Genomic DNA, 57,671 nt, shown 5'->3' with positions numbered 1-57,671 from the left:
GAAGGAAAAGAAATTGGCCTCAATTATTTGGGCAACATCAAATCAACCCCGCCGCAAAAAAACAAAGGCATTAAACTCGAGCTGGGTTCGCCGATTATCCATAACCTGCAAACGCTTAAAGGTTTAACCATTAAGCAAGCTCAACCAACACCGTCTAAAACTTTTGTAGAGGCTAAACATCCTGTTTTACAGGCTTTTAACGAGAATGTGATGGAAATGATCAACATGCAGAGCGAAATGATCGAACTGTTCGAAAATGCAGCTTTACAGGTCGATCAGCCAAGCAACTGGGCACCAGCCAAACCAATAAAACCCGTAAGGCAGCCCTTTAGCCAAAAACTTGATGTGAGCCTGGAGAACTGCCCTTACCTGATCGATCACTCCCTATTGAGGCAACCCAAAGGCTGGCCAACGGTTGAAGATATGGATCCGGTAATCCCAATGACCATGATTTTCGAAGTGTTTGCTGAAATCGCCAACGCGCAATCGCCAGAAGAAAAGGTGCAAAAAATCATGAATATGCGGGTTTTTCAATGGATGAATGTGGTTAAACCTTTTCAGGAGATTGTAACTGGCGAATGGAAAGACGAGCAAAGAGTTTACCTTAACCTAGAGCGTTTTGCTAATGCAGAAGTGCAGCTGGCTGCACAGTTAAGTGCCGCACCTAACAGAACTTTCGATATTGGAAAATTATTGGATATCGACCGTACTGCCGCACAGATTTACGATGCGCACATGTTCCACGGACCAGATTACCAGGGCATTAAAAAATTAATTGCAGTGGGCGAAAAAGGAATTACAGGCATCATCGAAGCATCTGGCGGAAAAGGCTCATTGCTTGATAATGCCGGTCAGCTGTTTGGTTTATGGCTTCAACTCACTTTAGAAAAAGATAGGATTGCTTTCCCCGTTAAAATTCAGGAAATAGAATTCTTTGGCGATATGGCCGACCAGCAAGGTACTTTCGAATGTACCTGCGTGCTCACCGAAATTAACGATGAATTTGCCACTGCCGATATCGTAATGAAGCGAGATGGCATCACCTGGCTTATCATTTCGGGATGGCAGAACCGCAGATTGGAAATAGACGAACCGCTTTGGAACGTGTCCATGTCGCCACTCCATAACCGTTTATCAGAAGAGATTGCACCTGGCGTCTTCCTTTTCGGCAATGCTTACTCACGTGTGGTATCATGGGATTTTATCCTGAAAAGATATTTCAACCAGACAGAAAAGAAACATCACAACAACCTTTTACCCAATAAAAGAAGAACGTGGATGATCAGTCGCGTGGCGGCGAAAGATGCCGTTCGGAATTTATTAAATACACAGAAAAACCAGGCCTGTTACCCGATCACCTTCGAAATCTATTCGGATGAATTCCGCAAACCTTATGTTAAAGGCGGTTTAACAGAACACATCAATATCTCGATTGCGCATAAAGGTACCGATGCCGTTGGCATAGCACGTTTTAACGAACCTGTTGGTATCGATATTGAACATATTGAAGAACGGAGCGCCGGTTTCTTCGATCTTGTGTTTAACGATCACGAAATAGCCCTGCTCGAAAGCCGCGACAAAATAGAATGGGCAACCCGGTTCTGGGTAGCTAAAGAAGCTTATGGGAAATACCTGGGCAAAGGTTTACAGGGCAATCCCAAAGCATATACCGTTGAAGTAATCAACGGCGAAGAACTATGCATCAATAACATCACAATCAAAACAATCAAACATAAAAACTATATCATCGGATGGACACTATAACTACAAAATTAAGCAGCGAAGAAATCTTCAACCTCATGAAACAATTCATCACCGAAGTAATCGGCGAAGAATTTGTTGAAGAAATGGATATCACCCCTGAAAGTTCTTTCACCAAAGATCTGGAAATGGACAGCATCGAAATTGTATCTTTTTCCGAAAAAATCAAAGCGCATTTTGGCGAGCAGATCGATTTTACGGGCTGGTTATCATCAATGGATTTAGATCAGCTGATCAACTTAAACTTAGGCATGATCATCTCTTATATCGAAGAATGCCAATCATAACAGTAAACGGCAAATCGGTTCACATTCAGGAGCTCAATAAAGAAGCTACTGAAACCATCTTCCTCGTTCACGGGATGTTCAGTAACCTGTCTGTCTATTATTTTAATATCGCACCGCTTTTGGCCACAAAATATCATGTGGTACTGTACGACCTAAAAAGTCATGGTATGAGCGAAAAGGCTTTGGAGGGATATGACCTGGAGAGCATGACAAACGATCTGTTTGCATTAATGGAGGTTTTAAACCTTAAAAAAGTGCATTTAGGTGGTTATAGTTTCGGTGGATTGATTGCTTTAAAAATGGCCATTCGCTTTCCAGAACGCATTAACAAACTGGCCATAATTGAAGCACCAGATCCAAATGATGATAAAACAAGGGGAATTATTGATGAGTACAGCCGTGAATTTTTAGAACATTACGTTGAAAATTTCACTGACACCACAAAAGTGAAAATGGGTAAAAGGCAGATGGAGCGCAACCACCGCATGTACGAGTACCTTTTTTATCAAACTTCGATTAAAACCGACATGGAGCTGGAAAAGGACTTTTTTGGCAGCCCTGCAATCGAAACCATAAAACAGTCTACCCTATTGCTATATGGCACTGATTCCAATTGCCTTAACGCAGGTAAACATTTAGACGGAATGATTAAAAATGCCTCGTTAATTGCTGTGCCGGGGGATCATAATATCCCAATACAACAACCATTGGTAATCGCCGAAGCATTGTTAAACTTCTTTCAGGAAATATAAAATTAAACACTATGGCAAAATTTGTATTTGTTGTTCCTCCGCTAACTGGCCATATTAACCCTACACTGAGTATGGGTACTGCCTTGCTTGAAAGGGGCCACCGTGTAGGATGGATTACGCTAGATGAATCATTGGGGGATAAACTTCCTGCTGGAGGCGAGTTGTTGTTGATCAGTTACGACCAAAACGACCAACAGAAAAAAGATTCAGAAAAATACCTCGACATCATCACCAAAAAGATTGTTTACGGTATCGATAGCATCAAATTTCTGTACGAGGAAGTATTGATTCCGCTTAACAGGCACAGTTATGATGGTATTGCCGATATACTGGATCAGTTCAAGCCCGATATCGTGATAACCGATCATCAAATGTTTGCAGGGGCCATTGCCGCAAGCAATAAAAATTATCCTTATGTTACATCAGTTACTGCACCTGCAGCCATAAAAGTAATGGATGAGCTGCCCAAAGTGCATGAGTGGGAAGTAAACCAGATTGTAGCCCTGCAAAAAGAATTCGGTATAAATACCACAGATTCTATTGCCTGCTCTGATCTTGCCACTTTGGTATTTACCTCAAGGGATTTTTTCGGGGAGATGGATTTACCTGAGCATTTTAAATTTGTAGGCCCCGTTTTTAACCTTCGTAAAACTACAATTCCCTTCCACTGGGAAGCATTTCATAACAGCAAACCAAAAATATTGGTCAGCATTGGTACCACCTTCGATCACGAGCATAAAAAAGCCTTTTTTGCCAAGGTAATTGAGGCTTTAGCAAATGAAGACTTACATGTGGTTGTCGTTTCAGATCCTGCTTTATTTGAAGAATGGCCAGCTAATTTTACGGTGCAGCGCCAGGTACCACAATTAGAACTTTTGCCTCACCTCGATGCTGTGGTTTGCCATGGCGGACACAATACCGTTTGCGAAACTTTGATGAATGGACTGCCTATGGTGGTTATTCCAATAGCATACGATCAAAGCCATGTTGCAGGACGTGTTTTCAGGGTAGGTGCCGGAGAGCGTTTAAACTTTAACCGTTTTAAAGCCGATCACCTTAAAGAAGCGGTAAACAAAGTGCTGCAGAACGATAGTTATAAAATCGCTGCACAACAAATTAAACAATCCTTTATCGAAGCTGGCGGAACAGAAAGCGCCGCCGATTTATTGGAAGCTTTAAGCAACAAAACCTCAAACGTATTCATCAGTTAAATTATACATTATGTCAAAATTCCTTTTCGTTGTCCCCCCTTTTTTTGGCCATATCAGTCCAACATTAAGTATTGGCGCCAGTTTGCTGGCCCGCGGCCATGAGGTAAAATGGCTGGGTATCACCCCTCTTGCGCAGGTACACCTACCAGAAGGTGGTGAATTTATTTATCCTGAAGAGGATTTGGCAGCGTATGCGGATGAAATACAACGCATTTTAAAACGTCAGGATGATGGCCCTGCGTGCTCTGGTCCGGAGGTGATGAAACTGGCCCTCGAAGAAACCTATGTTCCTTTTGCCAAAATGATGATGAAAGGGCTCAACAACTTTGTTGATGCCTGGAAACCTGATGTAATTATTAATGACTGTATTACCTTTGCCGGTGCGTTAAGTGCACATTTAAAAGGCATACCATCTGTTACCACTACCCCAGTGCCACCAGATGTGATGGGCGATACCGCCAACAGTGCGCCCAAAATATTCGAATGGCAACAAAACTTAATTAAAGGTTTACAAAGAGAAGTAGGCATTTATAGCGACGATATCCACATCCATTCGCGCCAACTGAATATGGTTTTCACCTCAAAGGCATTTGCAGGTTTCGAAGAAAAACCGCCGCATATGCATTTTGTTGGCCCGGTAAAAGGCAGACCAAATTTAGCACCATTTGATTGGGAACGTTTAAGTCAAGCCACCACCCCTAAAGTTTTTGTTTCGTTGGGTACGCTGTTGGTTGATATCCGTAAAGAATTTTTCCAAAAACTGATTACTGCTTTCGAAAACCAGCCAGTAACCATTGTGGCGGCAACCAATCCCGACATCTTCGAAAAATGGCCTGACAACTTTATTGTAAGCGGTTTTGTGCCGCAATCAGAGCTGATGCCACACATGAATGCGGTAATCTGTCATGGGGGTTTTAATACCGTAAACGATACTTTCACCAATGGTTTACCGATGTTGATCACGCCTATCGCCTATGATCATTTTCATACTGCTAAACTAATTGAACAAGCAGGTTGTGGGGTTAGCATCCGTTACAAAAGATTGCGCATCAACGATTTAAGAGATACCGTTTTCGAGCTTTTAGAAAATCCGAAATACCGCCAGGCCGCACAAAAAATAAGAGAAACATTTATCGAAGCTGGTGGTAACGATAAGGCTGTGCAATTATTGGAAGATTTTGCAAAAACAGCCCGAGCTGTGGAAACGGCTTAATGGTGAGTTGTCAACTTTAACAATACGGTCGCTAAGGACGGTCGTCATGCTGAACTCGTTTCAGCATCTTTCCTGCTATTAAGATCCTGAAATAAATTACCTTCGGTGAGCTCGCTAAGGCTCGGTTCAGGACGACGGAACGCGTAAATTCGGGATGACGAAACCTTTATAATACTAAAAAATGAAAAGAAAACTGTTATTTGGCGAAAGGATGTTATACGGTGATGGAAAAAGCCCGTTTAACATTGTAATACCTTTCAAAATCAGGGGAGAAATCAAGGAAGATGATTTGAGGTTTGCCTTATTCAAAATCCAGAAAAAACACCCCTGGTTAACCGCCGCTATACGTTTTGACGAAGATAAAAGGCCTTGGTTTGTAACCAATCTTACCGAAACCTTTAGCATTCCGGTCCGCATTGTAGAACGGTTAAATGATGAGCATTGGGAACAGGAATCTACCTATGAATGGAAAACTGTTTTTGATGCTTCAATTGCACCACTTTGCCGCATTACATGGGTTAAAGGTAAAGCCGTATCTGAATTTTTGATGGTATATCACCACTGTCTTTGCGATGGCACTTCGGCACTTTCTATTTTAACAGAATTGCTTCAGCTTTTGGATGACCCTGATACCGATATTGGCAAAGAAATTCCAATTATGGGCATAAAGGATGTGATTCCTAAAAAGGTACTAAACAGTTACCGCAACCGAACCAAAAACGGACTGATCGGCAAAATTGCCACTTTAGCACTTTGGATCATCCCGATCAAAAAGGTAGCTGTAGCGCGAAAAAAGGATTTTATGCTCCGCTGGAAATTCGATCAGGATTTCACTACACAGCTCATCCAGTTTTGCAAAACCAATCAGTTCACTGTAAATACTTTGTTGAGTGCCGCAGTTTTAACGGCCTTTAAAGCGGTGAGAAAAGAAAAAGCATTTAACAAAATATCATTACCGGTTGATATCCGGAATTTTAACCCCATCATTAAAAAAGACCACATTTTTGCCTTCGGATTAATGATTGTACTTTCTTTACTGCCAGAAAAAGACTTTTTAAGCAATGTTAAAGCCTTGCAAAAGGACGTGAACGATAAATCGGCCAAACTAAATCCTTATAGTTTGATGATGATGATGGAAGCCTGTCACCCTGCGTTAAACAACTTCACCAATTTCTTAAAGTATGGAAAATCGAGTAATGATTGTATGTTTTCCAACCTGGGTAAAATCGACATCCCATACCGGTATCAAAACTTTGAAGTAGAAAGCATTTTCAGTCCTTCAGTAATGGGGCCATTAGGCAATACGACCACCATGATCGTCTCAACTTACCGCAATCAAATGGACTTTACTTTTGTGGCCAGCGAAGGTTATGTTCCATTCGTTGAAGCTGAGGCCATCAAAGAAAAAGTAGTGGCTATCTTAAAAGCTCAGGTTGAAAAACCGATTGAAACATTAACCGCAACTGCATGAAAAGAAGATTAATTTTAGGAGAAAGAATAATGCATGTAGATGCCAAAACACCGCTAAACTGTGTTTTTGGCGCCAAAATTTCAGGTAAAATCAGTGAAGAAAATTTGCACAACGCACTGTTTAAAGTCCAGCAGAAACACCCACTGCTGCAAATGAATATCGATGCTACAGGCAAAACACCATATTTCGTACGGAACGAAAATATCAGCAAAATACCCGTTAGAATTGCTGATCGTTTAACAGACGAGGATTGGTTAAAACAATCAAAAATAGAGTGGTATAAACTTTTTGATGCCCCAAACGAGCCGTTAGCCAGGTTAGTTTGGTTAAAAGGCGAAAACGAATCAGACCTTTTGCTCGTGCTTCCACATTGTATTTGCGATGGAACTGCCATTTTAAATCTAATGCGGGAGCTGATGACTTTGATTGATGATCCTGAACAAGATCTGGCTCCATATGCTTCATTTCTTTCTGTTCGCGACCTCTTACCAGAAGATTTTGTAATTAGTAAAGCGGGCCATTTTAAAGGAAAAATTTTTGCAACACTTGGCCGTTTGTTTTTCTTTTTAAAAGCTACTTCAAACAATAACATAGACAGGAGCAATTACGCCGTTCATTGGAAAATCAGTGCAGAAGACACTAAAAATCTATTAATAAAGTGTAAGGAAGAAAACACAACGGTGCATGCCGCCATCTGTGTGGCCTTTATGGAAGCTTTTAAACATGTGCAAGGCACTAAAGCCCATGGCAAGGTGATCTGTCCGGTTGATATCAGGCGCTTTGTAGAAGCCATAAAACAAGATACCATGTTTGCCTTTGCACCCATTGTAGAGTTAAAACTCGCACAAGGCGAAAATGATTTCTGGACAAAAACCCGAATCTTAAAAACCGATCTGGAAGCAAAAGTGGCAGAAATGAAAGTTCACGACCTGTTAAACATGAGTGAGTATTTCCATTCATCGGTAAATAAAATGATTGGCTTTTTGAAAACAACCAAGGGCACACACGATGTGACGCTCAGCAACATGGGGCTTTTAAACATCCCAAAGGATTATCAGGATTTTTCTATTGAAACCATTTATAGTCCTACGGTTGCTTTCCCATGGAAAAATGCCAATACTTTAGTATGCAGCACTTTTAACGGACAGCTGGATTTCTCTTTTATGTCAAACAAATCATTCCTTCGGGAATTTGAAGCCTGGCAGATCAAAGACAGGGTAATGGAGCTGATTAAGGAAAATTTAAACGAATTGGTCAATGTCTGATAAAGTGGAATACGATGAGCAGACGAAAGTGTCGAACTGGCGAAAGTTTGTGCGCAAAAACCTGCTGATACACCTTATCCCAAACACGGTATTAAATACTGTAGTGCCATATTTTGCTTTTAAAGCACAAAACTCGGTGCATTTATTTAGTGGCGAGCAAAATCTGGCCAGGTTTTTATTGCCGATGTCGTTGCTCCTCCCCTTTATGATTACCCTTGATATTTTAAAAAAAATAAAACTGTTGCAGCACTCTGGCGCCATTAACTATAAAGTAAACGAAAAAATTACGGGTTATCCTTTTATATTGAAAAAAGCAGGCTTAAATGGCTTGTATAGCATTTTGGTGGTATTTGCATTGATGCTCGCCCTGCACTTCTCTTTCCCTAAAAATCACGATTTCGGAATTACCCCTTCTGCTGTATGTGCAGGATTGTTGGCGGGTTTATATTCCATTACCTTTTTTTATCTCGCGATTAGGCGGTTTAGGATTGATGCAGTAACGTAATATCATTTTGAAAACAATTGTCATTCTGAACGCTATGAGAATAAAAGCGTGTCGTCATCTCGACTGAAGCGTAGTCCCGAATTTTCGGGAGAGAGATCTGTTAAATATAGATTTAGCTTCGCTGAGCCTTCGGGTTCTCGACTGCGTTGCACTCCGCTCGAAATGACGATCTCAGGTATAGCCATTATTCCAACCAAACCATTTGTGTAAAAGCACCATTAGTGGCAATATCCCAGGCCTCTACCCTTACCCACTTACGCCCTTTTAAATTAACTGCCCAACTGTAATTCTTTTTCCCAAAAGCCTGCGTATCGTTTAAATTAACACGGCTACGATAAACCTTTGCCCCATCACCCGATACAATTTCGACAAAACTTAAGGGGAATGTCCAGTTGAGTTGCATATTTATCTTTGCTTTTCCACCATGATCAACCTTCAAAGTCTCTCCTGCACCTTTTCCATTAACATTAAAGCTCGGGATCAGTACCTCACCTGTCGATACAAAAAACTTTCCTTTCCGCATTACATCTAAAACAGGCTGCCAGCCATCGGCATAATTAGGTACCTTATCCAACTGCAGATAATTCACGTTTAAGTGGGCATACATTTCATTTTGCTCAGTGATGGTAAAGATATCAGCCTCTGAAATAATATGTTTTTTCAAACCCCAGTTGGCCATATCATCCATCAGGTTCAGTACCCGTTTACTTAAGGTCGGCAACGAAAGATCTCCTGGAATGGCCTTCCAGGCTGCGCCCATAAAAGTCTCCGATTTAAAAAAGTCTTCTTCTTTATATTTGTCTGGGTAACCTGTCGAAGCCTTTGTTCGGGCATGGGCAGTCCAGGCCAAGCCATGTTCTTGTTCCAGTAATTTGAGCATTTCTGCTTTATCATTAATGCGGTAAACTTTACCATATTTCGGGTCGTTGGTTTCGAAAGGCAGATCGCTTTTTCTCGACATCACCCAATAAATTGGTTTAGGAAAAAATGCCAGCCAATGTCCACCATAAAAATTATTGGCTTCTTCTCCTGGTAACAATAAAAAATTTGGATCAGATAATCTTTTAGTCTGTTTAAACAAGGCATCTAATTCTTTTAAACGAACAGAATCTGGTCCTTTTGGATGTCCTGGTCCGTGAAATTCGGCAAGCTTAACAATATTTAAACCAGCCTTTTTCAACACCTCAACAAATTCGGGCTTTTCCGGAACGGCTTTTCCGCTCAGCACTACATCCGAAATAAACTCATTGTGGAAATGGCTAGCCATTGTTTTATAACCCGCCAAGGGCACATAAGTATCATTGTGCGTAAACTTTTTAACTTCGTCCAACGCTGCTCCTGCCTTCCCAGTGCTCAATAAACAGAAAAAATTAAGGCGTTGTTGGGTATTGGGTGGTGCATTAAACCAGGGTACATAACGTTTATCGCCCAATGGATCCTGCCTGATCCCAATACCAAAATCGGGAATCAGATTTAAATAGTTGCTTCCTTTCCAGGTAAATTTAAGGTTAAAAGCTTCGTCCAATGGATAGAAATATTGATGTGGAGCAGGAAAAACGGCCAAACTTCCTGCGGTATTTTCTCCGATAACGGTACGATATTTTACTTCTAAATTTTTACTTGGATCTGCTGGTGCTGCCTTTTCGCGCTGAAGATTTCCCTTTATATCAGACCAGGCAATATTAGACCAGATATCTTTTTTGCTAAGCAATCCGGCATCGTATAAAATAGCCGTAGAATCTTTTGGGGTTGATACCACAGCAGCTACATTAAACAAAGGGCTTCCATTGTAAAGTGTTATTTCTAACACACCGCTAAAGGTTTCGCATCGAATTCCATTTATTCGCACTACAGTTTGCGAGCCCTTCGTTGAAACACTGGCTGCTCCTTTTTCGAATTTTACAACATTTGTGGTATATGGTCTGGTTGGAACCCGGTCGAAAAAAACATCCCAGCCCCCACTGTTTGGACTTAAAGTGCGTTTACCTATTCTCAGCACAAATCCAGGGTCAAGATGAGCAGCAACTTCTTTTAAGGCGCCTTGCTTACCTAACAATAAACTTTTAAACAATGGTTTAGTACGATCAAGATCTAAAATCATTTTACCTAAGGTCCCTTTACCAGCTGGCCAGGTGAGCACGAGTTCTTTTTGATGGGAAGAAACAGTAGTTCCGTTAGCTTTAAAGGCTTTTAGATTTACCTGGCTCTGTGCACAAAATGCCGAAAAGCATATTATCAATAATATAGAAATACTGTTTTTCATACAACTTAATCGTTTTAGTAAAGGTAATAATTAACTTCAAAACATAAATTATCTGCTAATTAGCAATGCATTTCGTTCATTATTTATTTTTTTCCAAAAAACAAATAACATTACTTAACTTAATCTGGAATTAAAGCCAAACATTTTGCACCCTATACTGATCAGAAATAATGTAAAAATCCTTGGTGAAGGTAGCCAGGTAATTGTATTTGCCCATGGCTTTGGCTGTGCGCAAAGTTCCTGGAAATTTATTACAGATGCTTTTCTCCAAGACTACAAAGTCGTACTATTTGATTATGTTGGATCAGGAAATTCGGACCTCAGCCAATACGACCAACGAAAATATGCTACACTCGAAGGATATGCCTGTGATGTAATCGATATCATAGAAGCACTTGATTTGACCAACATCATATTTGTTGGGCACTCCGTAAGCAGTATGATTGGTATGATTGCCGCATTACAGATGCCGGAAGCATTTAAAAAACTGATTTTTATTGGCCCTTCGCCAAGATATTTAAATGATCGTGATTATATCGGTGGATTTAATACTGAAGATATTGAAACCATTTTTGAGCACATAGCAGATGATTATGTAGCCTGGAGCAAACAATTGGCACCGCTGGTGATGGATAACCCTTCCAAACCTGAATTAACTGATTTTTTACAGGAATGTTTTGAAGCCACCAACCCAAATGTTGCCCTGGCCTTTGCAATGGCCACCTTTAAAGCCGATTACAGAGATAAATTAAAAAATCTCGAAGTGCCAAGCCTTACCCTGCAAAGTACGAAGGATATGATGGCTCCTTTATCAGCCGGCGAATTTATCCATAAAAATACCCCAGAGAATTTTTTGGTTGTAATGAAAGCTACAGGGCATTTTCCGCACATTAGCGAACCAGAAGAAACCATTAGGGAAATAAAAGATTTTATTGAAGATATTAGTTTAAAATCGGCATCTGCTCATTTGTATGCTCAATAGAAACCACCATAACATAATTCGTATTCAATTGATAATGAGATACAAAAAATACTAATAAAGTTACAAATCTGTCATCAACCGTCTGATGTATTTTAAAATGCTAAACGCTATCAATGACAGACTCCTAAAATTGCGCGTCATTTCGACTGGAACATGGGTTCCGGATGTTCAGGAGAGAAATCTTTGAACGATGTTAAAAGATCTCTCCACAACGGTCGAGGACGATGATTTACCCCTTTAGAATAACAATCCCTCAGGTTTTGCATTTCAAAAAGATTTGGAAATGAACAGACAATGATTCTTGGAGGCCTGCTGTCCCGCTCTTTGTTCCAAGTCCTCGCCCCCATGCTTCGGTCTCCGGGCTTTACACGTCGATCGGGTTTAGGAACAATGGTTTATGCTGCAAAAGCTAAAAATAAATATAAAAATCAGACGCGATCTGCAATTACAAAACAGCTAAACCAGGTCACCAATCTTTGCCAGCAAAAACCTCGGAAGTTAATCTGCAGTCAATCCGAACTTTCTCTAAAAATCAGGGCGTTATGATGACAAGGTCTTAAACATTTGCTTCTTCTCTATACCTTGTGCTCACGAGTAAATCAAAACCACTTTTTTAAATCGGTGAGGCAATATCATCATGTCTGGTGATTCCAGCACCCTATTGATCCGCTTCTACATTATTAATTAAACCCACCAATTATTTAGTAAATGTCATTACTTCCATATCAATACAACTGTAGGCGCTATTTTATTAAAATAATAATGAACAAAATGAATAAAATATATATTTGCAAAAACTATTCAAGTTTTGATCACGTATGTACCCACGTTCGTCTAGGATTTTACCCCTCCAATGCCTAGATTAAGCTAAAAATAATCTAATGACATACCAATAAACCATTTTCGTAAAAAAAAAGAACAAAATGAACAAATTTAAAACAATCGCCGTTGCAGCATTAAGCTTATTGTGCATTTACACGGCTAAAGCACAATCTTTTAAAGAACCTGTTAGCTATAAACTTAAAAACGGCATGAATATCATTATTTCGGAGAATGAACGTTCGCCAAAGGCATATTCTAGCTTTACCTTAGACACTAAGGCCTTTGAAGGCAAAAAAGATGGTATAGTGGAGTTGTTAAATGCCGTATTAAACGAAAACTTAAGTAAAAACTCAAATATTAGCTTTAAAGATAACAGCGGTAAGCTGGCTACATTAAATGCAGATCTTGATAAAGACCTGGCAACAATGGCTTCGGTAATTCAACATGCAAACTTCGACCAGAAAACCTTTAATACGGCTAAAGCTAAATTAATTGCCAGTTTAAAATTGCAGGATTACGATTATGACCAAACGGTAAATGAAAATTCGGTTAATGCATTAACCTTGACCGATGTTAAAAACTTTTACAGCCAGATCTCTCCGGAAAAAACATTTTTAACGATTGCCGGAGATGTTGAATTAAATAGAGCCAAAGCTTCAGCTAAAAAAGCCTTTGGCAATTGGAACCAAACACAAGAACTTGCATTAACTGTGGCAAGGTAATATTAAAATTAAATTCGGGCCCTTTGATTCCTTTCAAAGGGCTTTTTTATGCCCAAAATGTTACAAGGGATCAGGTTTTAGCTACCCGTATTCCAGTAATCATTCTATATATTCGTTTTAAATAAAACCATTATTGCTGAAAAAACCGACAGATGAAAAAAATCTACACACTCCTACTTCTTGTTACCATAAGTTTATCGCTACAGGCACAGGTTGTGGTTAACCGAAATCAGGATATTGATAAAATGGTTAAAGCCGTAAACCAGGATTCGCTAAAATCATATATCAGTAAAATGGTTTCTTTCGGAACAAGAAATACGCTTAGTGATATTAAAAGTAAAACGAAAGGAATTGGGGCTGCCAGAAATTGGGTCGTAAATAAGTTTAATCAGTTTGCCAGGCAAAGTGATGGCAGGCTTACCGCATACCTGGATACCATTACCTTTAAACCCGATGGCAAAAGAGTAGATCAGCCTACACTTTTAGGCAATGCAGTAGCTGTACTAAAAGGCACTGACGCAAACGACAAACGTGTTTATGTGGTGAGCGGGCACCTTGATAGCCGTGTTACCGATGTAATGAACAGAACCAGCGATGCACCCGGCGCCAATGATGATGGTAGTGGTGTTGCGGGCGTAATTGAGGCTGCAAGAATCATGAGTCAATATAAATTTTCTGCCACCATAATTTTTGTCGCCGTAAGCGGTGAAGAACAATCGTTGTTAGGCTCTGGTTTTATGGCTGCAAAAGCAAAAAAGGAAAACTGGAATGTAGATGCCATGTTAAACAATGATATGATTGGCAGCAACAACAGTAGTGAAACACAAATTATCGACAATACAAGGCTCCGTGTATTTAGTGAGGGCTTACCCAGCTTCGATCTGGATAAAAATGCAAAGAGCATCCGTCAGTTTGGTTTAGAGAATGATGGTAAAAGCCGTCAATTGGCACGATATGTTAAAGAAATAGGCGAGCGTTATGTAGATCAGTTAGAAGTTAAATTAATTTACAGGAACGATAGGTTTCTCCGTGGCGGAGATCATACCCCATTCGTAGAAAATGGATTTACAGCGGTGCGCATAACTGAAATGAACGAAAACTTCGATCACCAGCATCAAGACCTTAGAACGGAGAAAGGCGTTAGGTATGGCGACCTTCAGGAATTTATGGATTTCGAATATTTACGTAAAAATACAGGTGTAAATATTGCGGTTTTGGCCAATCTGGCCAAAGCTCCCTCAAGCCCTACCGAAGTAAAAGTTGATGTAAAAAACCTGAGCAACTCTACCTTTTTATACTGGAAAGCACCTGTTAATGGCGCAGTAAAGGGCTATTATGTTTTAATGCGCGAAACCAGCAGCGCTGTTTGGGAAAAGAAATTTTTCACTTCTGCCACTGAATTACGATTACCTTATAGCAAAGACAATTATTTATTTGCGGTACAAAGTATTGGAAATGACGATACTGAAAGCCTACCAGTAGTGCCGGGCATTGGCAGGTAATAAAACTTTTAGGGTTTACCGTTGTTTAAACTCAAATTTAGCGCATGAAATTTAAACCTTTAGCTTTTATTGTAAATATAGCCATCACACTGGGTGTTGGTGCTTTAGGAGGATGGGCAACCGCTCAATCGGTTAAAACGTGGTACCCAACGTTAAATAAACCATCCTTTAATCCACCAAACTGGCTTTTTGCACCTGTTTGGACCACATTATATATACTTATTGGTATTGCGGCCTATCTGGTGTGGATTAGACGCGATAAAATTGTTCATTTCCCGAGAACAGTTGCCATTTATTTAATCCAGTTAATTTTAAATTTGGGCTGGTCGTTTATTTTCTTTTATCTGCACGAGATAGGTTTTGCCCTGGCCGAAATTATTTTACTGTTGATCATCATTGTCATCAATGCATCCATGTTCTATAAAATAAACAAATGGGCGGGTTTAATATTTATCCCCTACATCCTTTGGGTAAGTTTTGCATCATTTTTAACATACAACATTTTCATATTGAACTAATTTTAAAAGAAAACCCTATTTTTAGGGAGTGGTAGCTTTTAAAAGATCCTTGCTGATACTGTTCGTTCTGTGCTGTAACCAATTGCAGGCGCAAAAGGTAGGCCTTGTGTTTAGCGGTGGCGGTGCGAAAGGATTGGCGCACATTGGCACATTAAAAGCTTTGGAAGAAAACCACATCCCTATCGATTACATTACTGGCACATCGATGGGTGGCATAGTTGGCGCCATGTATGCCGCAGGTTATAGCCCCGCGGAGATAGAAAAAATTGCACTGAGCAACAACTTCCAAAATTGGGTAAATGGACGATACACCAGCGATTACACCTTTTACTTTCAGAAAAATGCCCCCAATGCATCCATGCTCACCGCAAAAGTGGCTATTGATACCGGTTTTCATTTTAGCTTCCGCTCTAACCTGATTAACGATATCCCCTTAAATTTTGCCTTCCTTGAGCTTTTCGCTCAGGCATCGGCCGTTTCTAAAGACAATTTCGATAACCTGTTTGTTCCCTATCGTTGTATGGTTGCAGATGTACTTTCACAAAAAAGCATCACTGTAAGCAAAGGAAGTTTAGCAGAAGCAGTAAGAGCAACCATGACGGTTCCGATTATCTACAGGCCCATTAAACTAGATGGAAAATATGTTTTTGATGGTGGACTTTACAATAATTTCCCTGCTGATGTAATGGAAAGAGACTTTAAACCTGATTTTGTGATCGGTGCCAATGTTTCTTCAAAAACCTATAACGAATACCCTAAAAACATCGACGATCGTTTAATGAACCGCTTTTTGGTATACATGTTTCTATCCAAATCAGACTCTACCATGATCGGGAAAAACGGTGTATACATCCAGCCCAACCTGGCTACTTATAGCGTAACTAATTTTGCTCCCGTAGAAGAGCTGATTAAAAAAGGCTATGATGCAACAATAGCCGATATGCCAAGAATTAAAGCTTTAATCAGCAAAAGAGTGAGCGATGAAGAACTGGCAAAAAGAAGGGAAAAATTTAATGCAAAAAAGCCTGATTTAAAATTCAGCAACATCATCGTAACCGGCGTAAACAGTCAACAGAAAAAATATGTAGAAAGGCTTTTCAAAAGCGATAAAGTTACTTTTAACCTGCAGGATATTAAACGTGGATATTATAAGCTAGTTGCCGACCAGACTTTCGAAACCGTATTTCCTAAAATTTCATATCAGGCTGCAACAGACAGTTATACTTTTGAGGTGGTGGCACAGCCAAAAAAGAGCTTCAAACTCGAATTAGGCGGCAATATATCTACAAGGCCTATCAGCAATGTTTTTTTGGGTGCCCAGTACAATTACCTCAACCGAAAATCGTATACTTTTGGAACCAGCTTTTACTCTGGCCGCTTTTACGAATCGGTACAGGTTAATGGCCGGGTAGATTATCCAACCAGACTGCCCTTGTTTCTGGCCGCGGAGTTAACCTATAATCACTGGAATTTTTATAATACCAGCCAGATATTTATCGAAAACCCACGCCCCATTTACATCGAACAATCTGACCGTAAGATTGACCTTACGATGGGAATGCCTTTAAATTACAATACCAAAATTGTTCTTCATTCTACTTTTATAAACAATAATGATCGCTATAGCCCAAACAATACCTTTGCGGTAGGCGATTTATTAGACCAAACCATATTCAACGGTTTCAGGGGCTCCTTAAACTTCGAAAAAAATTCGCTGAACAGAAAACAATATGCCACCAATGGCCAGAGCTTTTCGCTAAGTTTCAATTACACCACAGGCCGCGAAAACTATAATCCCGGGAATATTTTCCGCAACACCCCAGGTTTTGTAAAAATTCCGGGCAGCAGTCATTTGCGCCAATGGGGAAGTATAAAACTTACCCAGGAAAATTACTTTTTACACCTTAAAAAATATACATTGGGTTATATTGTGGAAGGCGTTTTCTCTAACCAACCTTTATTTAGCAACTATTATGCAACACTGTTAACTGCTCCGGCCTTCTACCCCCTGCAAGATAGCCGCTCGCTCTTTCTGGATAAGTTTAGGGCAACCACCTATGCCGCTGGCGGAATAAAAAACATTTACAATGTTAAAAAAAATCTCGATTTTAGATTGGAAGGTTATTTATTTTTACCCCATAAAGAGTTTGAGCTGAATAATTTCCAGGATATAAATTACGCAAAGCCCATTACAAAATTACGCTATGCGGGTACCGCTGGCCTGGTTTATCACTCCCCGCTGGGGCCGGTTAGCCTAAGTTATAATTTATATAATGATGCTGTTAAAAGAAATGGTGTATTATTGCATATCGGTTATTTAATTTACAATAAACGTTCTATCGAATGAAACGAATCTTACTCTTGCTTTCGCTGTGTTTAACCGGGTTTTTCAGCCATGCACAAACCGCAGCAATCAATAATTTTCTGGTAAAAGAAAATTTGCTTAAAAACAATAAACTGGCCATAATTGCGGCCGATTCGTTAAACAACCCCAACGAAAATATTAACGGAACCTACACCTTTAGTGTAAGTGGTTTTACACAGGTATTAAAATTTAACGATGGCATAGCGGTGCTACCTTTACCCATCGATAAATCTACTTTCGTTTACATTAAACATCAAAACGACTCTGGTACGCATAGTAAACTGGTGTATGTGTATAAAAAAGATACCGATTTAAGTCCTTATGCCATAAATAGTTTATGGCTTTTCATCATTCCTATTATATTGGTAATTATTGCCTTTGCCTTCCGCAAACTGATCATATTTGTGGTCATTGTTTTTCTGGTATTTGTGTATTTTAACCACAGCAATGGTTTAAACCTTTCTACCTTTTTTGAAAGTATATTCGATGGGTTAAAGAATTTGATTTGATGGGCGGAAAAAAGAGTTGTCAACTTTTATAACTTGGCTCTCTCGCCAAAATCGTCATTGCTGAAGCTGGGCTAGAGCGAGCCGAAGCAATCTTTCCCCATAAATTGAAATGCGTTTCATGCTCACGCTCGTTTCTAACGAGTGTGAAAATAACAAATCGTTTTTAACGATTAACTTTATCGTTTAGCGTATAAAGGTCTAATGCGAATTCTCTTTTTAGAAAAGCAAGGCCTGTAGTGCTTCGGTTATACCAGTCCCGCCCTTTGCTTAATCCCGATAAAATTATAACGATAAAAAAATCACTTTAAATCGGGATAACGCTGTCGGTCGGGTTTATTGAACATAAGTCCCCTCATTGGACATCTGAGGCAAAAAACTTAAGTGATCTGTGAGGACACAGACCACGGCGGTAAAATTCTTTCGTGTTAATCTGTGCATCTGTGGCAAAAATAAATAGGTTTGTGAAAACACAGAGGTAGTCGTCATTGCGAAAAGGCTCATGCTCACGCTCGTTTCTAACGAGTGTGAAAATAACAAATCGTTTTTAACGATTAACTTTATCGTTTAGCGTATAAAGGTCTAATGCGAATTCTCTTTTTAGAAAAGCAAGGCCTATGGTACTTCGGTTACACCAGTCCCGCCCTTTGCTTAATCCCGATAAAATTATAACGATAAAAAAATCACTTTAAATCGGGATAATGCTGTCGGTCGGGTTTATTTTACCACAGATAGCAGCACTGTATCCCCGCCCTAAATCTATGGTGTGGACACATCTTTTTGAGATTATTTTTAGGCGTTTTGCTAGCTTCCTCGAATAACACATTGTTTTGACCGAAGAACCCCGTCAATCCCAAGGGCCCGGGAAATCAAAAAAACAGTTGTAGGAAAGAAAAAATAGTGCTGCCAAACCTAAACGCAGTGGTTTTGTGTTCATAAACGCTAATTTAAAACTTTAAATAAGTATTGAACACAAAACGAAGTGCCGCTGTTTTTTTGATGTGTGTAGGATTGTGTAAAAGGCCCATTGTTGGATTGACAGAGCGTTTTGGGTACTTTGGCGCTCCAAAGTACCATGCCCCGCGGCAAAGAGCGGAAAAGACTGCTTTCCGAAAAAGAATCATGCTCACGCTCGTTTCTAACGGGCGTGAAAATAACAAATCGTTTTTAACGATTAACTTTATCGTTTAGCGTATAAAGGTCTAATGCAAATTTTCTTTTTAGAAAAGCAAGGCCTATGGTACTTCGGTTACACCAGCCCCGCCCTTTGCTTAATCCCGATAAAATTATAATAATAAAAAAATCATCTCAAATCGGGATAACGCTGTCGGTCGGGTTTATTGAACATAAGTCCCTCATTGGACATCTGAGGCAAAACTTTAGTGATCGGTGAGGACACAGACCACGGCAGTAAAATTCTTTCGTGTTAATCTGTGCATCTGTGGCAAAAATAAATAGGTTTGTGAAAATACAGAGGTAGTCGTCATTGCGAAAAGGCTCATGCTCACGCTCGTTTCTAACGAGTGTGAAAATAACAAATCGTTTTTTAACGATTCATTATTATTTTTTACTAAAATTTTTAGTAAATTCGCTTAATGGAAAATCTATTTTTAGTGTGTTTAGTGCCTCCTGTTTCAGTTGTAGAAGACATAGACGAGATTAGAACATACATTTCAGAGAAATTTAATGTGCATGAATCATTAAAACGGCCCGCACACATCACCTTATACCCACCGGTAAAGCTTTCGGCTTATGATGCAGAAAAAAAGTTTTTTAAAGCTTTAGAAGATGCTTCTTTCTTTGAGCCATTTACACAGGTACTCCGAAACTTCAATTCATTTCTGGAGCATACCTTTTATCTCGATGTTGAACAAAATGAGGGATTAATGCGCTTGGAAAAAAAGATTACCAAAGCATTACAACCTTTAAAATTGATCGCGAAAAAAGAAAAATTCAATCCACATTTAACTTTGGCATTCAGAGATGTAAAACCACCCATTTTTAAACAGCTTGCTGCTGATTTTAAAGACCGGAAATTTAAACGCGAATTCCCGGTTTCATCCTTTTCTGTTTACAAACATATAGATAAAAGATGGCAACCCTTTAAAGAATTTTCTTTTAAAGATCCAAATACCAGACCTAAAACATTAAGCCTTTTCGATTAATTAGAATGGCATACCAATACCAAAGTTGTACTGTATAAAACGATAGGTATCAGGCCCATGCGTGGCATTATAGCTATTTTTAAAATCTCTGGCTCCGGATAGAAATTTGCTGATTACCCACTGGTCTGATCCGATAAACTGAGGATCTTTAAGTTTCAGTCCCACATCAAACCTGAAAACAAAATACTGAACATCATACCTTAAACCAACACCCGTACCAACAGCAATTTGCTTAGCCAGTTTACTAAGCTTAAACACGGTCAATTCATCCAATTCAGGGTATTCAAGCGTAATCGACTCTCCTCTGCGGATATTCCAGATATTACCGGCATCAACAAACGCAGCCCCTTTCAGCGTAGCCCCGAAAAATTTGCGGGCAAGTGTAAACCGATATTCAAAATTAGTTTCTATCCGTAAAGTACCCAATTGATCCAGCCCAAAAACAGCCTTCCGCACCTCATCGCTGGCAAGTACCTGTCTATTATAATTACCAGGACCAATGGTCCTGGCCTGCCAGGCCCTTAAGCCATTAGATCCACCAGCAAAAAATTGCTTTTCGAAAGGAATACCTGTTAAAATTGAATTACCATAAGCGTAGGCTAATCCGGTGTTTAAACGGGCAATAAATTGTCTTTCACCACCCAAATGTTTATACCACCTAATATCCACCTCTGGCCTGGTGTACTGGTTAAAAGGCAAGCCCAGTATCTTTGCCGGGTCGTTGTTTGCCGGATCATGCTTTGAACCTGTTAGCTTCGATATGCCCTGCAACATATTACCTGCAATATCCATCCCTGCCCTTAAATAAACAAAGGTTCTCAGCTGGTTCAATTTATCGGCATTCAAGGTGTAGGTATATTTCATACCCAGTGTTAAATCTTTACGATCGAGCAGTGAAGAATAATACAGGTTGTTAAACCTGGTAACGGCATCCACTTTTGAAGTATCGAGGTTACCAAAACGGTACTCGAAATTTAATGGGGTAAAAGAGTGGAGTTTAGACTTGGTTTCAAACCAATCGTAAGTAATGGAATTAATAAAAATCCTTCTTACCGAAACATCTTTTTGTAGGGCATAAATGTAACTCGTAGCAAAGGTAGTGTGCGGCATTCCGTTGCCACCTAAAACCGGATTGTAGAAAGGGATCATCAGTCTTGGCACCGAAATACTGGCACTGATTGAAAAATCGCGCTGATAAATATCACTAAAAACTTTGGCCCCGTTGCCTATACGCGATTGCAAACCACCTTTTACCTGAAGTTCAAATCGTTCTGCTCCTCTAAAAATATTGTTGTTGGTATAGGTATTTCCGAGGGTAAAGCCAACGGTACCACCATTAAACGGAATCTCGCCCTCCACGCGGTTACTCATTACCTTTTGGGGGGTAAGCAAAATGATCGCATTGATTTTATTGGAGGTACTGTCTCTTCTGAAATAATCGATCTTTACATTTTTAAAAACGTTGAGCTCATATAAGCGATCGTAAGTGAGGTTTTCATTCCGGATATCATAAAGATCGCCTTGCTTCAGAAAATCGTAACGAACGATCGGATTACGCCTGTAACGCTTAGAGAAATCGGTATAAATAATCCCGTTCAAAGTATCTTTGCTTAATTTATATCTTGCCGAATCGGGCAAACCATCTGGATTTGGCGCAATTAACAAATGTGTGTAACCAATATTAAACTGCTTATGCGGACCATTTGCAGGATCTGTTACATTAAGATTCAAATCTATTTTGTTAGTCTTAGAACTGGGTTCGGCACCATATACATCAAAATTTACGTAAGGCCTTAAGAAATAGAAATATCCATTTTCTTTCATGATACGATAAATCTGCTCCCTTTCGTAAGTTAAAGAGTCTTCATCGTACTGCATTCCCTTGTGTAAATGGGATATTTTAGCCTTATTCGATTCGTAAAGATTTCTAATATTTACATTTGGGATCGAATCGGAAAGTTTCTCGATAAAATAAGCAGGACCAGGTTTTGCGCTGAATACAATTTCGGCCTTTTTATCTGCAATTTTTATGGCAGAAGTTACCTCAGCCTGGCGGTAGCCCTTACTTTTTAAAAACTTCTGTATCTGTGTTCTGGAAATCTCAACCAATGTACTATCCAAAATGGCAGGCGGTGTACCAAACGGCTTAATATCGCTGGTTTTATACCGACCATCTTTTGTATTGAATAAATTGTACAAAGGTACATTGATACTCAGCTTAGATGCCGGCCTGATATCTTTCTGAACATAATTGTATGCCTGTTCTTCAAATTTAGCATCAACGCTATCAATAGTAACCTTTTTCACTATCGATTGATAGTCGGCAATGTATTTAGTTGATGAGCAGGCCTGAATTAAAACAATAATAAATAGTAATATTGCAGTGCTTTTCAGTTTAATATTTATTGAGTTTTGGTATGCTTTCAAAATCACAGATTAGTTTTATAAGGTCGTTACATCAAAAAAAATACCGTAAAGAGCATGGTTTATTTATTGTTGAAGGTATAAAATCCATAAAAGAATTTTTTCGATCAAGCTACCAGATCCATACTATATATTACAACAGCGAACAATACAATTTGTTACCCAAATTGCCTGCAAATATAAACTTATTTGAAGTAAAGAACGCCGAATTAGACAAGATTAGTACGCTGCAAACGCCGCAAGGCTTTTTAGCACTCGTCCATATCCCCAAAAACAGAGAATTAGCACTAACAGCGCTGAAAAATCAGTTCACTTTGGTTTTAGATGGCGTTCAGGATCCGGGTAATATGGGTACCATTATCAGAACAGCAGATTGGTTTGGCTTTAAAAACATCATTTGCTCTGCAGACTGTGTAGAAGTATTCAACCCAAAAACTGTACAGGCTACCATGGGCTCTCTGGCGCGGGTAAATATTTATGAAGCAGATTTACCAGCATTATTGGAGAAAAATACCATCCCTGTATTTGGGGCATTGTTAGATGGCGAATCGATTTACAAAACGCAATGGGGAGCAGAAGGATTGGTGATTTTGGGCAATGAAGGAAAGGGAATATCGGCCGAAGTGATCAAAAAAATAAATAAACCGGTAACCATTCCGAGAATTGGGGAAGCCGAATCGTTAAACGTGGCAGTAAGTGCGGCAATCTTTTGTGCTGAGTTAGTGCGAGTTCGAAATTAAATTGAGATATTATTTGCGGGCTAACTAATAATTGCTATTTTTGCAGCCTTGAATTTAAGGGTCGAGTGGCCGAGTGGCTAGGCAGAGGTCTGCAAAACCTTCTACAGCGGTTCGAATCCGCTCTCGACCTCCATTTGTACAAATAAAATAATTAAAAGGTTATTACCATGGCAGTTACCAGATTAAAAAGAAAAGACAGAAGAAATAAAAATACAGCTCACCAAGAGGTAGCATTTTTAAAGAGAGCAACTAACATCGAGTTGGGAAGCCGCTCTGCACAACCTAAAAACGATCAATTAGCTAAAAACAATGCTGTTTTAGCTGCTTTGGCAAAATAGTTTTTAGAAATTCTTCTTAAAGAATTTAAAGCATCCTTCTGATCAAAGGATGCTTTTTTTATGCGTTAGTATTTTTGATACGCACAGCATTTATTGTAATTCTAAGCCCCTTTCTAATTCAATCGTCATGCTGAACTTGTTTTACAAGTGTAAATAGTGCTTTCAGTTGTCTTGTAGCTACTACGTGGTCAGCATCTTTCCCGCAAGATAGACCCTGAAATAAATTCAGGGTGACGATGTATACTAACTACCTAAAATCTTAACTTTATGCTATCAGATTTACGAAGACACATGAATCTTACAGAAACTCTTTCAAAACTAGAATCGCTCGGCGAAGAAAAAGTCCGCGCCATGCACATTAAAAACGGTGCCAGAGAAAACATTTTCGGCGTTAAAATGGGCGATATTAGAGCCATCGCCAAAAAGATCAAAACAGACCACGAGCTTGCACTTCAACTCTGGGAAACTGAAAATATTGATGCCCGACTGCTGGCCATCTTAATCCTTAAACCAAAAGCGCTGTCTGCAGAACAGATTGAGCAAATGGTAGCCTCAGAAAACTTTACCTGGGCAGCTGATTGGTTTTACAATTACATTGTTAAAGAATACCCCGATAAGGAACAATTCAGGGAAAAGTGGATGAATTCGGGAAATATTATGCTGGCCCGCGCAGGCTGGAGCTTAACCAGCGGACGTATAACAAGGGCACCTGAAGGAATAGACATCCCAGCAATTCTTGATCGGATTGAAAAAGAAATGCCAAAAGTAGCACCCGAAATCCAATGGACCATGAATACTGCATTGGCCCAGATTGGCATTAACCACCCTGTTTATAGAGAAAGAGCCTTAGCCATTGGCGAAAAACTTGGCATTTACCGCGATTACCCCGTTTCTAAGGGCTGCACCTCTCCCTTTGCGCCCATTTGGATTAATGAGATGGTAAGCCGGCAAAAGTAGTTTTTTACCTATTATCAGCATATTTCATGCATGATATCCCGCTATTTGAAGCAGGCCCGGCAAATAGCATTTAATCATAAAATTCAGACCTTGTTAAATAAACAATCATAAGCATCCCGATTTTTTCCATCGGGTGAAGTAAAGCGGATGGCGGGGCTACAGTACCCATGAAAAGCTGAACTTTCATTTCCTAAAAAAGAAAAAATATTAATAATGACTAAGAAACGGCTGGCTCCATTCTTTTGGCAATTTCAGCCCCGCTTTTATAGACAAACCTTGCTAACTAAACCTGATAATAGCGTAAAACCCGCAGGCGAGAAACGAGTGATGGCTCGGTGCAGGGTGAATATATTTAAACCAGTTCTTTACAGATGCTTTTGATCAGCCCTGGTCCCTCATATATAAAACCAGTATACAATTGAACCAAACATGCACCAGCATCTAATTTTTCTTTGGCATCTTTTGCCGAATGAATACCACCTACCCCAATAATTGGAAATGCTTTGTTCGATTTCTCCGAAAGATAGCGAATTACTTCAGTGGAGCGCTCTTTAACAGGTTTACCGCTTAAACCACCAGTTTGCGTAGTCAGGTCTTTCTCTGTAGCCAGATTTTCCCTGCTAACGGTTGTATTGGTGGCAATAATACCAGCAATTTTGGTTTCTGCAACAATCTCGATGATATCGTCCAATTGCGCATCAGTTAAATCAGGAGCAATCTTCAATAAAATCGGACGTGAAATATCGTTTTTACGGTTGCGTTGCTGTAAGGTATTAAGGATTTTTTTTAACGGTTCTTTTTCCTGCAGCTCGCGTAAACCCGGGGTATTGGGCGAACTTACGTTCACCACAAAATAATCGACCACATCAAAAAGACGGTCGAAACATTTAATATAATCGTTTACTGCATCTTCATTTGGAGTAGCCTTGTTTTTACCGATGTTTCCACCCACAACAATATCAGGATGTTTATCTTTTAGCAAGCGCAAACGCTCAGCCATTACATCTACGCCCTTATTGTTAAAGCCCATCCGGTTGATTAAAGCTTCATCATTAGGTAAACGGAACATCCGGGGTTTATCATTGCCGGGCTGAGGCATTGGCGTTACCGTACCCACTTCAATAAATCCGAAACCTAAATTGCTAAGCGGCTCCACATACTCGCCATTTTTATCAAATCCGGCGGCCAAGCCAACAGGATTTCTGAATTTTATGCCAAAAACCTCGCGCTCTAATCCTTTAATGTGTACATCAAAGCTGCTACGGATAATGGTTTTACCTAGTGGAAATTTATCATTAAACCATTTTAACCGCTTAACTACAAAATAATGTACGTTTTCAGGGTCAAATTTGAAGAATATTGGTTTAATAAGGCGATACATGCCACGAAGATAAGAACTTAATACTAATTATAAAAAAGGTTAGTTGGTTCATTAGTTCAATAGCCATTCGTTCATTAGTCTAAGTGTCCAAATCCATCCCTGATCCTAACATTGGTTTATAGTTCATGGTCAATGGTTTTATGGCCATGAACCATCAATCCTAGGCAACCTGCCATCCACCAATAACTAATGACTAATGAACCAACTTCTTTAGTATGCCGCTGTAAACTGCTCCTGGTGATGTGCATTATTCTCCAGCTCATCAGCAATAACAATTGCTAAATCTTCTACTGATAAAATAGAACGGCCTTCTTCATTAAAAACCGGACTTGTTTTACCCAAACGGTATTTCCCGGTACGGCCAATGGTGATGCCCTGGTGCATTTCAATAGCCGGACTAAAAAACAACCAATCTAATTCTTTCTCCTGTTTTAGCGTATTAAAATAATCTCTTACCGCTGTTGCAGCTGGCTTGTATTCGGCAGGGAAGTTTGGCCCATCTACAATTTGGTGACCATCAATCTGCAAAGTACCTGCTCCACCAATAAAAATGTAACGTTTAACGCCCGATGCTTTTACTGCAGCCTGAATAGCCTCTGCTCCCTGTACCGTATCGTTATATAAATTCGGATTGGTCCAACCTGCGTTAAAAGCACTCACTACTGCGTCGGCGCCTTTTAAAGCCGCTGCTAATTTTTCAGTATCCAAAACATCAACTGCGATCTTACTTACCTGATCATTGTTATTTTCAATTTTAGCGATATCGCGTGCAATGGCAATTACTTCGTTTCCACGACTTACCAATTCGTTTAAAATGGCTTTGCCTACAAATCCAGAGGCTCCAATTAATGCTACTTTCATGTTATTTAATTTTTAAAATTTATTGATCTAGTTTAAATTGTAACTTTTTTTATTACAGTTATGTTCAAAATTTTTTACTTAAAACCTGCACTAAAATCTTGTAATGTTTTAGCTGAAAGATTTTTCACCAAAGCGGTTTCGGCTTCATCATATAAATCGTTTAGGTGTTTGGTAATCTGTCTCCCTACCGGGCAATCGGGATTAGGTTCATTTTTACTTTCACCCAGTAAGCTTTTTTGCTTAACCGCCCTATACACATCGCCCAAATTAATATCGGCAGGATTTTTAGCTAAGGTTGAGCCACCACCCTTCCCTTCTTTACTTTGAACAAAACCGTATTTATGCAAATTGGCCAATTCCTTTCTCACCAGAACAGGATTACAGTTGATACTACCCGCAATGTATTCCGAATTCAATAGCTGTCCCTTCACCTGATCGAGAAGTGTAAGAATGTGGAGCGATATGGAAAAATGACTACTATTCATACTGTAACTATTTTTATTACAGAACAAAGGTATGATAATTTTTACACATCATAAAAATTTAACATCATTTAACCCTGTACTGACAATTGTAACGCGTTACTGTTTAATAGATCAACTAAAATTTGAGGATATTGAGCAGGGTAAGCGTTATATCGGGCATCAATTTAAAACGGTAATAATTATTAAACAGGTACTTAAAAGCTTTTGTTTTTACAAAAAATGATTTTTAATGCTTCCGCGATACCAATTAGCAGGTATTGCTTTCCTAAAAGCCAATTAATGTTGTTGGCTTATCCTATTTGACTTTCCAGCTGAAAAAAGCCTTTAAATTTCGTACTTTTGCAGCCGAAATGATTTCAATAAATAATTTAACCTTCCTGATTGGCTCAAGGGCCTTGTACGATGACGCGAACTGGCACATTAAACCTGGCGACAGAGCTGGTTTAATCGGCGCCAATGGAACAGGAAAATCAACACTTTTAAAAATAATTGTAGGCGAATATGCACCGAGTTCGGGTACTGTTTCCATGTCTAAAGACCTGAAAATTGGCTACCTAAACCAGGATTTACTTTCTTACGATTCGCACCATAGCATTTTGCATGTGGCCATGGAAGCTTTCGAGCGCCAAAACCAATTGCATGATGAGATTGAGGAACTGCTTAAAAAAATAGAAACGGATTATAGCGAAGAGGTTTTATTTAAATTAAGCGATAAACAGCAAGAATTTGAAGCTTTAGACGGCTATAACATCGAATACAGGGCAAATGAAATTTTGGCTGGTTTAGGTTTCAGCACCGCAGACCAATTGCGCCCGTTAAATACCTTCTCAGGGGGTTGGCGTATGCGTGTAATGCTGGCCAAAATATTACTGCAAACGCCTGATATCCTATTGCTGGATGAGCCTACCAACCACATGGATTTACCTTCCATTAAATGGTTAGAAAACTACTTAATGGGCTTTGAAGGTGCCATTGTAATTGTATCTCACGATAGGTATTTCTTAGATAAGATTGTAAACCGTACGGTAGAATCGCGCAAAGGTAAGTTAACCGTATACGCGGGTAACTACAGCTTCTATGTGGAAGAAAAGGCCTTACGTGGCGAAATCCAGAAGGGTGAATTTAAGAACCAGCAGGCTAAAATTAAACAGGAAGAACGTTTAATTGAGCGTTTTAAAGCGAAGGCGAGCAAGGCTAAAATGGCACAATCGCGCATGAAAGCTTTAGATAAAATGGAGCGTATTGATGATGTGGATGATGATAACCCGACCGTAAATTTCGCTTTCAAATTCTCTAAACCATCGGGCAGGCACGTTGTGCGTATAGAACATGCCAATAAGAGCTATCCAAATGTGCACATTTTAGATGATGCTGAAGGTGTAATTGAAAAAGGTGATAAAATTGCCTTGATCGGTGCAAACGGTAAGGGTAAATCTACTTTATTGAGAATGATTGCCGGAGCTGAAAAATTTGAAGGTTTTTGCGAAACGGGTCATAATGTGACCACCACTTTCTTTGCACAGCACCAGTTAGAATCGCTGCATTTAGAAAATTCGATTTTAGAAGAATTACAGGCATTTGCCCCAAAACATAGCGATACCGAATTACGTAGTATTTTAGGTTGTTTCCTTTTTACCGGCGATGATGTTTTCAAAAAGATCAAAGTACTTTCGGGAGGGGAAAAATCGCGTGTGGCCCTGGCTAAATCGTTAACCACAGATTCTAATTTCCTGATTCTGGATGAGCCGACCAACCACTTGGATATCCAATCGGTTAATATCCTGATTCAGGCATTACAACAGTTTGAAGGTACTTTTATTGCAGTATCTCACGATAGGTATTTCTTAGATAATGTGGCCAATAAGATCTGGTTTATCGAAGGCGGAAAAATTAAACAATACCCTGGTACTTATGCCGAATATGAAGAATGGAATAGCAAAAGAATAATTCCCGCAGCTAAACCTATTCCGGTTAAAATGCCTGAGAAAAAGGAACAGCCAAAAGTTGTTACCCCAAATACAGCCAACCAATTAAAAAAGCTGAACGACGAACTGCAAAAAACAGAAAAACTGATCACCGAACTGGAGCAGAATGTTAAAAATATTGAAGCAGAACTGGCAGATGAGCATGTTTACGCCAAAGCCGATAAATTAGCTGAAGCCAATAAACGTTATTTAGCGACAAAACAGGAGTTAGACGCTAGCCAAAATAAATGGGAAAGTTTAGCTGCTGAGATTATGGAACTTGAGGGTTAGTTTTAGCCCCTATCAAAGCATATTAAGGCCACAGAAATGCTGTGGCTTTTTTTGTTGCCACGGAAGCGCAGAAACACGGAATACTAAACATATGATCAACTGTGTACTAGGTTTAAATCGAAGCGTTGTCAACTTTCAGGCTACCTTGCTATTCAAGTTGACAACGCTGAACAAATCAAATTTCCGTAAAAAAGATCTCTCCGCTACGGTCGAGATGACGCCCCAAGAGAAATAATGTGCAGCCAGATGTTACCATCTGGCTTTGTTTATGAATTCATCGTTTAGTGTCAGATAGTAATATCTGACACCACAAAAAGATTTCTCGACTGCGCTACACCCGATAGCTATCGGGTCCACTCGAAATGACGGCACGCGGGGAAGCTTCCGTGTCCATCCGTGCTTCCGTGGCAAACATCCAATGTGTAGTCAGATGTTACCAGCTGGCTTTGTTTATGAATTCATCATTTAGTGTCAGATAGTAATATCTGACACCACAGATATCGTTGCGTCATCTCGACTGAAGCAACGCGGAACGGAGAGATCTGTTTAGTAGATTTAGCTTCGCTGAGCACTTCGTGGTTCTCGCCTGCGCTGCACCCGATAGCTATCGGGTCCACTCGAAATGACGGCACGCTGAAAATCTTCTGTGTCAATCCGTGCATCCGTGGCAACCATCCAATGTGTAGTCAGATGTTACCATCTGACTGTTAAGTGATTCTTAGGAAATCCTAACAAATAGAATTTATATGCAAATTAATCAGATCAGTGTCAGATAGAAATATCTGACACCACAAAAAGATTTCTCGACTGCGCTAAACCCGATAGCTATCGGGTCCACTCGAAATGACGGCACGCTGAAAATCTTCCGTGTCAATCCGTGCCTCCGTGGCAAACATTAACGATGCGTTTTGCCACTTCCCAATAAAACTTTACTTTTAACCATGCAGAAAATATTAATTCCGGTTTTATTTTTCATCTCTACCCTGGCTTTCGCACAGAACGACAAAACGTTTATCAACGGGAATAAAATTTACCTTCCAAATATTAAAACTGTACTTTGCTATAACAGCAATAAAGAGCAGAGCCTACCTGTAATTATGCTCAATTCGTCAGAAACGATAACTTTTTCGTTCGACGATTTACTTGCAGGTACCCAAAACTACTGGTACACCATAGAGCACTGCACTGCAGAATGGGAAACTTCGAAAATTTCCAGTATAGATTATTTAGGAAGTTTCAATGATGACCGCATCATTAATTATCGCTACTCTTCTAATACCGCCCGAAAATACACCCATTACGAAATCAGTTTACCCAATACCCAAATCCAGCCCAAAATTGGGGGCAACTACGTGTTAAAAGTTTATTTAGATGGCGATAAAAACAAACCTGTTATTTCTCAACGTTTCTACATCCTCGATAGTCAGGTTGCTGTAGCGGCAGAAGTAAACAATTCCATGCAGGTGGAAAACAGGAATTACAAACAAAAAATCAATTTCACCATTAACCATGCATTTCCCATCCCAAACCCCTACCAGGATATAAAAGCAGTAGTGATGCAAAACTTCAATGCCAATACTATCCAGGTTAATACCAAACCTTCATTTGTAAGGCCAAACCAGTTGGTTTATAACGACCTCAATACGAATGATTTTTGGGGAGACAACGAATTCAGAAAATTTGACACAAGGAGTTTGCGCTACAAGGCTGATAATGTTAAGGATATTTACCGCGACAATCAATCCGTAAACGTAATGCTTTTTCAGGATGCACCCCGAACTGTTGGTGCATTTGCCAACCAGTACGATGAAAATGGAAACTTTTTTATCCGCAATACCGACGGACGTGACGATAAAACAGAAGCAGAGTACATGAGTGTTTTATTTACATTAAATGCCCCTGCACCCAGCCCGAATGGCGATGCTTATGTTGTTGGCCGGTTTAACAATTATACCATGAGCAATGAAAACAAACTGCTCTATGATGCCAACAGGAAACAGTTTTACGGTAATGTTATACTTAAACAGGGCCTATACGATTATGAATTTGCCTGGTTTAATAAAGACACCAAGGTAATGGAAACCAAACCTTTCGAAGGTGCATTCTTCCAGACCGAAAACAGCTACCAGATCTTTGTTTATTATCGCCGCCCCGGAGCGCGATGGGATACATTGATCGGTTATACCAACCTGAGTAACAAGGTTTCAGACAGACGATAGTCGCTAGAATTAAGCACTTTAATTAATTGTCAACTTGACTTTTAATATAACAATACTTACCTTTATTGTTACATAAATTTTCTTTGTTTTAAATGTGGTTATTTACTTTAGCGTTTCAGAAAGCAACCAGATAAACACCTAGAAAATAAGTGTATCTAACCAAAAATTATGTTTAAAAAGTTAATTGCCGTAGCATTAATCGCCTATCCCTGTGCACAGATTTCAGCACAAACTTCTAGTGAATCGTACACGCAATCCATTAATGGAACAAAATTAAAATTCGACATGCAGGCTATACCAGCAGGCAAATTTAAGATGGGAAGTAAAACAGGTAAACCCGATGAACAACCCGTTCACGAGGTTAAACTCGATGCTTTCTGGATCGGAAAACACGAAGTAACCTGGGATATTTTCGAACCTTTCCTTTATCGCGATTACGAAAAACAAGCCAGCATAAGTGCTATTCCAGCGGAGGTAGATGCGGTAACCAGACCTACAAAACCTTATCTCGATATGACTTTTGGTATGGGTAAGGAACACCAGCCAGCAGTAGCAATGACGCAATACAATGCCATCCAATTTTGCAAATGGCTTTATGTGCGTACAGGAATTTTCTACCGTTTACCAACAGAAGCTGAATGGGAATATGCCTGTAAAGCAGGTACGGAAACCAATTATTCTTTTGGCAATGATGCAGCCAAACTAGGAGATTATGCCTGGTATAAAGACAATAGCGACAATAAAACCCATCAGGTAGGGCAAAAAAAACCAAATGCATGGGGATTATTTGACATGTACGGAAACGTTAGCGAATGGACTTACGACCAATATATCGCTGATTTCTATAGTCAAAGCAAGGATAAAATTGTAGAAAATCCTGTGGCAGTTCCCGAAAAACTCTACCCAAATGTAGTTCGGGGTGGCTCTTATGACGAAACGCCAAACAACCTGACTTCAACAGCCAGATTGGCATCCGATCCATCTTGGAAACAATTAGATCCACAGATTCCGAAAAGCAATTGGTGGTTCCCCGAAGCGCCATTTGTAGGCATGCGTTTAGTACGACCAGCTAAAACGCCATCAAAAGCCGAAATTGATGCTTATTACAATAAACAACCTATAAAAGACTTTTAACCGACACTATCTAACCAAAATAAAAACTAAACACATGAAAAAACCAATCAACCAACAAGATCGTCGCGATTTTTTAAAAGCGACTGCAATGCTAGCAGGCGGTGCAATGTTAAGCAATATCCCATTGGCCGGAGCTTATGCTTCAGGATCAGACACGATTAAAATTGCCTTAATTGGCTGTGGCGACCGTGGTACAGGAGCCGCTTTCCAGGCCTTGAGCACTAAATTCAACATTAAATTGGTCGCTATGGCCGATGCTTTTCAGGATCGCCTGGACAGCAGTTACCAATCATTAAGCGGAAAATTTGCCGCAAAGATGGATGTTCCAAAAGAACGCCAGTTTGTAGGTTTCGATGCTTATTTAAAAGCCATCCCATTAGCTGATGTAGTGCTATTAACCACGCCTCCGGGCTTCCGCCCGATCCATTTCGAAGAAGCGGTTAAACAGAACAAACAGGTTTTTATGGAAAAACCTGTTGCTGTAGATGCACCGGGCATTAGAAAGGTATTGGCCGCAGCCGAAGAAGCCAAAAAGAAAAAATTAAATGTGGTAGTCGGTTTACAGCGCCGTTACCAGACCAACTATCGCGAGTCGATGAAACGCATTAACGATGGTGCCATTGGCGATATCATGTCGGGCCAGGTATACTGGAACAGTGGTGGCGTTTGGGTACGTCCGCGTAAGGCAAACCAAACCGAAATGGAATACCAAATGAGAAACTGGTATTATTTCAACTGGTTATGTGGCGATCATATCGTTGAGCAACATGTACACAATATCGATATTGCCAACTGGATAAAAAACGGACATCCAGTCTCGGTACAGGGAACAGGTAGCCGTGCCTGGAGAACAGGAAAAGATTACGGAGAAATTTACGATAACCACTCTATCGAATTAACTTATGCAGATGGTGCGGTAATTAATAGCCAGTGCCGACATTTCGAGGGTATCAGTAACCGTGTAGATGAATCTTTTCAAGGTACCAAAGGCAAAATTTATCTTTCAGGCAGCAATCAGGCCATTATGAAAGATTATAGTGGTAAAGAACTATATAACCACAATACCAAAGGAAACGCTAATCCTTACCAAACAGAACACGACGAACTGTTCGATGCGGTTTCTAAGGGAGAATATAGATTCAGTAATGTAGACTATGCTGCAACAAGTACATTCTCTGCAATTATCGGTCGTTATGCTACTTACTCTGGTCAAACCATTAAATGGGATGAGGCTTTAGCTTCGAACATCAGTTTAATGCCGGAGCGTTTTGCATGGGATGCGAACCCAAGATTAATGCCTGATGAAAAAGGACTATACCCTATCGCTATGCCTGGACAAGCAAAGGTGATCTAAAACTAAACTGATGCGTTATAGGTTTTTGCTTTTCCTTTTACCACTGATTTTTGCTTTCTCCTTGAAAAAAGAAGTGAAGCAATACAAAATCAATGGTTATGCACAGGGAACCGATTATGCTATAATGTACTATGCTACCGATAGTTTAGCCACTAAGGCAGGCATAGATAGTTTATTAAACGAAATTGATTTATCGATGTCGCTTTACAAAAAGGGATCATTGATAAATCAATTTAATGCTGCCAAAAAGGAAATCAAAACCGACCGATTTATAAATGATGTGCTCAAAAGGAGTTTCGAGATCAATCGGGATACAAAAGGTGTTTTCGATATTACCGTTGCGCCATTAGTACAAGCCTGGGGTTTTGGGCCAAAAGAGGCTAAAAACGAACCCGATCCAGCAGTCATTAAATCGATACTCGCCTGTGTAGGCATGAAAAACCTAAAACTAAAGAACGGCTTATTAAGCAAACTAAAGCCTTGCGTGCAGATTGATTTAAACGGAATTGCCCAGGGTTACAGCGTTGATTTAATTGCCGCTTATCTCGAAAAAAAAGGAATTAAACAGTACGTTGCCGAACTGGGGGGCGAAATCCGTATTTCAGGGCCTAAGCCCAATGGCGAAACCATGAAGATCGGTATTGAAGGTCCGGATAAAGATGGAACGCCGGTAATCAGGCATATCGCTGCCATCAATTCAGGAGCAATTACCACCTCTGGTAACTATCGGAAATTCCACCAGAGCGGAAAGAAAAAGATTTCACACCTGATCGATCCCAAAACAGGTTATCCGCTAGATAATGAGATGATCAGCGTAACAGTATACGCTAATGATGCCATTACAGCCGATGGCTACGACAATGCCTTAATGGCGATGCACCTTAAAGACGCCATTGCCTTTGTGGAAAGCAGAAAAAACCTCGAAGCTTATTTTGTATACCATCAAAAAGATGGCAAAGTGGCTGATACCTTAACTACGGGGTTTAAAAAATTAATTACACAAAATACCTATCGTTTAAAAACAAACCGATGAAAAGAAGTGAATTTATAAGAAACAGCTTATTAACTGCTGGTGCAATAACTACAGGAGCCGGAATTACCGGTACTTTTGCAGCTGAAAAGTCGAATGCATTAAGTGATAAGGTTTTTAACATGGATTATGCCCCACACCAGGGCATGTTCGAAAACCACGCAGGCAAGAGTTTTTTAGATCAGATCCAATTTATGTACGATAAAGGTTTCCGTGCTATCGAAGATAACGGCTACCTAAACCGTTCAGTAGAAGAACAGGAGAAAATTGGAAACCTGCTGGCGAAACTGGGTATGCGCATGGGCGTTTTTGTGGTAGATGGTGGCGATAACTGGAAAACTTCTTTAACCACTGGCAAAAAGGAATTTAAAGACAAATTTGTAGAAACCTGTAAAAAATCGGTTGAAGCCGCAAAACGTTGCAATGCAAAATGGCTTACCGTAGTTCCTGGGTTTTATGAACGCAACCTGCCTTATGGCAATCAATTTGCCAATGTAATTGATGCCATGCGTGCAGGGGCCGAAATTTTCGAACCCCACGGCTTGATTATGGTTTTAGAAACCTTGAGCGACACCCCAGAGCTTTTCCTTCAAAAAACAAATGAAACCTACGCGGTTTGTAAAGCGGTTAAAAGTCCTTCGTGTAAAATCTTATACGATATTTACCACATGCAACGTACGGAAGGTGACTTAATTAAAACCATCGACCGCTGCTGGGATGAAATTGCCTACATCCAGATTGGTGATAATCCAGGCCGAAAAGAACCTACAACCGGCGAAATCAATTATAAAAACCTATTCAAACACTTGTATAAAAAAGGTTATAAAGGGGTAATGGGTATGGAGCATGGCAATTCGAAAGGTGGAAAAGAGGGCGAATTGGCTGTTATTTCTGCTTACAGGGCTGAAGATAATTTTTTGTAGGTATACATTAGAAGGATCGTCATCCCCAACTTGATTGGGGATCTTAAAGCATTAAGCTGGGTTTGCAAGCTGTATTAGGATTCCCGTCTGCAGGGGAATGACGCATGGATTAGATGCGAGCGTCATTCCCAACTTGATTGGGAATCGTAATGCATCACGCCAGGCTCTAGGATTCCCATCTTTAAAAGATAACAAAATGTGTTAACGTTAAAAAGTCACAAATCCTCATTAAACAAATCCAGCCATTGAGGATTATTATCGCTGATCAACTTAATTTTCCAATCCCTATTCCATTTCTTTAATTTCTTCTCTTCAGCAATTGCCTCCTCAATGCCAGGATAAAACATAAAATATACCAGCTTTAAACAATTGTATTTGGCAGTAAAGGAAGTTGGATATCTTTTGCATTTATGATCAATTACTCTTGAGTGTAAGTCAGAGGTAACACCGATGTAATAAACCGTGTTAAAGGCATTTGTCATAATGTAAACACAACCACCGCGTTCCATATCTTAAAAATACATTATTTCTCGTAATAAAGGTCAGCGGAGTTCGTAAGTCGCATTAAGATTCCCGTCTGCACGGGAATGACGCGTGGATAGATATTGAGCCTGGGCATGGAATTGACAGTACCGTTCCGTGGTCTGTGTCCCCACAGAACACAATATCAACGTTTATCCAAGGGTTGGTAGTGATCTCCAATAATAACCATAAATGGTCTGTGAGGACACAGACCATGGCGTTGACGGATTGCAATACCTACCCCACCTTCAACACCCACACTGAAACACTTCCTGCGTTGCAGTGAAACTCTGCCCAGCCATTTTCATCAATCGTTACTTCTTGTTGTCTGTAACCTAATGCATCAACAAAGGTTTTTCCGGCAAAGTGTTTACCAATTTCCATTTCTTTAAAGCCTTCTTCCCCTGTGCTTAACAATACCGCCAAACCACTATTTTCATGTTCCTCATCACCTGCACGGGTCCATCCTACGCAAATGCCATGGTCAAAATAATCGCGTTGTTCACCGTAAGCAAAGGCTGTACGGATTTTACTCATGGTTTCTACTGCAGGAATTGCAACCAACTCCACATGTACCTCATCGCCTTCCTTGTCTTTATCATCATAAATCCCTCCATACAGATCAGGAAAGAACAAACACGGAATCCCTTGTTCACGCAACAGGATGATGGCATAAGCCAAAGGTCTGAACCAAAAATCGACATAAGATTCTAGTGCCTGCAAAGGTTGCGAATCATGATTATCAACAAATGTTACAGCCAGATCAGGCTTTACCTGAACCAGGGTTCCATCAAAAATCGTCCGCATATCAAATTCCTCGTCCTTACTCGCCAGGAAAAAATTATGGTGCAAAAGCGAATCGAATATTTGCGTCCGGCCGCCGGTAATTTCAATATAATTCAATTGCCCCGCTATATCCACTACGTTCCAATCTTCGGCTACGATAAAAAACTCCCGGTTAAATTTTTGGTTCAGGTGATCGATCCACTCTACAATAAAATCCGGATTGATGTGTTTAACCGCATCTAACCGAAAACCATCTACTTTGGTGGTTTCCACTATCCATTCTCCCCAGTATTTTAATTCTTCAATTACGGCCCTGTTGCGGTAATCGATATCGTTAAACATCAGATAATCGTAATTTCCAAATTCTGTAGAAGGAACCTCTTCAAAACCTTCTCCTAAATAGTTCTGAATCGAATAGATTGCTGTTTTTTGGAGATCTTCAGCCCAATCTACTCCACTAAAGCATTCATGGTTCCATATAAATTCAGAATATTTTCCCTGCCGCCCAGGGAAAGTAAATTTCGTCCATGCTTGTATTTCGAAAACATCGCTGGTAAATTCGTTTCTATCTTCTGGATTTACAGTTCTAACGGCTATTTTTTCGAGTTCATCGCCCCCGGCTTTGTGGTTAAAAACCGCATCGGCCAAGACTCCAATTTCATTATCGTGCAGAGCTTCAATAGCTTTGATATACTCATCTTTAGAGCCATGTTTGGTATTCACACTCCCTTTCTGATCGAACTCGCCCAAATCGAAAAGGTCGTAAACGGCATAACCAACATCGTAAGCCGCATTATTTGATTTATAGGCTGGCGGCAACCAAACAGCAGTTACTCCAATTTCTTTTAAATGACTTGCTTCGGCAGCTACTTTAGTCCACAAATTTTGTTCTTCGTTATAATACCAATGGAAAAATTGGATCAGGGTCTGATTTTGCATTAATTCGATTTTTTGTATGATAACATGATAGCTGATGAATTTGTTTTTGAATTACAAGAACAATGTTTTCGTCATTGCGAACTGAAGAATGGGCCTTGCGTTGGAGTGAAGCAATCTTTTTAATTATAAATTACAGAACAGCTTGCTCATCCCCCGCTAGTTGAGCAGATCACAGCAGAAAACAAAATAATTAATATATAATTTTCCCGCTCTATGCCGCGGAGGCATTGTACTTTGACGCGCCAAAGTACCCAAAGCGCTTTGTCAATCCAGCAAGGTGGCTCCGCACAGCCCATTCACATCAAAAAACAGCGGCGCTTCGTTTAATCAGTTTTTGTTTACGTTTTCTATGGGCTGATTGAGCCCTCCGGGGTTTGTGTTCAAATTTCCAACGAAGTTAAATTATCGTTTATGAACACAAAACCACTGCGTTAAGGCTTGGTAGTGCTGTCTTTTCTTTTGTGCACCTGTTTTTTGATTTCCCCACCACTTGGGATTGACGGCGTTCTTCGCTACAGCCTGTGGTTTTTTAAGGCAACCATAGCATAGTGCCTATAACTAATCTCCAATACAAATCGAAAAGGTAAAGTACTATACAGATTAGTAAGGAAAATATTATTCCAATCTGCGAAAATCCATTTGATCTGCGGGAACAATCTTACTGATGCTTTTCCCCTTATTTCGCCGATACCCGCAGGAACCACGTACCTATGTCTTTCCCGCTGATTTCGCAAATCACCGCAGAAAAAAATCCTTCCAATCCGCTAGAATCTAAGGAATCGCTTTTAAAACATAACGCCTGTGCAATAATTAATTAGTCACCGAAACACAGAAATCACAGAGGAGAAGTAAGTTTTTCCGTGTTTTTCGTGCTTCCGTGGCAAACATAATGCTTAGCTATGCACAAAAAGAAGATCTTTCCCGCTGATTATGCAGATGGCCGCAAAAAAACAAAATAATAAATCTGCGAAAATCCGTTTGATCTGCGGGAGCAATATTACGCATGCTTTTCCCTTTATTTCGCCGATACCCGCAGGAACCACGTTGCCTATGTCTTTCCCGCTGATTTCGCAGATCACCGCAGAAAAAACAAAATAATAAATCTGCGAAAATCCATTTAATCTGCTGGAACAATCTTGCCTATCTCTTTCCCGCTAATTACGCAGATCGACGCAGAAACAACTTCTAAATCCGCCAGCATCTATTTGCAATACCATTTTACCCACATTTTACTTACTTTTGCCATCAAATGAGTTTAAAAAAGAAATTTGCCAAAGAAAGTTTTACCATCATGAACGAATTGGTATTACCAAATGATACCAATACCTTAAATAACTTAATGGGTGGGCGCTTGCTCCATTGGATGGATATTGCAGCGGCAATTTCGGCTCAAAAACACTGTAACCGTATCGTGGTAACGGCTTCGGTTGATAACGTTTCTTTTAAACAACCCATTAAATTAGGTGATGTAATTACCATTGAGGCCAAAGTGACCAGGGCTTTTAATACTTCAGTAGAAGTTCGTTTGGATGTTTGGTCAGAGAATATTCCAAGTGGTGCACGCCAAAAAAGTAATGAGGCTTATTATACCTTTGTTGCAGTAGATCAGAGTGCCCGTACCATCCCTGTGCCAGAACTAATACCAGAAACACCCGAAGAAATTGATCTATTTGATGGTGCACTACGCCGCAGGCAATTGCGTTTGGTGTTAGGTGGAAAAATGAACCCTGATGATGCCAGCGAACTGAAAGCTCTTTTCTTTAAAGCATAATTTTTACATTAAATTTCTTTCTGCTTAGCACGATTGTTTTATTTTAGCGGCTTACCCTACGCTGAAAAATATGACAACTTATACCATTCTTATTATTTTAAGCGGATTAGTTATTTTCTCTTATCTGTTTGATTTAGTGGCCAGTAAAACCAAAGTACCATCGGTTTTATTGTTACTCCTTCTAGGTATTGGTTTACGTTTGCTGGTCGATAACCTGAAGATACATACCTTCAATTTCCTCTCCATCCTGCCAACATTGGGTACCGTAGGCTTAATTTTAATTGTTTTTGAGGGCTCACTCGAACTTAAATACGACCGGAATAAAAACAAGGTTATTCGCAGCGCTTTTTTCTCTGCCTTAAGCATTTTAATTGGAACCATTATAGTAATCACAGGCATTATTTACCAGATCACCCATCACGATTTATATACCTGTATTGCAAATGCCATTCCCTTTAGCGTAATCAGCTCGGCTATTGCCATCCCTTCGGCAGCGGCATTAAACAATACCGATAAAGAATTTGTAATTTATGAATCTTCTTTCTCTGATATTTTAGGGATTATCATCTTCAATTTTGCCATTACCAACCATTCGATCAATACATCTGCTTTTATTGGGCTGGGTTTAAGTACCTTCCTCATCCTTTTACTATCGGCCATTGCCTGTGTGGTGCTGTTATACGTAATGGGCCGATTGGTACACCACATTAAATTCTTCTTAATTATAGCCATACTGATTCTGGTTTATGCCATTGGTCAGTCTTACCACCTATCCTCTCTGGTGTTGATTTTGAGCACAGGCCTGTTTCTGAACAATGCCGATACGATTGAGAATGCCTGGTTCAGAAGTGTCTTTTTATACAAAAATTTAACAGCCGATTTATCCCAGCTCTATCAGTTATCGGCCGAGAGCGCTTTTATTCTGCGTACTTTTTTCTTCGTTATTTTTGGCTTTACGATGAATATCGGTGACTTAAATAACAAAATTGTACTGGCCAATGGCCTTTTCATTTTGATATCGATTTACATCATCAGAGTGGTATTTCTCAAAATATTCAAAAAAGAAAACCTGAGTCCGATTTTATACATCGCCCCCCGCGGTTTGATCAGCATTTTGCTTTATTTTAACCTGCCAGCTTCCTTAAAAATACCTGAAGTGGGCACGCCATTCCTGTTCCTGGTGGTATTGGGATCGAGTATTGTAATGACGCTGGGGATAACGCTAAGTAAAAGAAATGGTAAGGTTCATTAGTCATCGGTTCAGTAGTTCATTGGTCATTGGTTCATTGGATTGATCGTATAGACTCTAGTAGAATGATCGTCATCTCGACTGTAGTGCAGCGAAATGGAGAGATCTATCTGGACAGATATGTCGTCATTTGTTTAAACCGGTTAGTAGTCCATTGGTCATTGGTTCATTAGGTTAAACCGTATAAATTCCAATAGAATGATCGTCATCTCGACTGTAGCGCAGCGAAATGGAGAGATCTATCTAGACAGATTAGCTTCATTCTACGCCAAACTCCCAACGCTACCCGCAACACGCTAAGGCTTAAACGTAGCTGAAATGCTTTTTAGCTGGTGCAGCTCGGCGAGCACATTTGGATTGGCCTGATAGTAAATGGAATAATAACTGAGTTCGTTTAACTTATTTTTATCTATTTTATTAAAGTTAAAACGTGCCAGATTCGGATTAATAGCATGGATAGGCATTGCAATAGCATTTGCAAGTGTTGTAAAAACCACAGAGTATGCAGTTGCTGCCGCATCTTCCTTCAGACCCGGCTCTTCCTTACCCCATTTATCAACCATTTTACCAGCTGTATTCATTTTATATTCTTCTGCCCGATCTTCACCTATTTTTATAAAACTCGTTCCTTTATAGCCCTTTTTAATCGTTCTGATCTGTACTGTTTTAATTTCATTAATCGGAACCTTAATAAATTCGCTGTCATGATTCAGGATCGCATTTACTGAATCTATTTTGTATAAAATCCCTTTGTATTTACCATTTTGGGTTTTTAGAATGGCGATGTAAGGTTTTATACCCTGAGCATTTGCCAAAGTAAAGGAAAGAAAAAAGAGGAGTGTAAAACAGATGGTTTTCATATCAAGGCATTAAGATTTATCAATATTTTATCAATATAATAAAATTTGAAGAATTTTCAGGTTTCTGAGTTAACTTGCGCCAAAATCCCTTAATGGAGATCTAAATCATTTTGCGAACCTTTACCTTATAATTAATAGATCCTGCGATCTGCTTTCGTTTACGACCCTGCAGGTCATCAGCATAATCAGCATTCCAACGATTTATACTCCGCCTTAAGCGTGTTAACCTATTAAATTGTTAACTGAAAACCGCCAACTGACAACCGTCAACTGCTAACTATAAAACTGCCAACTGTAAACTGAAAACTGCTAACTGAAAACTGCTAACTGAAAACTGATTTAGCTTCCCATTTCCAAAATCTTATCAAACTCAGCAGCTTTAAGCGGCATTACCGATAAACGCCCTTGTCTAACCAATGAAATATCAACCAAACTCGGTTCAGCCTTGATCTGCTCTAAAGAAACCGGATTTTTCAGGCTTTCTACCGGCGATAAATCAACTACTACCCAGTTGGCATCATCAGTAGTTGGATCCTGGTAAAACTCCCTTACTACTTTGGCAATCCCCACTACATTTTTACCTTCGTTACTGTGGTAAAAAAGCACCAGATCTCCTTCTTTCATCGCTTTCAGGTTATTTCTAGCCTGATAATTACGCACGCCATCCCAAAAGGTACGGCCATCCTGATTAAATTTTTCCCAACTGTATTTAAAAGGCTCTGATTTGACTAGCCAATATTGTGTTTTTTCCATCTTTAAGGTGGTTTAAAAGGGTTTTTTATGCGATCGTTGACAAAACCGTTGACAAAAACACGAACAATCCCGTTGACACCTCCTCAAGGCATACGATTTAAACCTTAGAAATTTAAAGCAGTATGAAACAAGTAATGCCAAACCACAGTCCGAAAACCACTTCATAAAGGAATGGAATGGAACGGAGTTCAATCTGTCGATCCCCGCAAAAATAACACATTCCAACAAACCTTTCATATATTTTTATTGGCCCAACCCGGACAATTACGCACCTTAGAAAGGGCAAGAAAAGGCGGCATTGGCGGGGTGAAAGACAGCAGGATTTCGATCAAGAAAAAAGCGGTCGCTGCCGTTGAGGCGGTCATCCTGATGCTTGGAAAGGGCTGGAATCCTTTCACCAATGCCTATATAGATCTTGGCGTACAGGTTGACCTTACTATTCTCAGCCCCATTTCAAAATGCCTCGATGTCTGGGTCGAACATCGCGAGGAGTCCTTGCTTTCCTTCACATTATCGGATACGGTTCCTTTATTCTCCCGTCCTCATATTAAAAATTTTGTCATTAATAATATTTAGTGCGTCCTCATAGCTGAAAGCTGTTACCCCACATCCCATTTTTTTTACCAAATGGCACTAGGACGTAATTTTCAAAATCAAACTCAAACCAAGGCTAATCAAACTAGGACTCCTACAGAAATAACAAAGTCCGGCAATTTTTAAACTGCCGGGCTTTGTTATGTAACTTACATATGGCCTAAGCGAGATGCTAAGACCAGAATGGAGCCTACCAATTTTTACATTGATAGGCTTTTGTTTTATTTATTTTAGCACAAGCCATAGGCTTCCACTAGCTAACCGATTAAATACACTACGTTACATCAGAAGGAGAAATCTCATTCAAATTCAGGGTAATTAATAGGATATTTATTCCCTCTTATAAGCTCTAAAATCCCTAATGGATTTATCACTAATCCAATAAATGCCTTTCGATTTTGTCCTTCTAATTTTCCTACTTGAGTAAAATCAGCATCATTAATTCGCCATACATACCATTTGTTAGATTTTTTTATGGGGTCTTCCCCAGCTTTTGAGCCATAATCATCCGTACCCCTAAACAAAATCTGTGTGGTATCCCCAATTACCATGATGTTTCCAACTTTCTCCCAAACTTTCATTTTCAAACCCAATTTTGTAACACAATGGGCATAAAACTCTACTTCTCCACTGACGATTTCTGATAATTCAATATCGGCGTTCAAAGGATATACTTTCTTAAAAGCCCTGATTACATCACTATTTAACTGTGTTGAATCAAAAGCGATTAACTGAAAGTATTTTTTTCCACTATCATCGACCTTAACACAAAAAACATCACCTATACTTGTATTTACTCTAGCCATAACTTAAGGTGTTATTCCAAACTGCAACCAATTTTTAGGAGCAATTGAATTAATTTTATTTAAAGTTGTCCACCATTCTTCATTAACCCCAAATCATTTATTAAATTCTGTTCCATAACTCTTGCAGCAGCCCTGCTCAACCCGCTTCTAACAACACTGTAATCCAACAATTCACGCCCAGTTCCTGTTGAAGCCAAGTGTTCTCCAAATCTCTCCATGGCATTTCTCCCTGTTATCCCAACATACCTAACCACACCTGCTGCATCAACTCCATGGTAAACTAAATTTGAACCATTCTCTGCCAATCCTGCCATAAAGCCAGCATTTCTTCCAGCTTGTCCTGCAAGATAAGCAGCTCCAATTTCACCTCCCGCAATACCGCCGGCAGCAAGTCCAGCAACTATTTCCGATGTAACTTCTGTTGCTTTAAGGGCTGGAAGCATACCGCCAAGGGCACTTTGAAAATCACTCCATCTAGAACCAACAGGCGTTTTATCAGTCACATCTGCAAGTTGATAGTTCCAGCTTTTATCGGGATTTAAACTTACGCCATACCCCTCCTTAGTCTCATATTGAACCGATTTACCTAGATATGTTTCGCCTGCTTTTGTTGTTTCTTGAGAAGTGGCTTTTTCGTCCCAGTAAGGCTTCTTATTCTTACCCTTCACCCAATCTGTACCTTCCATTCCATCGGGATCAACAAACCTAAGCGGGTTATTAAATACAAAAGTATAAGGAGAATACCGCCTCATCTTCTCCGCCAACGGATCCACCACGTTCCATCTTCCTATAACCGGATCATAGAACCTTGCGCCGTAATCCAACTGCCCACCAAGCTCATCCTGAACCTCTTTCCCATTGTAAAGATATTTATTATTTCCAGATGTTAAACTGTTCCGCTTGCCAAAAGGATAATAATTGTCCACCTGCAACGGCCTGATCAGCCCATTGTAAACATCAAAGGTATAACGAACATTGCCCAGGTGATCGGTAAGGTTATAGTGGTAACTATAGCTGTTATCACCGTTCCGCTGCGCTACCCCTTCTTCGGTATGGATATAATATCGATATTGTTTCCCTCATACTCGATCCCGTCAATATATTCCCTAAATGTAGTCAAGCCATTCTCTGTTACGACCTTTCTCAGCTTGCTGCCATCGGCATCATAAATGTAGCTCAGTACCTTTCCGTTTCCGCTTGCCCCAGAAGGCAGGTTCAACAGGTTATAGCTTAGCTGCATCCCCGTCCGGCCATCAGTAGTGGCGTTTCCGTTCGCGTCACAGACATAGGTTCCTGCAACATTATCTATCCTATCAAGCCTGTTTCCATTGTAATAATACTGGTTCATCACACCACCGTTCCTGCCCAGCTGATTGATGTTGCCCATGTTGTCGTAGTTCAGCACCTCGCTCATATAGATCCCCGTACTGGTACCACTGGTCAGCCTGTTCAGTTTGTCATAGCCATAGCTGAACACGTTAGGCGAGGTCGAAGGCGAAGTATTCTGCGACCAGTATTGCCTGCTGATGTTTCCGTTCCACTGGTTGCCCCCGTTCTCCTGGTAGTCAAGCTGGATACTGAACTCCCCGCTAATACTGTTCTTCAGCCAACCACGTTCGTTATAGGCCATGCCCGTGGTCTGCATGCCATTATGCAGTCTCTTCGCAGTCAGCTGGCCGATTTCATTGTACAGAAATTCATCGAGCACGATATTCGGACCGGTTACGCTGCCGTTGTTGATCTGCTTATTGGTGCTGTGCTTACGGCCCACATGGTCATAATCATAGCCTGAAACAATGGTCGTTACCGCACCGCCAACCTCATGTGTCCTCACACTCGAGGTCAGTTCCCCTGCAAAGTTATAACTGTTCACCGTCCGGTCCTTGCCACCCTTCGCATTATCGGATACAGTTTCCTTCACCCTCCCGTCTTCATCGTAATAGGTAACCGTCAGGAGTTTGGTCGCAGTGCCCAGCACACGCACAAAACTTCCTGTTAAAAGCCCGTTGAGCTTATCGCTAACCGCAACACTGGGCGCATAGCTGCCGTTATAACCCGGAAAATTATAGCTGTCATAATAATTCATCCTATGGAACTCCACATTCACATATTCCTCCCCTACTCCCGGATGTGTGCTGTGCGTATAACCTTCCAAAGTTGAGCCCGTACGGACTTCCCATTGTGCCGGAACCCCGTCGTTATAATCCTGCATTCCCTGCCGGCCGATACCCTGGCCGTTTTCAATCCCAGTAAGAATCACCCGGCCCAGTGCATCGTATTTGGTCCAGCCCCATTGGCTATTTGCACGCTGGTTAGCGTCCTGTGTGTGGGTAACCTGGTCAAGTTTATTTTACACCATATACTCCCAGCCCTTGCCCGGCACTTTTTTCTCCACCAGACGCTTCCTGCCTTCATAATGGTAAGCATAAATAAAATAGCCGAACACCGGATCTGATTCCGCTTCGGTAAAACTGTTGACCGTTACCGCAGGGGGCACCACATACCGCAGGTTCCCAAGGTCATCATAGATATAATAGGTGTTCAGTTTTTCGGTATCGCTTTTGTATAGCCTTCTCAGCACAACCCTTCCCTCCATGTCCTTAAACTCCTCGGTATTGCCCGCATTGCCCGAAACCCAGTTCTCATCCATCGACACTGTTTTATAAAGCCTGTTAGCGGGAAAATATGCCGATGCCGATGCACCGAACCCGCTAACCTGCCACATCAGCACATCGCCTGCAATATTGCTCCCGTAGACAGTCTTTGCCGTATGCCCCGAGGTACTTCCCGTTACCGGCTGCCAGTCTGTGCCCGAGGGGTAGGGATACCTTTACTTAGCATAATTCAATTATTTTTGTATGTTGCTGTGGCTAAATCAGCAACAGCTACCAATCGCTCTAGCTAAGGCGGGAATATCATCAATAGACTCATCTATTTTTTTTCGATAACGACTCTCTCCATACAAAGAAATGAAGTGCGCCTTTTTGTCCCAACCAGTATAATTTTCCTTTGATTCAAAGATAATTGGTAAGATTAAGAAGTTTTCACTTTCAGGCTTATTAACTAAGTCCCATTCCAAGTTTCCTTTAAAACTGCCAATTGCATTTTTAATTTTTGTATAGATTTTATCCTCTTTTGTTTTGTTTTTGAACTTAAATCTAAAAAAAGGTGAATGACTGTATTGGTCTTCAATATCGAACATTGACACCCTAGATGTCTCAATTGAAGAAATATTTTCTAAAGTTTCAAACAATAGTCTGTTTATTTCATTTAATTCCATGTTACAGCTTTAAAATTTTAATTCCTGCTGAGTTCATCTTTTGATAAGCTTTGATAAAGTCAGATTTTAAAACAGGTTTACTACTAAACATTGGGTCATAAACATATTTTCCTTTAACAAATACCTGATGGTATGTAAATTCAGTTTTAGAACCATACTCTATGCCTGTCATCCACTTTCCACTCTTGGGTGTCATCTCTAGGATGTATCCTCCACTATTATTTCTGTTTAATGATGACGCGATATCACTACAATCTAAATAATTATCAGCAAGCCTGTTATATTCAGCAACTTCGGCAGCTATACCTGAATCATATTGTGCTCGGGGCAAAGATACTCTGTTTCTAGCAATAGAACCTTGCAGGCCCACTGAAAATGTTATTGCATTTAATGGATCCTCGTCTAGGTTTCTTATAAAAGACGCAGTACTACCAATAGGAGTATAATCAAGAAGGCCTAGCCATTTATTTAAGAATTGATTTGTTTTTATATCTCCCTTTTGCAAAGGAGTTACAGAATCTTTTCGTATTATGGTGCCTGGCGTATTTACTATAGTTTTGCCTTTCTTCTTAGGGGGATCTTCTCTTCCCAATCCCATATAAAACGACTGAGAGCTAAATCTTTCTTGCCAATCTTGACCTGTATTATAATCGGGTATCATCCCATCAGGATCAACAACCTTATCGGATTATTAAAGCAATAATTATAAGGCGAGTATCTCCTCATCTTCTCCGCCAACGGATCCACCACGTTCTATCTTCCTATAACCGGATCATAGAACCTTGCGCCGTAATCCAGTTGCCCTCCAAGCTCACCCTGAACCTCTTTCCCATTGTAAAGATATTTATTATTTCCGGAAGCTAAAGGATTGCGCATTCCAAATGGATAATAATTATCCACCTGCAACGGCCTGATCAGACCGTTGTAAACATCAAAGGTATACCGCACATTGCCCAGGTGATCGGTAAGGTTATAGTGGTAACTATAGCTGTTATCACCGTTCCGCTGCGCCACACCTTCTTCGGTATGGATAATATCGATATTGTTTCCCTCGTATTCGATCCCATCAATATATTCCCTCGATGTCGTCAAACCGTTTTCTGTTACGACCTTTCTAAGCTTGCTGCCATCGGCATCGTAAACATAGCTCAGTACTTTTCCGTTACCGCTTGCCCCGGAAGGCAGGTTCAACAGGTTATAGCTTAGCTGCATCCCCGTCCGGCCATCAGTAGTGGCATTTCCGTTCGCATCATAGGAATATTGCCCTGCAACATTGTCTACCCTGTCGAGCCTGTTCCCGTTATAGTAATATTGGTTCATCGGGCCTCCATTACGACTGAGTTGACTAATATTGCCCATATTGTCGTAGTTTAATACTTCGCTCATATAGATCCCGCTACTCGTTCCGTTGATCAACCGGTCCAGCTTATCATAACCATAGCTGAACATATTAGGCGAGGTTGAAGGCGAGGTATTTTGCGACCAGTATTGCCTGCTGATGTTTCCGTTCCATTGGTTGCCCCCGTTCTCCTGGTAGTCAAACTGGATACTGAATTCGTTGCTGAGTTCACAGTATTGTCCTTGCCTTCCTTCACATTATCGGACACGGTTCCTTTATTCTCCCGTCCTCTTCATAATAGGTTGCCATCAATAATTTGGTGTCGATTTTGTTCGTTGTGCTCACAGTTTAAATGCGGATGAGTTGCGATTTTTGCCAAAATGCCCAATCATCATTATATTGCATTTTATCCCAACGAAAAAATAACTCATGCACCAACATTCATAGCAAAAGCAAAACCCAACATTTCTGATGGGTTCTGCTTTTTACAGTTAACAACTGTGTCATACCGAAAAACTACGGCTGGAAAGAGATTTAATATTTAAAACTTTGTTCTGATACTTCCTTTCGAAACTATCGACAACTTCGATAATTTCAAACCTTAAAATCCTTAACTCCTCTCCTAAGATCCCATCTAAAAGTATCTCACAGGCAATTTGTCTTTCATCAATAGATAGGCGGCTATCAACATTTTCACACTTAATCAATATTTCAAATGCGCCATCATCATATTTTAACAAGACATATTCCCATGTATTTGCGTTTACTTCAATCTGTTCTCCTGAATCTCTATAGAAATCAAAAATAAGATCCCACTCCTTTGGTGGCTTAGCATAAAAAAAATCCCACCCTTTGCACTTTGGAGAATATGAAATAATTTTTTTGGTCTTCTCTAATAAACTTAACTCACCGTTTGGAGAAATAACTAGCATGTTGCTCGAATTAATTCCGGGGCCCAACTCCCAGGTAAAATCGCCAAGCGAACTAATTCTTCTATCCAAGTCATCAGTTAAGTCGTAATTATCAAAATCCTCTCCGAAATCTTCACAAATCGTAGCAAACCATTTCCAAAATTCTTTTATAGAATTTATGCTTAACTCTTTATTCATGCTAACATAGAAAACAAATTACAGCAGGTAAGTAATCATTAGACAGAAACTTCATTTTGTCTAAAGGCGTCATAAGCTAGCATGGCAACATAATTGGAACTTATTTCACCTTTATCAAGAATCAATACCCGCTCAGCTGCTTTAAACCACTCTTCTCCAATGCCTGGCTTTGCTTTTTTGGGAATAAATCGATAATTAAATGTATCATCATTGTTGGATACTTCCTCAATAACAAGAAGCGATAACCTGGAAAGCTCGTTCACAGCTGAGCTTTGTTTTACTTTTAAAATCATGCCTGGTTGAGCCAAAAATCTATCCTCAGTGATCTGCACGGCTTTTAAAAACTTATCTAATGCGCTAATATCATTCATATCCCACCAAGAATCAACTACACCATTCTTAGTGTACTCTTCCTCTAAAAGCTCTAGTCGTTCACTTGCTTCTAAAAAAGACCCAATCCTTTCATAAGATTCAGGAGGGATATCATCCCACACTGAACCCCAGTCAGTAATTTTAGAAAGATAGAAAGCAGCTGTAAATTTTCCTAAGTTAAAATTAGAGTATGTAAAGCCAAGAGTAAGATAGAGTTGATCGTCAATAACTTTTAGATAGAGGGTATCTGCAACGGATGAACCCAGAATCACCTTCCTGTAACCAAGCGTTGTTAACCTTTGCTCAATTTCTTTCTTGAACTTATTTCTATTTATTTTCATCTTATTTATTTTTCGGGCCTATGTATGTAGGAGAACCAGGCTGGTAAGCGGGATTTTTAGGATCATATAAAATGGTTTCAGTTTTGACACCATTTTTTTCCATTAATTTTTCCCTTTTTTCCGCCGACTTTTTACCAGAATCAGTATCTGGTTTAATAATAACTGCTGTTCCATCAGGCCTAACTCCGTCTTTTCTAACATTTGTCTTATCTTTCAGCCTCATTGGCACTTCAGTCTTACCGCCTCCTTCTCTTATTTTTTTCTGCTCTTGTCTGTGCGCTTCTTGTCCCGTCTTAGCTGTTTCTCTTAGTTTTTTGTTTTCCTCAGAAGGACTTTTTGTCTTCTCTCCACCACTCGATTTCGGCTTAGCGTCCGCATTTAATACAGCTTTCGAACCATCATCGGAACTACTATGAAATTTATCCCACAAATACACAGCAGCAGCACCGATAGCTGCACCTGTAACCACAACACCTCCTGCAACCCAACCTACTGGCGCTCCAACAACAGTTACCGTTCCTCCAGCAGCAATAGCACCTCCAGTAGCAAGCCCCCCAGCAAGGATAGCTGATGCCCCTGTTGCACCCCAAAGGGCCCCTGATGCTATTCTCTTTGGTTTGGCTCCAGCAGGATATTTCCCATCCGGATCGGTAAAAACAATAGGGTTATCCAGGACGTAAATATAAGGCGAAGTATTTTCTTGGTCAAGCTCAACCAGCGGGTCGACCGAATTCCATCTCCCGGTAACGGGATCATATAACCTTGCACCATAGTCTAATTGTTCGTCGAGTTCATCCTGAACTTCTTTTCCATTATATAGATATTTATTATTTCCAGATACTGCACTGTTCCGCTTACCGAATGGATAATAATTATCCACCTGCAGCTGTCTGACCTGGCCATTATAGATATCAAAAGTATAGCGCACATTCCCCAGGTTATCCGAAAGATTGTAGTGGTAAGAATAGCTATCATTACCATTTCGCTGAGCTAGGCCTTCTTCGGTACGGATCATTTCTACAACACCATTAGAATATTCGATCCCATCAATATATTCCCTTACCGTAGTCAACCCGTTCTGGATCGATACTTTTCTGAGTTTTACGCCTGATGCATCATAAAGGTATTGTACATTTTTTCCATTACCATTAGCACTTGATGGAAGGTTAAGCAAGTTATAGCTCAATTGCATTCCATTCCTGCCATCCGTAGTCGCATTACCGTTCGCGTCATAAACATAGGTTCCCGCAACATTATCTATCCTATCTAATCTGTTCCCATTATAATAATATTGATTCATCACCCCGCCGTTCCTACTCAACTGGTTGATATTACCCATGTTGTCATAGTTCAGTACTTCGCTCATGTAGACTCCAGTACTTGTTCCGTTAATCAGTCTATCCAACTTATCATAACTATAACTGAACATATTTGGAGAAGTTGAAGGCGATGAATTTTGTGACCAAAACTGTCTGCTGATATTGCCATTATATTGTCCGCTACCATTCTCATGATAGTCCAGTTGAAAACTGAATTGGTCACTGACCCTACTTTTTATCCATTCGCGTTCATTATACGAGATCTCGGTTGACTGTATCCCATTATGGAGCTTTTTGAGCTTTAACTGTCCGATTTCATTATATTCTCCTTCACTGAGAATAATATTATCCCCTATCACGTTCCCGTTATTGATCTGTTGAGAAACTATACGCTTCCTCCCAGTATGATCGTACTGGTAACTTTTCAAGATAGTCGTATTTCCTGCTCCTGTGTGGTGTATCCGGTTGGTCTCGGTAAGCTCATCAGCAAAATTATAAGTATTGCTTACTTCGTCATAATTCATCGCCTGAATACTACCTCCAAGATAGTGTTGGCTGTAGTTCTTAATTACCCGCCCATCCTCGTCATAAAAATCCACCTCCAGTAGCATGTCCGATGTACCGAGAACATTCGTCTTTTTGCCAGTTGCGAGCCCTTTGGTCTTGTTACTTGATCCGGCAAACGAAAACGTATTCCCTCCAGGAAAAGCATAATCGTCATAGTAGCTAATTGTAAGGTATTTGCTCACACCAACATTCGGATAAGCATTATTGGTATATCCATTATCCGATCCAACATCTCGACTTTCCCATAACGGATAGTTCTGGGCATTCAGATTCGTCTGGAATATCGCCCTTTGGGCATCATCCAGGTAAATCCCGGTCATGACCACTCTTCCCAGAGCATCGTACTTAGTAAAAACCCATTGGTAAGCTAGCCGCTGCTGTGCATCCTGTGTAAATATCACCTGATCCAGTTTATTGTACACCATATACTCCCAGCCCTTGCCCGGCACTTTTTTCTCCACCAGACGCTTCCTGCCATCATAATGGTAACCATAGATAAACTGATCGAATACCAGATCCGCTTCGGTAAAACTGTTGACCGTTACCGCAGGGGGCGCCACATAACGCAGGTTCCCAAGGTCATCGTAGATATAATAGGTGTTCAGTTTCTCAGTATCGCTTTTGTATACCCTTCTCAGCACAACCCTTCCCTCCATGTCTTTGAACTCCTCGGTATTGCCCGCATTGCCCGAAACCCAGTTCTCATCCATCGACACCGTTTTATAAAGCCTGTTCGCGGGAAAATATGCCGATGCCGATGCACCGGCCCCGCTAATCTGCCACATCAGCACATCGCCTGCAATATTGCTCCCATACACCGTCTTTGCCGTATGCCCCGAGGTACTTCCCGTTACCGGCTGCCAGTCTGTGCCCGGAGCACCCTGTTCAACAGTGCGGTCCAGCGGGCTGCTTTCAAAGACTGTAAGGCTGAAAGGACTACCCGTCCGCACCACCCTGGCATCCCAGCTGCCAGGAGAATAATAAACACCCAGCGAAGAAACACCCGAAGCTTTAAAACTACCATCGGCTCCCGATTGCTCCGCATAGGGAAGATATTTTTTCGCTTCCCTGCCAAAGCCATCGTATTCGTTCACCTGCACAATATCCTTTTTGCCCGGGCTTCCCTGCCACTGTACCGTCTGCAAAGGACGTCCAAGGCCATCAAAGTACTGGATCTTACGGTTCACAGAATCCACGGGGTAACCTGCAAGGCTGCCCACGGTTTTATGACCCGCAGCACGTACCGATGATTCCATTACATAATTTCGGTCAGCACTTGGGCTTTGGCTGTATGCCAGGCTTATGTTCAGCAGGATAAAACCTGCAATGAGTTTAATATAGTTTGCTTTCATGTTATTCTACAGTATCTAAACGTGACATGTTGATGACGAAATTTCCGTTTGATAAATTGACGTTGTTCAGGTAATACGCGCCAACTGGTGCATTGGTATTATAAAACAAACCGACAACGGAGCCACTGGCAGCAAAAAGATATACTTTGGTCCATCCGTTATGTGTCGATAGATTGTAAGTGGTTCCATAGGTAATAAACTCAACATTGTAAATACCCGGAGGGAAAGTCACCCCAGCACTAAGCTGGGCCTCGGTAAATGAATATAGTACTGTGCCATTGCCGTCTTTTAAGTTAAGGGTGCTAACCCCTGCCGAATTATTCTGGGTATCCTTAGAATAACCCATCGTTACATTGGCGGTTGAGCAGGTACCATGATCATTGGCATAGGCCTGTCCGTTTGCCTGAACCTCTGCTATGGCCTGATTATTGGCATCGGCCTGGCTGATATTTGAAGCATACGCACCCGCGGCTACAGCATAACTCATCATACTACCCACTCCAGCCGGGCATTGTTTAGTAAAGGATTGTGCCTGCTCGGTATTGAGATAAACTGGGCCATTGTTGTTTAACCCAAGCACTTCGTGATAGGCATAAGTCTTAACAATGTCCCTGTTCCGGTCTTTAATATTTAACAAGCGTTCAAAAGTATCGTACTCATAATAAGTGGTATTGCCTTTCTCGTCAATGAGCGAGGTGATGCCCACTGCTGGATCCATCGTAACGCTTTTAAGCAGGCCGTCGGCAGGGTAAACTGCAACATCGTCTATTGCATCGCCGGCAGTAAGATTAATCGGACCTGAATAGAGCTGCTTGGCAAACTTCCATTTTCCGTTTTCCAGATAAAAATAAGTCAGTTGGTACTGGCGGCCATTAGGCGGGCTCCAGGTTACCGTATAATCGCCGCTACGGAAACGTAGCCCTGTGTGCCCCTCGCCCAACGTTTCGCCGGCACTGTCTTCGAAATTTTCGAAGAAAAATTCTGATGGCAGCGCATTTTTGCATTCCGCAACAGGCAAACTGTTTTGATAACCATATTTATAGCCCGATTTGGCACCCCCGGTTTTAGACTGCGCGAGCAATTTACCCTCACCATCATAAGCATCAAAAGAAATAAAATCCTGATAGTTCCCTCCTGCTACAGCAAGCTTTACGGTTATCGGTTCAATGACCCCGTTCCCCCAGTTCTGGTAAGCTGTAAGAGAGGATTGGGTACTAACGCCCCCAGCCAAATCGGTTTTCACAATCGGCGTGGTAATCCGGTTGGCCGCAATCAGTTCGGTATACCCAGAAAAGTTGCCATCTGCCACCATTTCATGGGCATATTTAATGTTCATTTCACTTTCCCGTCCATCGCTCATATTCGAAATGATCCGGTTGGGCTGCAAATGTTCGGTATTATTGTAAACCTCAACAGTCCTACTGACAACCGGGTTGTCTCCCTGTACATCATAAGTGGTTACGGTTGTGGTATCAGCATAAACCCAGGTACCAACGTGGTAAAACATCGACAAATCAAAAGGCGTAAACATAAAATCGTTTGGCGGGTTATAGGTAGCCGTTGGTGTGTACCTGCGCTTCACCACAAAATTAGCCTGGTCTATCAATCTCCTGGAATCAGAGAGATAGTGTTTTTTTACCTCTCTGATTACTTTATAGGTATATCCGCTACTGTTACTGCCTGTGGTTTTAAAATCCCTTGTCTGATCTTCCAGGCCATTCTGAAAACCATAGGTCGTCAAAGGAAGTCCATTTAGTGCCGAGCCCCGGACGAGCAGCGCATCCCATCCGGCACTCCCCAGATAATGATGTGCCGTTCCGCCGTTTTTCCATTGCTCATCGTCTACTTCAATTACATCGCGGTAGTATATATGTCCGCCCGAAAGGTAGTTCAAAGGTCCGATTGGCGATGAGTTGGCAATCCGGTAAGCACATTGTGAAACGCTCCAGTCCGGGCAGTTCTTTCCGTCAATCAGGTCCGTATAATATTTTCTGGTATCAGGTGTTTCACGTAAAGCACCGGAAGAAGCGTACTGCTGATCAAGGGAGGCATAAATTAATTTCTTACGAACCGTTCGCCCCACTGCTGGTACAGAAATATTTCTCGACACCCTCACACCGCCTGCTTCGTAGTTGGTGGTCAGCGGATAACCCTGGGGATAATAACCCACAGATATCTCGCCCAGCGCAGCTTCTCCGTAGACTGTCCAGGTTACGGTGTAGGTTGTTGCACCCAAAACCAACATTTTCGAATAATTTTGCCCTATCGGTAATACGTAATTATAAACTGAATAATTGTTCTGATCGCGCACATCCAGGATAGCGTGCTGATGAATCTGATCGTTCACTCCTGTTCCGCTATATTGGCAGGAAATATCGAAACTTACGTTCTGTGCACTTCCCAAATTAAGTGTGGTGGTATAGCTGACAGGACTACTGTTTCCGGTTCCTTGCCTAATGGCATGCAAAGTGGTTTTAGGAAATTGGGAAGTACGGCTCTCATATGCCGTATTGGCCTCATATTCCAGGCTATCTGCACCGCCAGTAGGGTACGTGATTTTACGCAACAGGCCCAATACTGAGAACGCCGCATCCGGTTCCCTATTCGCAAGCGAGGGAAAGAGTTGCGCATCAAGTGGATCAGTACTGTTAGGCAGCAAATGGCTGTTATTCTTTCCGTTCGAAAAACCCCAGAAATCCTGCGCATAGGATAATCTTGAAGGAAGTCCGTTGATGTTGTTATAATCAAATACATGTTTTTGATCATCAAGTCCGGCAGCCGACCGGATGACTGATGCCAGGAAAGGACGGGTACAAAGCACTGTTGAGTTTCCCTGTGAATTGTTATAACTGTTGTTATAGCCGTTCACATAATTTAAACTATAATAATCAGCCGCCGTAGGATTAGCAGTCGCCGGGTCTTTCTTGCTGAAAGAAACCCCGGAAACCAAATAGTCACCGTTAATATCTTCACGTGTTGTATAACTAAAGGTCGCAGTAGAAAACCTGCACGATATTCCCGTAAGTAACACCCCCTGGCTGCGGAGATTACTGGCACAAAGCTGGTCTTCACTGCGCTGCGGGCAGTTTCCGCCCGGGCATGCCGGAGCGCTTAAGGTGCCCTGCGGGGTCCTGATCATGGTTTCGGTAAAATCTGCGAGATAGTCAAAAGCGATCGGACTGTAGCTGAAAGAAATAAGCTCGCCATGTACCCCCTCGATCTTTTTCAGATACCAGGCCGTAGCGATAAAAACATCAAAACTTTTACCACAAGCAGCCCCATATGGAACTGTTTTTGTTTT

47 protein-coding genes and 1 tRNA gene (2 of these 48 only partly in view) are annotated in these 57,671 nt (G+C 40.7%); 28 read left to right on the top strand and 20 right to left on the bottom strand.

From position 1 onward, the window contains the following. The 8 genes from AC07VK_RS00970 to AC07VK_RS00935 form a co-directional block, all read left to right on the top strand. Nucleotides 1-1,764 carry the 3' portion of a beta-ketoacyl synthase N-terminal-like domain-containing protein gene (locus AC07VK_RS00970; protein ID WP_492957683.1) on the top strand. The gene continues 2,472 nt to the left of window position 1, outside the view, so only the last 1,764 of its 4,236 coding nucleotides appear in the window; the start codon falls outside the window, past its left edge; it ends in the stop codon at nt 1,762-1,764. 35 nt (nt 1,765-1,799) lie between these two features. Beyond that, nucleotides 1,800-2,048 (top strand): phosphopantetheine-binding protein, encoded by a 249-nt coding sequence (locus tag AC07VK_RS00965; protein ID WP_225876570.1) that lies wholly within the window; start codon nt 1,800-1,802, stop codon nt 2,046-2,048. Then, complete coding sequence (locus AC07VK_RS00960; protein WP_492957681.1) at nt 2,036-2,800, top strand: alpha/beta fold hydrolase; 765 nt, start codon at nt 2,036-2,038, stop codon at nt 2,798-2,800. The genes AC07VK_RS00965 and AC07VK_RS00960 overlap by 13 nt, the downstream gene beginning before the upstream one ends. Before the next feature lie 11 nt (nt 2,801-2,811). Beyond that, complete coding sequence (locus AC07VK_RS00955; protein WP_492957679.1) at nt 2,812-4,011, top strand: glycosyltransferase; 1,200 nt, start codon at nt 2,812-2,814, stop codon at nt 4,009-4,011. 10 nt (nt 4,012-4,021) lie between these two features. After that, entirely contained in the window at nt 4,022-5,224 is a 1,203-nt protein-coding gene (locus tag AC07VK_RS00950; protein WP_492957677.1) for a glycosyltransferase, read from the top strand. Between the two features lie 181 nt (nt 5,225-5,405). After that, the gene (locus AC07VK_RS00945) at nt 5,406-6,695 is read left to right on the top strand and encodes a condensation domain-containing protein (RefSeq protein WP_492957675.1); all 1,290 of its coding nucleotides are present in this window, start codon (nt 5,406-5,408) and stop codon (nt 6,693-6,695) included. Beyond that, entirely contained in the window at nt 6,692-7,960 is a 1,269-nt protein-coding gene (locus tag AC07VK_RS00940) for a hypothetical protein (protein WP_492957673.1), read from the top strand. Before AC07VK_RS00945 ends, AC07VK_RS00940 begins: the two co-directional genes overlap by 4 nt. Further along, nucleotides 7,953-8,465 (top strand): hypothetical protein, encoded by a 513-nt coding sequence (locus AC07VK_RS00935; RefSeq protein ID WP_492957671.1) that lies wholly within the window; start codon nt 7,953-7,955, stop codon nt 8,463-8,465. Before AC07VK_RS00940 ends, AC07VK_RS00935 begins: the two co-directional genes overlap by 8 nt. Before the next feature lie 184 nt (nt 8,466-8,649). Here AC07VK_RS00935 and AC07VK_RS00930 read toward each other — a convergent pair whose 3' ends face one another. Next, complete coding sequence (locus AC07VK_RS00930; protein ID WP_492957669.1) at nt 8,650-10,728, bottom strand: CehA/McbA family metallohydrolase domain-containing protein; 2,079 nt, start codon at nt 10,726-10,728, stop codon at nt 8,650-8,652. 145 nt (nt 10,729-10,873) lie between these two features. Between AC07VK_RS00930 and AC07VK_RS00925 the strand changes: the two genes are divergently transcribed. The 7 genes from AC07VK_RS00925 (at nt 10,874) to AC07VK_RS00895 (ending at nt 20,310) form a co-directional block, all read left to right on the top strand. Further along, on the top strand, nt 10,874-11,710 hold the full coding sequence (locus AC07VK_RS00925) for an alpha/beta fold hydrolase (RefSeq protein WP_492957667.1): 837 nt from the start codon (nt 10,874-10,876) through the stop codon (nt 11,708-11,710). A 923-nt stretch (nt 11,711-12,633) separates the two neighbouring features. Further along, the gene (locus tag AC07VK_RS00920) at nt 12,634-13,254 is read left to right on the top strand and encodes a peptidase M16 family protein (RefSeq protein ID WP_492957665.1); all 621 of its coding nucleotides are present in this window, start codon (nt 12,634-12,636) and stop codon (nt 13,252-13,254) included. 152 nt (nt 13,255-13,406) lie between these two features. Beyond that, nucleotides 13,407-14,756: a M28 family metallopeptidase gene (locus tag AC07VK_RS00915; protein WP_492957663.1), complete on the top strand. Its 1,350-nt coding sequence runs from the start codon at nt 13,407-13,409 to the stop codon at nt 14,754-14,756. A 44-nt stretch (nt 14,757-14,800) separates the two neighbouring features. Next, complete coding sequence (locus tag AC07VK_RS00910; protein ID WP_492957661.1) at nt 14,801-15,274, top strand: TspO/MBR family protein; 474 nt, start codon at nt 14,801-14,803, stop codon at nt 15,272-15,274. Between the two features lie 49 nt (nt 15,275-15,323). Then, nucleotides 15,324-17,621 (top strand): patatin-like phospholipase family protein, encoded by a 2,298-nt coding sequence (locus AC07VK_RS00905; protein ID WP_492955628.1) that lies wholly within the window; start codon nt 15,324-15,326, stop codon nt 17,619-17,621. Beyond that, nucleotides 17,618-18,148: a hypothetical protein gene (locus AC07VK_RS00900; protein ID WP_492955629.1), complete on the top strand. Its 531-nt coding sequence runs from the start codon at nt 17,618-17,620 to the stop codon at nt 18,146-18,148. The genes AC07VK_RS00905 and AC07VK_RS00900 overlap by 4 nt, the downstream gene beginning before the upstream one ends. Nucleotides 18,149-19,740: 1,592 nt before the next feature. Then, the gene (locus AC07VK_RS00895) at nt 19,741-20,310 is read left to right on the top strand and encodes a 2'-5' RNA ligase family protein (protein ID WP_492957659.1); all 570 of its coding nucleotides are present in this window, start codon (nt 19,741-19,743) and stop codon (nt 20,308-20,310) included. On the opposite strand, the gene tamL is transcribed toward AC07VK_RS00895, so the two are convergent. Beyond that, the gene (gene tamL, locus AC07VK_RS00890) at nt 20,311-22,743 is read right to left on the bottom strand and encodes a translocation and assembly module lipoprotein TamL (RefSeq protein ID WP_492957657.1); all 2,433 of its coding nucleotides are present in this window, start codon (nt 22,741-22,743) and stop codon (nt 20,311-20,313) included. It abuts the gene before it with no gap. Between tamL and AC07VK_RS00885 the strand changes: the two genes are divergently transcribed. The 4 genes from AC07VK_RS00885 to AC07VK_RS00870 all read left to right on the top strand — a co-directional run bounded on the left by AC07VK_RS00885 (nt 22,728) and on the right by AC07VK_RS00870 (nt 24,769). After that, the gene (locus AC07VK_RS00885; protein WP_492957655.1) at nt 22,728-23,474 is read left to right on the top strand and encodes a TrmH family RNA methyltransferase; all 747 of its coding nucleotides are present in this window, start codon (nt 22,728-22,730) and stop codon (nt 23,472-23,474) included. The genes tamL and AC07VK_RS00885 overlap by 16 nt on opposite strands. Before the next feature lie 59 nt (nt 23,475-23,533). Further along, nucleotides 23,534-23,607: transfer RNA gene (locus tag AC07VK_RS00880), tRNA-Cys, on the top strand. A gap of 34 nt (nt 23,608-23,641) precedes the next feature. Then, nucleotides 23,642-23,812, top strand: coding sequence for a hypothetical protein (locus AC07VK_RS00875; RefSeq protein WP_029275070.1), 171 nt, complete (start codon nt 23,642-23,644; stop codon nt 23,810-23,812). Nucleotides 23,813-24,103: 291 nt separating this feature from the next. After that, complete coding sequence (locus AC07VK_RS00870; protein ID WP_492955633.1) at nt 24,104-24,769, top strand: DNA alkylation repair protein; 666 nt, start codon at nt 24,104-24,106, stop codon at nt 24,767-24,769. Nucleotides 24,770-25,121: 352 nt separating this feature from the next. Here the strand turns inward: AC07VK_RS00870 and AC07VK_RS00865 are convergent, their stop codons facing one another. From AC07VK_RS00865 to AC07VK_RS00855, 3 genes are all read right to left on the bottom strand, one after another. Next, complete coding sequence (locus AC07VK_RS00865) at nt 25,122-26,150, bottom strand: quinone-dependent dihydroorotate dehydrogenase (RefSeq protein WP_492957653.1); 1,029 nt, start codon at nt 26,148-26,150, stop codon at nt 25,122-25,124. Between the two features lie 210 nt (nt 26,151-26,360). Beyond that, nucleotides 26,361-27,011: an NAD(P)-dependent oxidoreductase gene (locus AC07VK_RS00860; RefSeq protein WP_492957651.1), complete on the bottom strand. Its 651-nt coding sequence runs from the start codon at nt 27,009-27,011 to the stop codon at nt 26,361-26,363. A gap of 74 nt (nt 27,012-27,085) precedes the next feature. Next, a complete protein-coding gene (locus AC07VK_RS00855) occupies nt 27,086-27,496 on the bottom strand; it encodes an Rrf2 family transcriptional regulator (protein WP_492955635.1) in 411 nt (136 codons plus the stop codon). Between the two features lie 350 nt (nt 27,497-27,846). Between AC07VK_RS00855 and AC07VK_RS00850 the strand changes: the two genes are divergently transcribed. From AC07VK_RS00850 to AC07VK_RS00825, 6 genes are all read left to right on the top strand, one after another. Then, nucleotides 27,847-29,751 (top strand): ABC-F family ATP-binding cassette domain-containing protein, encoded by a 1,905-nt coding sequence (locus AC07VK_RS00850; RefSeq protein WP_492957649.1) that lies wholly within the window; start codon nt 27,847-27,849, stop codon nt 29,749-29,751. A 941-nt stretch (nt 29,752-30,692) separates the two neighbouring features. After that, nucleotides 30,693-31,970, top strand: coding sequence for a type IX secretion system plug protein (locus AC07VK_RS00845; protein ID WP_492957647.1), 1,278 nt, complete (start codon nt 30,693-30,695; stop codon nt 31,968-31,970). Nucleotides 31,971-32,138: 168 nt separating this feature from the next. Further along, complete coding sequence (locus AC07VK_RS00840) at nt 32,139-33,104, top strand: formylglycine-generating enzyme family protein (protein WP_492957645.1); 966 nt, start codon at nt 32,139-32,141, stop codon at nt 33,102-33,104. A gap of 34 nt (nt 33,105-33,138) precedes the next feature. Continuing rightward, entirely contained in the window at nt 33,139-34,458 is a 1,320-nt protein-coding gene (locus AC07VK_RS00835; protein ID WP_492957643.1) for a Gfo/Idh/MocA family oxidoreductase, read from the top strand. A gap of 10 nt (nt 34,459-34,468) precedes the next feature. Then, nucleotides 34,469-35,491, top strand: coding sequence for an FAD:protein FMN transferase (locus AC07VK_RS00830; RefSeq protein WP_492957641.1), 1,023 nt, complete (start codon nt 34,469-34,471; stop codon nt 35,489-35,491). After that, entirely contained in the window at nt 35,488-36,411 is a 924-nt protein-coding gene (locus AC07VK_RS00825) for a hydroxypyruvate isomerase family protein (protein WP_492957639.1), read from the top strand. Before AC07VK_RS00830 ends, AC07VK_RS00825 begins: the two co-directional genes overlap by 4 nt. Nucleotides 36,412-36,626: 215 nt before the next feature. Here AC07VK_RS00825 and AC07VK_RS00820 read toward each other — a convergent pair whose 3' ends face one another. Both AC07VK_RS00820 and AC07VK_RS00815 read right to left on the bottom strand, forming a co-directional pair. Further along, complete coding sequence (locus AC07VK_RS00820; RefSeq protein WP_492955765.1) at nt 36,627-36,920, bottom strand: GIY-YIG nuclease family protein; 294 nt, start codon at nt 36,918-36,920, stop codon at nt 36,627-36,629. Nucleotides 36,921-37,170: 250 nt separating this feature from the next. Next, complete coding sequence (locus AC07VK_RS00815; protein ID WP_492957637.1) at nt 37,171-38,658, bottom strand: alpha-amylase; 1,488 nt, start codon at nt 38,656-38,658, stop codon at nt 37,171-37,173. A 1,249-nt stretch (nt 38,659-39,907) separates the two neighbouring features. Here AC07VK_RS00815 and AC07VK_RS00810 point away from each other — a divergent pair. Then, entirely contained in the window at nt 39,908-40,429 is a 522-nt protein-coding gene (locus tag AC07VK_RS00810; RefSeq protein ID WP_492957635.1) for an acyl-CoA thioesterase, read from the top strand. Between the two features lie 70 nt (nt 40,430-40,499). Further along, nucleotides 40,500-41,681 carry a cation:proton antiporter domain-containing protein gene (locus AC07VK_RS00805; RefSeq protein ID WP_492957633.1) on the top strand — a complete coding sequence of 394 codons (1,182 nt, stop codon included), beginning with the start codon at nt 40,500-40,502 and terminating at the stop codon, nt 41,679-41,681. Nucleotides 41,682-41,974: 293 nt separating this feature from the next. Here AC07VK_RS00805 and AC07VK_RS00800 read toward each other — a convergent pair whose 3' ends face one another. Continuing rightward, on the bottom strand, nt 41,975-42,538 hold the full coding sequence (locus tag AC07VK_RS00800) for a hypothetical protein (RefSeq protein WP_492957631.1): 564 nt from the start codon (nt 42,536-42,538) through the stop codon (nt 41,975-41,977). Between the two features lie 339 nt (nt 42,539-42,877). Continuing rightward, nucleotides 42,878-43,291: an EVE domain-containing protein gene (locus AC07VK_RS00795; protein WP_492957629.1), complete on the bottom strand. Its 414-nt coding sequence runs from the start codon at nt 43,289-43,291 to the stop codon at nt 42,878-42,880. A 171-nt stretch (nt 43,292-43,462) separates the two neighbouring features. Here AC07VK_RS00795 and AC07VK_RS00790 point away from each other — a divergent pair, with 171 nt between their 5' ends. Then, entirely contained in the window at nt 43,463-43,867 is a 405-nt protein-coding gene (locus AC07VK_RS00790; protein WP_492957627.1) for a hypothetical protein, read from the top strand. Nucleotides 43,868-44,184: 317 nt separating this feature from the next. On the opposite strand, the gene AC07VK_RS00785 is transcribed toward AC07VK_RS00790, so the two are convergent. From AC07VK_RS00785 to AC07VK_RS00735, 11 genes are all read right to left on the bottom strand, one after another. Further along, nucleotides 44,185-44,691, bottom strand: coding sequence for a hypothetical protein (locus AC07VK_RS00785; protein WP_492957625.1), 507 nt, complete (start codon nt 44,689-44,691; stop codon nt 44,185-44,187). Nucleotides 44,692-44,750: 59 nt separating this feature from the next. Then, entirely contained in the window at nt 44,751-45,617 is an 867-nt protein-coding gene (locus AC07VK_RS00780) for an RHS repeat-associated core domain-containing protein (RefSeq protein WP_492957623.1), read from the bottom strand. Nucleotides 45,618-45,727: 110 nt separating this feature from the next. Next, entirely contained in the window at nt 45,728-46,792 is a 1,065-nt protein-coding gene (locus tag AC07VK_RS00775) for a hypothetical protein (protein WP_492957621.1), read from the bottom strand. Nucleotides 46,793-47,041: 249 nt separating this feature from the next. Continuing rightward, nucleotides 47,042-47,341: a hypothetical protein gene (locus AC07VK_RS00770; RefSeq protein WP_492957619.1), complete on the bottom strand. Its 300-nt coding sequence runs from the start codon at nt 47,339-47,341 to the stop codon at nt 47,042-47,044. A 225-nt stretch (nt 47,342-47,566) separates the two neighbouring features. Beyond that, nucleotides 47,567-47,971 (bottom strand): hypothetical protein, encoded by a 405-nt coding sequence (locus AC07VK_RS00765; protein WP_492957617.1) that lies wholly within the window; start codon nt 47,969-47,971, stop codon nt 47,567-47,569. 1 nt (nt 47,972) lies between these two features. Then, complete coding sequence (locus AC07VK_RS00760) at nt 47,973-48,632, bottom strand: hypothetical protein (protein WP_492957615.1); 660 nt, start codon at nt 48,630-48,632, stop codon at nt 47,973-47,975. 92 nt (nt 48,633-48,724) lie between these two features. After that, on the bottom strand, nt 48,725-49,420 hold the full coding sequence (locus AC07VK_RS00755; protein ID WP_492957613.1) for a hypothetical protein: 696 nt from the start codon (nt 49,418-49,420) through the stop codon (nt 48,725-48,727). A 393-nt stretch (nt 49,421-49,813) separates the two neighbouring features. Continuing rightward, nucleotides 49,814-50,419, bottom strand: coding sequence for a hypothetical protein (locus tag AC07VK_RS00750; protein ID WP_492957611.1), 606 nt, complete (start codon nt 50,417-50,419; stop codon nt 49,814-49,816). Between the two features lie 38 nt (nt 50,420-50,457). Further along, nucleotides 50,458-51,132 (bottom strand): hypothetical protein, encoded by a 675-nt coding sequence (locus AC07VK_RS00745; RefSeq protein ID WP_492957610.1) that lies wholly within the window; start codon nt 51,130-51,132, stop codon nt 50,458-50,460. Between the two features lies 1 nt (nt 51,133). After that, on the bottom strand, nt 51,134-54,370 hold the full coding sequence (locus AC07VK_RS00740; protein WP_492957608.1) for a DUF6443 domain-containing protein: 3,237 nt from the start codon (nt 54,368-54,370) through the stop codon (nt 51,134-51,136). Between the two features lies 1 nt (nt 54,371). Beyond that, a protein-coding gene (locus tag AC07VK_RS00735) for a DUF5977 domain-containing protein (protein ID WP_492957606.1) crosses the window boundary here: on the bottom strand, nt 54,372-57,671 show its 3' portion. Its footprint extends 675 nt past the window's final position; 3,300 of the gene's 3,975 nt are visible here — the last part of the coding sequence; the start codon falls outside the window, past its right edge; the stop codon is at nt 54,372-54,374.

This window comes from Pedobacter sp. GW821-FHT01D05 (assembly GCF_059422505.1).
Note: the sequence above shows the minus strand (reverse complement) of the source record. Positions and strands in the feature narration are given on the sequence as shown.

What these genes read in the sequence shown, in the direction of transcription:
- AC07VK_RS00965 (WP_225876570.1), top strand. Translation starts at nt 1,800, where the DNA reads ATGAAACAATTCATCACCGAAGTAATCGGCGAAGAATTTGTTGAAGAA.
- AC07VK_RS00960 (WP_492957681.1), top strand. Translation starts at nt 2,036, where the DNA reads ATGCCAATCATAACAGTAAACGGCAAATCGGTTCACATTCAGGAGCTC.
- AC07VK_RS00955 (WP_492957679.1), top strand. Translation starts at nt 2,812, where the DNA reads ATGGCAAAATTTGTATTTGTTGTTCCTCCGCTAACTGGCCATATTAAC.
- AC07VK_RS00950 (WP_492957677.1), top strand. Translation starts at nt 4,022, where the DNA reads ATGTCAAAATTCCTTTTCGTTGTCCCCCCTTTTTTTGGCCATATCAGT.
- AC07VK_RS00945 (WP_492957675.1), top strand. Translation starts at nt 5,406, where the DNA reads ATGAAAAGAAAACTGTTATTTGGCGAAAGGATGTTATACGGTGATGGA.
- AC07VK_RS00940 (WP_492957673.1), top strand. Translation starts at nt 6,692, where the DNA reads ATGAAAAGAAGATTAATTTTAGGAGAAAGAATAATGCATGTAGATGCC.
- AC07VK_RS00935 (WP_492957671.1), top strand. Translation starts at nt 7,953, where the DNA reads ATGTCTGATAAAGTGGAATACGATGAGCAGACGAAAGTGTCGAACTGG.
- AC07VK_RS00930 (WP_492957669.1), bottom strand. Translation starts at nt 10,728, where the DNA reads ATGAAAAACAGTATTTCTATATTATTGATAATATGCTTTTCGGCATTT.
- AC07VK_RS00920 (WP_492957665.1), top strand. Translation starts at nt 12,634, where the DNA reads ATGAACAAATTTAAAACAATCGCCGTTGCAGCATTAAGCTTATTGTGC.
- AC07VK_RS00915 (WP_492957663.1), top strand. Translation starts at nt 13,407, where the DNA reads ATGAAAAAAATCTACACACTCCTACTTCTTGTTACCATAAGTTTATCG.
- AC07VK_RS00910 (WP_492957661.1), top strand. Translation starts at nt 14,801, where the DNA reads ATGAAATTTAAACCTTTAGCTTTTATTGTAAATATAGCCATCACACTG.
- AC07VK_RS00900 (WP_492955629.1), top strand. Translation starts at nt 17,618, where the DNA reads ATGAAACGAATCTTACTCTTGCTTTCGCTGTGTTTAACCGGGTTTTTC.
- AC07VK_RS00895 (WP_492957659.1), top strand. Translation starts at nt 19,741, where the DNA reads ATGGAAAATCTATTTTTAGTGTGTTTAGTGCCTCCTGTTTCAGTTGTA.
- AC07VK_RS00885 (WP_492957655.1), top strand. Translation starts at nt 22,728, where the DNA reads ATGCTTTCAAAATCACAGATTAGTTTTATAAGGTCGTTACATCAAAAA.
- AC07VK_RS00875 (WP_029275070.1), top strand. Translation starts at nt 23,642, where the DNA reads ATGGCAGTTACCAGATTAAAAAGAAAAGACAGAAGAAATAAAAATACA.
- AC07VK_RS00870 (WP_492955633.1), top strand. Translation starts at nt 24,104, where the DNA reads ATGAATCTTACAGAAACTCTTTCAAAACTAGAATCGCTCGGCGAAGAA.
- AC07VK_RS00865 (WP_492957653.1), bottom strand. Translation starts at nt 26,150, where the DNA reads ATGTATCGCCTTATTAAACCAATATTCTTCAAATTTGACCCTGAAAAC.
- AC07VK_RS00860 (WP_492957651.1), bottom strand. Translation starts at nt 27,011, where the DNA reads ATGAAAGTAGCATTAATTGGAGCCTCTGGATTTGTAGGCAAAGCCATT.
- AC07VK_RS00855 (WP_492955635.1), bottom strand. Translation starts at nt 27,496, where the DNA reads ATGAATAGTAGTCATTTTTCCATATCGCTCCACATTCTTACACTTCTC.
- AC07VK_RS00850 (WP_492957649.1), top strand. Translation starts at nt 27,847, where the DNA reads ATGATTTCAATAAATAATTTAACCTTCCTGATTGGCTCAAGGGCCTTG.
- AC07VK_RS00845 (WP_492957647.1), top strand. Translation starts at nt 30,693, where the DNA reads ATGCAGAAAATATTAATTCCGGTTTTATTTTTCATCTCTACCCTGGCT.
- AC07VK_RS00840 (WP_492957645.1), top strand. Translation starts at nt 32,139, where the DNA reads ATGTTTAAAAAGTTAATTGCCGTAGCATTAATCGCCTATCCCTGTGCA.
- AC07VK_RS00835 (WP_492957643.1), top strand. Translation starts at nt 33,139, where the DNA reads ATGAAAAAACCAATCAACCAACAAGATCGTCGCGATTTTTTAAAAGCG.
- AC07VK_RS00830 (WP_492957641.1), top strand. Translation starts at nt 34,469, where the DNA reads ATGCGTTATAGGTTTTTGCTTTTCCTTTTACCACTGATTTTTGCTTTC.
- AC07VK_RS00825 (WP_492957639.1), top strand. Translation starts at nt 35,488, where the DNA reads ATGAAAAGAAGTGAATTTATAAGAAACAGCTTATTAACTGCTGGTGCA.
- AC07VK_RS00820 (WP_492955765.1), bottom strand. Translation starts at nt 36,920, where the DNA reads ATGGAACGCGGTGGTTGTGTTTACATTATGACAAATGCCTTTAACACG.
- AC07VK_RS00815 (WP_492957637.1), bottom strand. Translation starts at nt 38,658, where the DNA reads ATGCAAAATCAGACCCTGATCCAATTTTTCCATTGGTATTATAACGAA.
- AC07VK_RS00810 (WP_492957635.1), top strand. Translation starts at nt 39,908, where the DNA reads ATGAGTTTAAAAAAGAAATTTGCCAAAGAAAGTTTTACCATCATGAAC.
- AC07VK_RS00805 (WP_492957633.1), top strand. Translation starts at nt 40,500, where the DNA reads ATGACAACTTATACCATTCTTATTATTTTAAGCGGATTAGTTATTTTC.
- AC07VK_RS00800 (WP_492957631.1), bottom strand. Translation starts at nt 42,538, where the DNA reads ATGAAAACCATCTGTTTTACACTCCTCTTTTTTCTTTCCTTTACTTTG.
- AC07VK_RS00795 (WP_492957629.1), bottom strand. Translation starts at nt 43,291, where the DNA reads ATGGAAAAAACACAATATTGGCTAGTCAAATCAGAGCCTTTTAAATAC.
- AC07VK_RS00790 (WP_492957627.1), top strand. Translation starts at nt 43,463, where the DNA reads ATGGAATGGAACGGAGTTCAATCTGTCGATCCCCGCAAAAATAACACA.
- AC07VK_RS00785 (WP_492957625.1), bottom strand. Translation starts at nt 44,691, where the DNA reads ATGGCTAGAGTAAATACAAGTATAGGTGATGTTTTTTGTGTTAAGGTC.
- AC07VK_RS00770 (WP_492957619.1), bottom strand. Translation starts at nt 47,341, where the DNA reads ATGGATGAGAACTGGGTTTCGGGCAATGCGGGCAATACCGAGGAGTTT.
- AC07VK_RS00765 (WP_492957617.1), bottom strand. Translation starts at nt 47,971, where the DNA reads ATGGAATTAAATGAAATAAACAGACTATTGTTTGAAACTTTAGAAAAT.
- AC07VK_RS00760 (WP_492957615.1), bottom strand. Translation starts at nt 48,632, where the DNA reads ATGATACCCGATTATAATACAGGTCAAGATTGGCAAGAAAGATTTAGC.
- AC07VK_RS00755 (WP_492957613.1), bottom strand. Translation starts at nt 49,420, where the DNA reads ATGTTCAGCTATGGTTATGATAAGCTGGACCGGTTGATCAACGGAACG.
- AC07VK_RS00750 (WP_492957611.1), bottom strand. Translation starts at nt 50,419, where the DNA reads ATGAATAAAGAGTTAAGCATAAATTCTATAAAAGAATTTTGGAAATGG.
- AC07VK_RS00745 (WP_492957610.1), bottom strand. Translation starts at nt 51,132, where the DNA reads ATGAAAATAAATAGAAATAAGTTCAAGAAAGAAATTGAGCAAAGGTTA.
- AC07VK_RS00740 (WP_492957608.1), bottom strand. Translation starts at nt 54,370, where the DNA reads ATGAAAGCAAACTATATTAAACTCATTGCAGGTTTTATCCTGCTGAAC.